Origin of the sequence: Caballeronia sp. INML3B (genome assembly GCF_023631305.1) — a bacterium.
Lineage (GTDB): Bacteria > Pseudomonadota > Gammaproteobacteria > Burkholderiales > Burkholderiaceae > Caballeronia > Caballeronia turbans.
The window spans coordinates 169,638-215,696 of the sequence record NZ_JALQDI010000073.1 but is presented as its reverse complement, the minus strand read 5'-3'; the positions used below and the strand labels follow the sequence as shown (position 1 = coordinate 215,696).

The following is a 46,059-nucleotide window of genomic DNA, read 5'->3' as shown; positions in this document are numbered from 1 at the left end:
GATCAACTGTATGCGAGCGGCGAGATCCACGAAGCGGCATGCTGGGATCATGCGAGGAGGTACATTTACGATGTTCACGCGCGCACACCGACTTCAGATACCCAGCAACTGCTCGAGATGATCGGCGAACTCTATAGCATCGAAGCCGACATCCGCGGCAAGGCGCCTGACGAGCGTCTGCGCTTCAGGCAGGAAAAGAGCAAGCCGTTGCTCGCGAAGCTCGAAGCGACGATCAGGGTGAAACTCGCGACGCTATCGACGAAGTCCTCGCTCGCAAAAGCAATCAACTACTCGCTGAACCACTGGGCGGCGCTCGTGTTCTACTGCGAGGACGGTCGAGTCGAGATCAGCAACGTGCTTGCCGAGAACGCGCTGCGCTGTGTCGCCCTCGGACGCAAGAACTATCTGTTCGTCGGCTCGGACAGCGGGGGCGAGCGAGCCGCCGCGATGTATAGCTTGATCGGGTCGGCAAAGCTCAACGGGATCAACCCGCGCGCCTATCTGGAATACGTCCTGACCCATATCGCTGATCACAAGATCTCACGCATCGACGAATTGCTGCCTTGGAACGTGGCCGAGAAACTGAAGCCGGCCACTCCACCTACGCCCCTAACCGGGTAGATCTGGATAGATTTGCGTGAATCGTGTCCACGATCGCCGATCATGGACACGATCCCCTGTGATCTATAAGAATTCCACTGCGACAGCACCATCATGCCCCACGCGCGCGCGAATCAGGAACTGGCCCAGCCGAGTCGCTTACCGCTGTTCGCTTCGTCAAACTTTTCGACGTCAATGTGAATCGTACAAGCCGATTCAGTACGGCTGGACGCTGTGCCATACGGTGTTGAGACCGTCGCCGGCCCGATCACCGGGCTTCTTGTCCATCAGCCCACGATAGAGCGGTTTGCCCTCATACGTCCACTGGCGTTGGCCGTTGGCAGTATCGACAAGCCCGAGTTTGTCCCTTGGAGTGTCGCCAGGGCTTGCCAGGGCGGGCGGGAAGTTTCTTGCGCAGTCGCCTTCGCAAGATCTTGCGTCGGGCGCACCTTGCCCACTAAACGAATACAGCGTCATGCCGTTCTCATCGACGAGTCGGCCGTTGTTCACTCGCGGTGATGCCGCGCTGGCCGATACTGCGGCAAGCAGGGTAACCAATCCGACTAGTGCTTTCATTTCGATTCTCCGGTTGGTCGGATTGAGCCACCGTTAATGCGGCGCCAAGATCCGAAGCAGCGGGCGTCCTTAGACACTCTTCAGCGGGAAGTACAAGTAATGCGTTTTGGCGTCGATGTAGACCACGTGAGCGTTAGGTCCTACGTGCCCGTCAGCCGGATGTCGGACGCCTTTGGCTTCTGCCTCGAACATTGAAGTCACGCCTTGCTCGCCCGCTACGTACACCGTGTGACTCGATGAATCGAATGCGAGAACGTGGGGATCAGCACTGATGTCGAAGGATTGAGAAACGCGCTTCGTCCGCAAATCCAGCACGAGCATGCGGTCATTGCCTTCGATGGGGTCAATCTCAATCAGTTGCTGGCGCGTCCGGACGTTCACGAAGACGTGATGCGAAACGGGATCGTACTGGGTGTTGTCAACCTTGCCACCAAGCGCGATGGTGGCGACGCGTTGTTCGAGTGCGAACCAGTGTGAGAGACGATTCATCATCGGCATCGTTCGGCACGCTTTCCGGTGCGCGTCCGGACGCGCGCTCGGTCATGCGCTCGGAACCCGCATCGCTGCCTGTAGCCGCATGGCTGCGTTATCCCAATTCAGGATGTTGAAGAGCTGATTGACGTACTCCATGCGTCGGTTCTGATATTTCAGGTAGTACGCGTGCTCGAAGACGTCCAGTACCAGTATCGGTTGGATGCCCCATGCCGTGAGCTTTTGGTGGTTCTCGCACTGGAGGATCATCAGCTTTCCGGTGGAAGGCAAATATCCCACCACACCCCAGCCCGATGCTTCCGTGGCGATCGTCGCCGCTACGAGTTGCGCCTTGAACTTGGCGTAGGAGCCGAAGTTCTTGTCGATAATTTGGGCCAGTTCGTTCTTTGGTTCGCCACCCTTGCCCGATAGGCTCGTCCAGTAAACCGTGTGCAGAATATGGCTCGAAAGCTGGAACGCGAGTTCTTTTTCGTGATACTTCACGAGCGCGAAGTCATTCGACTCGCGCGCTTTGCTGAGCGCTTCTTCGGCCTTGTTCGCTGCCGCCACAGCGGGTTTGTGATGGAAGGTGTAGTGCAATTCGACAGTACGCGCGTCGATGACGGGTTCCAGCGCGTCGAACGCGAACGGTAGTGGGCCAGCCGCATATTTGCCGTCGGCGTCAGTAAGGTTGTCGACATAGCCGTATTGGTCTGCAGCGTGCGCAGCATCGGCTTTCGCGATCATCAAGCCTGCCCCCACGGCAGCGGTCTGATGCAGGAATTTACGACGGGTTGCCATGATGTCTCCTCGTAGTGTGCCGAGGTGCTCGTCTTCGCTTCGCTCGTTTTCGCCCAGGAATTTCCCCCGCCGTTTTCCAGCTCGAAGCGGCTTACAGGTGAGTGAGCGGATAGACGACGAGACCAACCAGTGCGGCTGCCGCAACGACCACCGGCTCCTGCAGCTTCTTGAAACGCCAGAGCACAACGACGGTGATCAGTGCGAGCAGCGCCGTTGGCCAGTCGACGATGGAGCGACGTGCGATCACGATCACCGAGCCGGTGATCGCGCCGACCGCTGCCGCCGTGATGCCGTCCACAAACGCTTTGATGGCGGGGAGCCGCCCGTACTTCTTGAAGTACGGTGCAGGCAAGACCGTGAACAGGTAACAAGGCAGAAACGTACCGAGTGCCGCGACGCAGGCGCCGGGCAAACCCGCAACCAGATAACCGATGAATCCCACAGTGATGACGACCGGACCCGGCGTGATCATCGCGACTGCGACCGCGTCGACGAACTGCTTGTCGTTCAGCCAGTGATTTTCCGTGACGACTCCGCCGTATAGGAATGGCACGATCGCGAGCCCCGAACCAAACACGAAGGCGCCCGCCTTCGTAAAGAACAGTCCGATCTGGGTCATCAAAGAAACGTCATGCCCGCTCATGAGTCCACCGAGCGCCGGCCCGTGCACGGCGGCGAGCGCGTTCATGCCACCTTTGCCGAGCCACCGGGGCGGAGCGCGGCGAAACATGTTCACCAAGCCGCCGGCGATGAACAGCCACGCGACTTCCGATTCGGTCACGACCGTCACAGCCGCCACCACGAGGAAGATGGCCCAGAGCAGCTTGTCAGTTTTGAGGGTCTTGTTGACGAGCTTATAGGCGCTCATCGCGATGATGCCGACAACCCCTGCGGCAACGCCATAGAACACCGCCTGCATCCATGGCAATCCACCGAAGTGCACGTACGCCCAACCGAGCGCCACCACCATCAAGAACGAAGGCAGCACGAATGCGATCCCGGCGACCGTCGCACCCAGCACGCGGTAATGAACGTAGCCGAGATAGATCCCAAGCTGTGCGGCCAGCGGCCCTGGCATCATTTGCGCCAGCGCGAGTCCCTCGCGATAGTCGTCGTCCGTGATCCAACCACGCCGTTCAACGAGATCGCGGTGCATGTAGCCGACGAGTGCGACTGGCCCACCAAACCCGAACGTGCCGAGTTTGAGCATGTAGCGCATCAACTCGCCGAGGGAATACGAAGGCGCGACCGTCGCGGTCGTGCTCATGAGCGGCTCCCTGCGTCGGTGCTTTTCGCGCTCGCGGCGAAATGGGCGTACATCGAATCGAGCACGCGCGACATTTCGTCGAGCAGTGCGTCATCATCGGCCGCGCGCTCGCGCGCCCCCGCCATGATGGCTTCGAACCCGATCGCCTCGGGGACGGGCGCGCCACCCACGTCCATAACGTGAATCATCGCGCCAAGCCGCAACAGTGCCGGGTCGCGCTCGAGGTCGAAGCTCGCCATCAGCACCTCGAAGGTCACCCGCTCACCCACATGCGTGAACGCGGCACCGTCGAAATCGAAGCCCAACGCGTTCTTTGGACACGCCTCGGGAGAGCCGAGCCAGAGGAATCGGCCGTCCGGGTCGATGAAGCGGCGAATGAGCCAGGCGCTGGCGACACGATCCACCCAAAGATGCTGGCGCGTCGCCCACGTCCGCCCCTGATAGTCCTTGATCGCCAGTAGCCGAATTGCCCGCTCGGCCGAGTGTGGCTCACCGGGTGAGAGCACCGTATCGACGTGCGCCACGAAGTCCTGCCAGGCCGCCTCGGCGCGTGTCGCGCCGGCGTCCGGGAAGTAGTCGATCGCGACGATCGTCTCATAGTCCCTGCGTAGTCGACGCAGCAAGCGCCTGAGTTCGCTCTCCGACTGGCCTGCAACGGTCTTGCGGGATTCCGAGAGCGACTGGATGAATGTCGCGTAGTCCTCGGAACGATCGAACAACCCACGGAATTCGACGTCCTGTTCGACATCAAGGCTCGGCGCGCGGAGCACATATGCAGTGCCGCCAGCCTCTCCGATCGCAACTGATAAGTCGCGCAGCGTTGCTTCCCGCTCTGCAGAATGCGGCAGCAGGTAGATACCGTCACGCAGCACGCCACAGCCCTTGGCTTTCAGGGCGCGCCAGAAGCGCATGCGCGCGGTCGCGTTTTCGGTCGGCAGCGTGAGGACGAGCAGCAACCAGGTCGAGAGAGTTTCCATGTAGCGAAGTCTACAATCTCGTATTCATCGCTACAAGTTAACTTTAAGGAACACGCTCACAGTTAAACGACTCCGGAGCGAGCGCCCGGTACGCCAGCGCGGCGTGCAGATTCGGCAGCACCAGCGGATACATCACAGCGCGTTCGACGGGCATCGCGGCCGCTATTACGACGTCGAGGGCTATCACCTCTGCGAGCCTTCACCGCAGCGCACGCCGGTGCTGTTCCAGGCGGGATCGTCGGGACGCGGCCAGGCGTTCGCTGTGCGACATGCCGAATGCGTGTTCGTGTCGAGCCAGAGCAAGGAAGGCACGCGCAAGCTGGTCGACGCGCTGCGCGCGCAGGCGGTCGCGGCCGGACGCGCCCCGGGCGATCTGAAGATCATCATGGGCATCACCGTCGTGGTGGGACGCACGCAGCGCGACGCGCAGGAAAAATTCGCCGAGTACGCGCGCCATGCGAGCCCCGAGGCGGGCCTCGCGCACTTCGCGGCGGGCAGCGGCATCGACTATTCCACCTACGCGCCGGATGACGAGCTCGCCCCTTCCGGGCGGTCACAAGGGGCGGGGCATCGAATCGTCGGTGCAGCGCGTGACCGACGGCAAGCGCGGCGTGACCGTGCGGCATCTGCTCGAACAGATGCAACTGGGCGGACGCTATACGACGATCGTCGGCAATCCCATGCAGGTGGCCGACGCGCTACAGTCCTGGGTCGATGAAGCCGACATCGATGGCTTCAATCTCACGCGCACGGTAACACCGGAGAGCTACGAGGATTTCATCGATCTCGTGATTCCGGAACTCCAGTCGCGCGGCATCTACAAGACGGCGTATGCGCAGGGCACCCTGCGCGAGAAGCTGTTCGGCGAAGGCGCGCGACTCGGTCCGCGTCACACGGGCGCGGGCTTTCGCGATCTGGCCGACGCACCGGCCACGCAAGCGCCATGAGTCTTTCGGCGCCCCTGCTCCAGATCGACCAGTTGAGCGTGTCCTTCGGCGGACATGCCGCGGTGCGTCCTCTCGACCTGACGATCGCGCGCGGCGAGATCCTCGCGCTGGTCGGTGAGTCCGGCAGCGGGAAATCCACCGTCGCGCTCGCGACCATGGGCCTGCTTCCCGGCCGGGCGCAGGTGCAAGGCGCGATCCGCTTCGAGGAAAAGCCGCTCTTCACGCAGAGCGAGCGCGAATGGAGCGCGCTGCGCGGCAACCGCATCGGCATGATCTTTCAGGAGCCGATGACCTCGCTGAACCCGCTTCAGCCCATCGGCAGGCAAGTGGCCGAAGCGTTGACGCTGCATCGGCCGATGTCGGCGCAGGCCGCGCACAAGGAAGCGCGCGAACTGCTCGAACTCGTGCGCCTGCCCGAGCCGCAACGCCGCTTCGGGCACTACCCGCATCAGCTCTCGGGCGGCCAGCGGCAACGCGTGATGATCGCGATCGCCGTCGCGTGCCGTCCCGGCCTTCTGATCGCCGACGAGCCGACCACCGCACTCGACGTCACCATCCAGGCGCAGATTCTCGAACTACTCGACCGGCTGCGGCGCGAACTGTCGATGGCCGTGCTGCTCATCACGCACGATCTCGGCCGTCCGCGAGCGTCAGGTTATCGCCGAGTCTGCCCTGCGGCGCCTTGCCGTCGACTGCGCCGTTCGCCGATTTGCCCGATACGAAGACGAGATCGCCCCAGCGCGTGGCGTTCCGGTAATTCGCCTTCGGGTTGCTGGACGTGCGGCCAGGTTCGATCAGACGGTTCAGTCTTGCATCGGCGCTCATGGTGCTCCTCTTCGTTGTGGGTGGTTCAGGCTCAGAAAGGCGGCGGCGGCTGAAACAGATCGACCGCGTTGCCCATGTTGAAGTACCCGGCCTGGGCGAACAGCGCGATGCATTCAAGCCGTTCCGCGCGGCTTGCCTCATCATCGCGGTGCGTGGGCGTCCCGCATGCGCATGCCTGCATCGCGCGTCTTGCCTCACGCAGCATGCGGCGCTCGCGCGATGCGTCGAGTCGGACGGAGAGGATGTGCCAGTAGTGCAGCAGGTAGTGCGACATGAGCGGCATGAGCGGCTTCCTTCGATACACGATGGCTTCAATCTAGCCCGCTGCGAAGCGTTCCACAAACGAGCTTTTCTGCGATGTATTGCACGCGAAGCGCCGTGTCTGTGTCACATGCCGCTACGCCGGCCCCGCCTTGCGACGCCCGAGCAACACACCGGCGAGTCCCTGCAGCGCGCCGCACAGCATCAGATAGACGAAGCCGACGAAGAGGAAGATCTGCGCCGGATAAACCATCAGGCGGTTGTTGAGCTGATTGGCGAGGAACGTGAATTCCGGCACGCCGACGATATACGCGAGCGACGTGTCCTTGACGAGCGATACCCACTGATTGACGAACGAAGGCGTCATCACGCGCACGGCCTGCGGCAGGATCACTTCGCGCAGCGCCTGCCAGCGCGTGAGCCCGAGCGAGAGCGCCGCCTGCCGCTGGCCTTCGCCGATCGAGACGATGCCCGCATGCACCGAGTGCGACAGGTACGCGCCGCCGATCAGCGCCAGCGCGCATATCACCGTCGCGAGACCGGGCAGGTTCACGTGCAGCACCACCGGCATCAGAAAGAAGGTCCAGAAGATCAGCATCAGCACGGGAATGGCGCGGAAGAACGCGACCACCGCCGTGAGCATCAGATGCGCGGCGCCGCGCGTCATGGCGAGCGCGATGCCGCCCGCGAGACCCACCATCGCGGCGAGCAGCGCGGAAGCGACCGAGAGCGCCACGGTCAGCGCAATGCCGCCCAACGGTCCGGCAGGGAATGCGCCCAGCAGCAGATAGCGCAGCGAGGGAAACCACTCGAACCCGCTCATGCATGACCCCGTTGCAGCGCGCGCGCACCCGTGCGCTGCCAGAGAACCAGCGCCACCTCGATGACTGCGATGGTCAGCACGTAGAACACCGTGGCCGTGCCGAACGCCTGGAAGGTCTTGAAGGTCTCCGTATCGACCTGACGCGACATGTACGAGAGTTCGGCGACGCCGATCGCCATGGTGAGCGACGAGTTTTTCACCACGTTCATGTATTGCCCCGCGAGCGGCGGCGTCGCGATGCGCAGCGCCTGCGGCAGGATCACGTAGCGCAGCGCCGTATAGCGGCTCATGCCGAGCGCCGCGGCGGCCTGTTCCTGCGCATGGCCCACCCCGCGCATCCCGGCGCGGAACTCCTCGCCGATGAACGTCGTCGTGTAGCACGTCAGGCCGATCCAGCCGGCGAACAGCTCGAAGCTCGGCCAGCGTAGCGTGAGAATACCGAGCTTCGCCGCATGCGGCGCGTTGAGCCAGGTCATCCAGTCCGACGGCAGCAACGCGGCCGCGCCGAAATACCAGAACAATAGCTGCACGAGCAGCGGCGAATTGCGAAACACGAAGACATAGAGCGCGGCGACCCGCGCGACCGCAGCGCTTCGTGACGTGCGCGCGACCGCCAGCCCGAAGCCGAGCAGTGTCGCGCAAATGCCCGCGCACGCGGAGAGCATCAGCGTGACGGCCGTGCCCTGCTCCAGCCACGCGAGATACTTCGGTTCAAGCCAGCCTTGCATGATCGACCCATAGAACGGAAATCGTGAAGCCCGGGCGGTGCGATGTTGAGACGCGACCCGGGCATCGACCGCGGCAACGGGGATCAGCTGCTCTTCTGCGGATCGCCGATCTTGAACAGGCGGGGCAGCGGCGCGGCGCTCTTCGGTCCGAACCACCTGTCGTAGATGCGCCCCGCCTCGCCGTCCGCCTCGAGTCTGGTGAGCGTGCCGTTCACGGCATCGAGCAGACGCGTTTCGCCCTTCGGCACGCCGACGCCTTCGTAGTCGTTGGAGATCGTGAAGGGGGGAATCTCGTAGCTCGCCTTGTCCGGCACGCGCGCGAGCAGCGCGACGAGCTTGGGTCCGTCCTGCGTGATCGCCTGCACGTTGCCCGTGCGCAGCGCGGCGAAGGCAAAGGGCGTGTCATCGTAGGCGACGATGGTCGCGTTCGGGAACTTCGCACGCACCTGCTGTTCGTTGGTCGTGCCCTTGTCCGCGCCGATGCGCAGGCTGTTGATCTGATCAGGCGACTTGAGCACACCCTTCTTCGCGATGAACTGCGTGCCCGATGCAAAATACGGCGTGCTGAAATCGACTTCCTTCTTGCGCTCGTCGGTGATCGTGAAGTTGGCGAAGACGAGATCGACCTTGCCCGACTTCAGGAACGCAATGCGATTGGCCGGATTGGTCGGCTGCACTTCGAGCTTCACACCCAGGCTCCTCGCCACGGCGCGCGCGTAATCGACATCGAGCCCGACGATCTGATTGTCCTTCGGATCGACGAAGCCGAACGGCGGGTTGCTGTCGAACGCCGCGACGCGCAGCACGCCGGCCTTCCTGATGTCGTCCAGACGATCCGCGTGCGCGGCATTGGATGCGAGCACCAGCAGTGCGGCGAGCACCGCACCCCAGGTCCTGGTTTTCATGGATGAGATTCCTTCGTTCGTTGGGCCGGTGCACCGTTGTCGTGCGTCGGTGCGATGGCGAGGCACGCACTCTATCGGCGCGGAGTGCGCAAGGGAACGAAGTTTTTCTCAGGTCAAAAGCAGGTCGCGAGATTTGGCGGACTGCGTCGCGCGAACGCGGCTGCGTCGGCTCGGCCCCGCGATGATGCCGGACGCGCGCCTCGGCGACCTCGATAGCACATACGCGCCCTCGCGCTATCGATCTGCGAAACGCTTATTTGGGCCGCGCGGAGCCGCTTCTTATACTCGCAACTCCGTCGCACTCCGCTTCGAGGAGTGCCAATTCAGAGACCAGGTTGGAGGAAAGAGCGAATGAGTCTGCGCCCCCTGCACGATCGCGTGATCGTTAAGCGTCTGGATCAGGAAACGCGCACCGCGTCGGGCATCGTGATTCCCGAGAGCGCCGCCGAGAAGCCGGATCAGGGCGAGATCCTCGCCGTCGGTCCTGGCCGGCGCGACGCCGACGGCAAGCGCGTCGAGCCCGACGTCAAGGTCGGCGAGCGCGTGCTGTTCGGCAAATACGCGGGACAAGCCGTCAAGGTGGATGGCGATGAATTGCTCGTCCTGCGTGAAGAAGACATCGTCGCGGTCGTGAATCGCTGAAGGGAAGAATCAGATACAAGGAGTCGAACGACATGGCAGCAAAAGACATCGTTTTCTCGGATAACGCGCGCTCGAAGCTCATCGAGGGCGTCAACATTCTCGCCAATGCAGTGAAGGTCACGCTCGGTCCGAAGGGCCGCAACGTCGTGCTGGAGCGCAGCTTCGGCGCGCCGATCGTCACCAAGGACGGCGTCTCCGTGGCGAAGGAAGTCGAGCTCGCGGACAAGCTGCAAAACATCGGCGCGCAGCTCGTCAAGGAAGTGGCATCCAAGACCAGCGATCTCGCCGGCGACGGCACGACGACCGCGACCGTGCTCGCCCAGGCGATTGTGCGCGAGGGCAACAAGTACGTGGCCGCCGGCCTGAACCCGCTGGATCTGAAGCGCGGCATCGACAAGGCCGTCATCGCCGCCGTCGAGGAGCTGAAGAAGATCAGCAAGCCGACCACGACGAGCAAGGAGATCGCCCAGGTCGCGACCATCTCGGCCAACGGCGAGGAGTCGATCGGGCAGCGCATCGCGGAAGCGATCGATCGCGTGGGCAAGGAAGGCGTCATCACGGTGGAAGACGGCAAGTCGCTCGACGATGAACTCGATGTCGTCGAAGGACTGCAGTTCGATCGCGGTTATCTGTCGCCCTACTTCGTCAACAATCAGGACCGTCAGGTCGCCGCGCTCGACGAGCCGTATATCCTGCTGCACGACAAGAAGGTATCGAACATTCGCGATCTGCTGCCGGTGCTCGAACAGGTCGCGAAGGCCGGCCGTCCGCTGCTGATCATCGCGGAAGACGTCGAAGGCGAAGCGCTCGCGACACTCGTCGTCAACAACATTCGCGGCATTCTCAAGACCGTCGCGGTGAAGGCGCCGGGCTTCGGCGACCGCCGCAAGGCGCTGCTGGAAGACATCGCGATTCTCACCGGCGGTCAGGTCATTTCCGAAGAAACCGGTCTTTCGCTCGAGAAAGCGACACTGCAGGAGCTGGGGCAGGCGAAGCGCATAGAAGTCGGCAAGGAGAACACGACCGTCATCGACGGCGCGGGCGACAGCGCGAACATCGAAGCACGCGTGAAGCAGATCCGCGCGCAGATCGAGGAAGCCACCTCCGACTACGACCGCGAAAAGCTGCAGGAGCGCGTGGCGAAGCTGGCGGGCGGCGTGGCCGTGATCAAGGTCGGCGGCGCGACGGAAATCGAAGTCAAGGAAAAGAAGGACCGCGTCGACGATGCGCTGCATGCGACCCGCGCGGCGGTCGAGGAAGGCATCGTGCCGGGCGGCGGCGTCGCGCTCATCCGCGTGAAGCAGGCGATCTCCGCGCTCAAGGGCGCGACGCCCGATCAGGACGCGGGTGTCAAGATCGTATTGCGTGCGCTCGAAGAGCCGCTGCGTCAGATCGTGTCGAACGCGGGCGAAGAAGCAAGCGTGGTCGTCGCGAAGGTCTCGGGGGGCAGCGGCAACTTCGGCTATAACGCGGCGACGGGTCAATATGGCGATCTGGTCGAATCCGGCGTGCTCGATCCGACCAAGGTCACGCGCACCGCGCTTCAAAACGCGGCATCGGTTGCAGGACTCCTGCTCACGACCGATGCCACCGTGCACGAAGCGCCCAAGGACGCGCCGCTGCCCGCCGCGCCGGGCGGACCGGGCGCGGGCGGCCCGGGCTTCGACTTCTGATCGGCGCGATCAAGGCCTCGCGACGGCCCGGTTCATATCCGGGCCGACAGAGATCATCCCATTCGCTGGATGGCCCGAGCTGCTCGTGATGCCATGGGCAGAACCAGATTGAAGGCTATCGCTGATCGAGGGTATTACAGCGGTCCACAGATTACGGCGTGCCAGGATGCGCGCATTGCCGCCATCCTACTCAGGACCACCGAAAAATGTAACTTGGCAAACCGGGCCGGTTGGACCTTCTTCAAACCCGGCTTGCAGGCGGCCTCCGCCGTAAGGTCACTGATCAGAAACGCCTCATCCGCCTGACTTCAGAACTACTTTCGTCCAGCCGTGGTCGCGCGAGTCGAAGTGCTCGTAAGCCTCCCGCGCCTTGCTCAGTTCGATCTCGTGTGACACGATAAAAGAGGGTTTCGCCCTACCGGCATAAATCAGATCGCGCAGCTGGCGGTTGTAGGCTTTGACATTGCACTGCCCGGTGGCGATATGCTGGCCCTTGAACCAGCACGTTCCCCAGTCGAACGCGATCTCCCCCTTCTTGGCCAGGTCATCGGATGCGCCGGGATCCTGTGGCGTGAATACCCCGACCACACCGATGCCGCCGGTGAACTTCACCGACTGGACGAGATTGTTCATGGTCAGATTGGGTATCTCCTGTCCGGCGGGATCATGGCATTGATAGCCGACGCACTCGCAGCCGACATCGGCACCCCGCCCATGGGTGAGTTCCATGACGCGATCGACCGGATTGCACTTCGAATCGTCGATGGCGACCGCACCTATTGATTCCGCCAGCTGGAGCCGGTCGGGATGGCGATCCACCACCATCACATTGCAGGCGCCCTTGATCATCGCTGCATGCGCGGCCATCAGCCCGACTGGACCCGAGCCGTAGATGACGATTGCATCGCCCGGCCGCATCCCGGCGAGCTCAGTGGCATGCCATCCGGTCGGGAAGATATCGGCCACCATCACATAGTCGTTCTGCTTTTCCTCGGCATCGGGCGGGAGCTTCAGGCAATTGAAATCGGCCCAAGGAACGCGCAGGTATTCCGCCTGTCCGCCCTGATAGGGCCCCATGTCGGCGAAGCCGAAGGCAGCGCCTGCCATGCCCGGCTGAGGATTGGCGGTCAGGCAGAATGCGGTCAATCCCTTTTCGCAATTCCGGCAATGGCCACAACTGATATTGAAGGGCATGCACACCCAGTCCCCGACTTTTAAACGCTCAACTGCCTGCCCCACTTCCGTGACCTGGCCGAGATTTTCATGCCCGAAAACCCTGCCCTTTTCAAAGTCGGTCCTGCCTTCAAACATATGCAGATCCGAACCGCAGATATTAGTGCTTCTAATCTTCACGATCACATCGGTCGGCCGCTCGATTTTGGGATCGGGCACGTTTTCCACGCTGACTTCGCGCGGCCCTCTATAGACAACAGCTTTCATCATGTTTCTCCGGTTGCACGCAAGCCCGCCTCACCCCACCCGCTCGATTGCCGGAAGTCGTGAGTCGGACCGGACAGCGTTACCACATGACCCTCCGCTGATGCCCCAGGCGTCGTACCGGTTCCGAACACCTGTGCGTTACCAGGCGTCCGACCGAGTGCCAGGCCTTCTTTCTCAGCGTCTTCGCCTTCGTCCCAATGCTACCCATCCAGCCGCGGAGGGTTCTCTCCATCGGATCAGCTGGCCGATTCGCACGGACCTCCCTTGTGCAGCAAGGCATATTCCAGATGAAAGCGATGCGAGCGAGACGCGAGGCGCATGTCTGCGCCGATGGAGTTACGAATCGGTCACCGTGGTTCCGCGAAACATGGGCCGCGCCTGAGGCATCAGCGCGACCTTGATGCAGCCATTCTCTTTGTCGAGGAAAGTCTTGTACATCGCGGAGCGTGCGATGCGACCCTTCTCGGCCATTACGGGCTTCCGCTTGCCGAAGGAATTCACGATCCGGCGTTCTCGAGTAGCAATTGCGGGGTCGCCGTGCGAGTAAGGTGCCGCAAGCACAGCAGATAAGGGACAAGGATCAGCGAGAAGGCGAAAGAAATGGCTGCGCGCATGGCTCAACATCACAGGAGCCTGCCAGCGGCGATCGTTTCCGCCGTGACGGTGTGTCCACGCCCATATGGCGTCGCTGCGTGTCCGAGCCTTCCTGCGAACCGCTCCATGAGCAAACCCATCCGACCAATTCGCGCGACTCTCGACGAGTTTCGGCTGCAATGGCGCGTGCTGACCTTCTATGAGCGCTTCGAACAGGTGATCGCCCATATGCTGAGCGTCGTGATCTCGGTGATCATCGTCGTATCGCTGTGGCAGTTGGTTCGGGCGGTCATCGCGCTGTTACTGTCGGGGGCGCTCGATCCTCTGGACCATGCGATCTTCCAGGCGGTCTTCGGGATGATAATGACACTGTTGATCGCGATGGAATTCAAGCACTCGATTACACGCGTCATGTTGAGACGCGATCACATCGTGCAGGTCAAGACTGTGATCCTCGTGGCGATGCTCGCGATAGCACGCAAGTTCATTATTCTCGATCCAGCCTCGGACCCGGCTCGCATCGCCGCCCTCGCGGCCGCGCTGGTTGCACTTGGCAGCGTCTACTGGCTGATGCGGCAGCGCGACGATCCCGTCGATGCCGCGATCGCCGAGCGCGCCGAGCGAGAGCGCGAAGAGCGCACCTGATTCACCTACGTTCCCGCCGAGGTCATCGAAAACTTGCAGGTTTTGCTCGATCTCGCGCAAAGCTGCAGGTCTCGGCGCGCGCCATCCCGCAGCACCGGCGACCAGTGACACATCCGTAAACGGTCCCGTCATGGAACGGTCCGATTTCTCCTGCCCTCCGTCCCCCGCGTGCACCTGACTGCAGCGATCCCTGCCGACCATAATGCCGCGCGTCCCCATGCATATAAAAAAGTAAATTGAGCATCGACGAAAATCGAACACTACAATCTGAGGCACGTGACTCCGATTCCCGCATCCTAGGCGATACGCATCATGGGGCAAAATACAGGTTCTTCGCACTTGCAATGGTTTCACTGCCACTCGATCGGTACGTCCTGCACGGACTGCGCCACTGAGTCGGCGCAATGGATCTTGTGTGTCATCCCGGCGGACCAGACCACCGCACACGCGAGCGTCGCCGGCGGCAGCGCACGTTCATGTGAGTACATAAGCGTCAGTGCGCCATTCATCGCGATCGTGCCGGCGTGGGCCCGCACCGTGCTCGACAATGAGGACGATCCGCGCGGACTCGTCGTCGCGCTCAGTTCGGCTAAATTAATGGAAACCGCTCGAACGTCGCTCGGCATCATGGGGTGCGATATCCCATACTGGTTCAAGGCGTGGGACCCTTTCCTACGCGAAGCGGCCTACACCCTTTCTGCGTTGTACTCCGGCAGAAGCCCGGACCCCATATGTCTCGCCGCGTTCGGCGACGTGATTGCACTGCATCTCGCGTGTCGATATGGCCGCCCCGCCGATCCGCGCGACACGGGCACAACGCTCACCCACGCAAAGCTGAGCGTCGTGGAACGCTTCATACACGAGCACATCGCGGAGCACATCCAGATCGAGCACCTCGCTGCGCTCGTGCACATGAGCTCGTCGCATTTCGCGCGGGCTTTCAAGAACGCGACAGGGCATCCTCCCCACTTTTACCTGACGACCGAAAGGTTGAGACTAGCGCAGTCGATGCTCTCGGAAGGCAGCCTCCCGCTCATTGATGTCGCAGCACGCGCGGGCTTCCAGACCCAGCAGCATTTCACCGAAGTGTTCCATCGATATGCAGGCTGCACGCCCCGCGCGTTCCGCCTTGCGCATTCCCGCCCGACGTTCCGATGATGCGCGCGGTTCGATCCCTGAGCGACCAACAATCGCAGAAATCCGACACCTCTGGGCAGGAACTCGGAAGAAGCGCGCGCCTCGCGGACATACGCTGGACCATACGTGCCGCATAAAGTTGCGCGCGCAGTATGGGTCGGCTGCTGGCGATTCGACCGAAAAACTCAATCATCGACGAAGTATTCGGACTGGCATGTGGTGCTCGCGCGCCGTGGTGCCGCCGGCATCCTGGCCGGCCTCCTCGCGCTCTGTTTCGTGGTCTCACGCTGCCATCATCACCGGCGTGCTGAATCTGATCGCCGGGGGTCGGCAAAATGCGCGGCCGCACGGAGTAGCTGCTGACCTTCATCGGCGTGCTGTCGGTGCTGTCCTCGTCCGCGGCGCATGGAAGTGGCGCAGCGCCAAGCTTCGCGACAAGTTGAAAGCGCCGCTGCGTTCTTGAGCGCGTCCTGCGCCCGGCGCAACATACCGTTGCTTATCTGGAGAACGCCATGACGACTATCTTCGCATCGGCCGCAAGGCTTTCGATCATCGTGCTTGCGCTAACCGCCGGTGGCTTCGTGGCCAGCGGCGCGATCGCGCAGGATGCGCCCATCGCCGGCAAGGCTACGCTCGGCGTGACCGTCACCGAAGCGCAATTGGTCGCAACAGGCTGGCGCGCATCCAAGATGATCCACACTGATGTCTACAACGAAAAGAACGAAAAGATCGGCCGCGTCGACGACCTGATTGTCGCTCCCAATGGCTCGCTCTCGGCCGCGATTATCGACGTGGGCGGCTTTCTCGGGATGGCGGCGCACCGCGTCGCCATCCCCATTCAACAGTTCAAGCAGATAGCGCCGAAGGCAATCCTGACCGGCGCAAGCAAGGAGGCGCTGAAAAAGCTGCCGGAGTTCGAATACGCCAAGGGCTGACATCGGCCGCGAACGCAGCGGCACGAGTCACTGACGTTTTGGGCCACCACGCGCGTTCGGGCGATTTCAGCGAGCGATTCCATTGCCGTCGACCTCGATCGTGCCGATACGCGTCATGCGCGTGCCCAAGCGGTAGAAACAAGGCAGACCGCAAAGCAAATCGAGATTAGGTAAGCCGCGAATCCCGCGAGGTCTCGCCGCGAGGGATCGTAAAGCAGGCGGCCGGCGAGGCAGAGATATCCAGGATGTGGACAACCCCAGTCGCCCACATTTCAACGCACAGCGCGTGGGCAGAACCTCAAGAGGAACATCATGGCCAAATGCAGTGTTTGCGGCAAACCGGCGACTACACAGATCACGATCACCGAGAACGGCCAGCGCCGCCAGTTGATGCTGTGCGACGAACATCACATGGAGTTCATGGCACGCCATCAGCGCAGCCTGTCGCCACTCGAGTCGCTTTTCCACGGCGGGTTGTTCGAGCGCCTGTTCGAGGAAGGATGGTCGCCATTCGAAAACGGCGGCACGGACTGGGAGCGGGCCGGACGTTCCGCGCCTGGCCGCGGGTCGGCTTCGGCCGGGTCATCCGGTCCGTCTGAAGCAGCGGGCGGTCCCGACAGCAGCGGTGCCCGCCCTCGCCGACGCAGGCGTGCACGCGAGGCCGTCGACCTGCAAAGCTTTCTGAGCGAAAGCGGACTCGACCGGTTGCAGGCGGCCGCGCAGAAAGCCGTCGAGTTCGGCAAGAACGAGGTCGACACGGAACATCTGCTGCTCGCGCTCGCCGATAACAACGTGGTCAACGAAATCCTGCGAGAGTTCAAGCTCGATGCCGACGATATCAAAAGGACAATCGAACGGGACGCGCCGCGCGGTTCGGCCAAATCCGATGGCGAGGAGGCCCGAATCGGCGTTTCGCCGCGCGCAAAGAGCGCGCTTGAAAATGCACTCGTGGCGTCGCGCGAGCTCGACCATAGCTATGTCGGCCCGGAGCACATCCTGATCGGTCTCGTCGAGGAAGAAGACGGCTTCGCCGGCGAACTGCTGCGCAAACTCGGGCTGACGTCACAATCGCTGCGTCAGAAAGCGGTGAAGGTGGTGGGCCAGGGCGCGGAAGACGGTAGCGTCGAAGGCCGCTCCTCCACTCCGACGCTCGATAAATACGCACGCGATCTGAGCCAACTGGCAAAGCGCGGCAAGCTCGATCCGGTGATCGGCCGCGACAAGGAAATCGAAACGACCATCGAAGTCCTCGCACGGCGCCGCAAGAACAACCCAATGCTGATCGGCGAGCCAGGCGTCGGCAAGACGGCGATCGTCGAAGGTCTGGCGCAACGCATCGCGCAGGACGAGATCCCTGAAGTGCTGCGCGGCAAGCGCGTGCTCGAGTTGAACATCAACAGCGTGGTGGCAGGCGCGAAGTATCGGGGCGAATTCGAAGAGCGCGTCAAGCAGGTGCTTGACGAAATCGTTGCGAATCAGGACCGGCTCATCATTTTCATCGACGAGCTTCATACCATCGTCGGCGCGGGCCAGGGCGGCGGCGAAGGCGGGCTCGATATCGGCAACGTGTTCAAGCCGGCGCTCGCGCGCGGCGAGCTGCATCTGATCGGCGCAACCACGCTCAATGAATATCAGAAGTACATCGAAAAAGATTCGGCGCTCGAACGGCGTTTCCAGCCAGTGATGGTGCCCGAGCCGAGTGTCGAGGACACGATCGATATCCTGCGCGGCCTGCGCGACCGGCTCGAGGCGCATCACAAGGTGAAAATTACCGAAGAGGCGATCACGGCCGCGGCGAAGCTGTCGGATCGCTATATCGCCGCCCGCTTCCTGCCAGACAAGGCCATCGACCTGCTCGACCAGGCCGCGGCACGCGTGCGGATTTCGTCGAACTCGCGACCGCAAGCGCTGCACGGTATCGAGGGCTCTATCCGCCGTCTGCGACAGGAGCAGGACTCGGCGAGCGCGGCCAAACAGTTCGACAAGGCGAAGCAACTGCAGGAGAAAATCACGGCCGAGCAAGCTCGTCTGAACGAGTCGACCGAAGCCTGGAAGAAAGAACGCGGCACCAGTTCGCAGGAAGTCACGGCGGAAGATATCGCGCAGATCGTGTCCTCGCTGACCGGCGTGCCGGTCTCCGAGCTAACGGCCGAGGATCGCGAAAAGCTGCTGCGTCTGGAAGACCGTTTGAAGGAACGCGTTGTCGGCCAGGACGAAGCCGTAACAGCCGTATCGAAGGCCGTGCGACTTTCGCGCGCGGGGTTGACCGAAGCGGGCAAGCCGATCGCCAGCTTCCTCTTTCTCGGACCGACGGGCGTTGGCAAGACCGAACTCGCGAAGGCGCTCGCAGCCGCGGTGTTCGGCGATGAAAACGCGCTCGTGCGCATCGATATGAGCGAATACTCGGAACGCCACACGGTGGCCCGTCTCGTCGGCGCGCCTCCGGGCTATGTCGGTTACGAAGAAGGCGGCCAGCTGACCGAGCGCGTGCGGCGCCACCCATACAGTGTCGTGCTGCTCGACGAGATCGAAAAGGCGCATTCCGAAGTGCACAACATCCTGCTGCAATTATTCGACGAAGGACGTCTGACGGACGGCAAGGGACGGCTCGTGGATTTCACCAACACCGTGATCATCGCCACCAGCAACATCGGTTCGCAGATGATTCAGGACAACATGAAGGCCGATTCGAAACAGCTCGACTATCCCGCGCTGCGCGACCGGCTGATGGAAATCCTGCGGCATCACTTCAAGCCGGAGTTCCTCAACCGTGTCGATGAAGTGGTGGTGTTCCATGCGCTGGGCAAGGAGCAGATCCGCCGGATCGTCGATCTGCAGCTCCAGCGCGTGCAGCGCACGGCGGCCGCGCAGAATATCGAACTGTCGTTCGACGATGCACTGCGTGATCATCTGGCTACGGTCGGATACGATCCCGAGTTCGGCGCACGGATGCTGAAGCGCAAGATCCGTCTGGAAGTCGAATCGGAACTCGCCGACTCGCTGTTGAGAGGCGATGTGCGCAGCGGCGATGCCGTCGAAATCGGCTGGGATGCCGGTGAAAAGGCCGTACGTGTGAAGAAGCTGGCGGCGGAGGAATCGACGACCGCTGAAGAAACCAGGAAAACCGCCGAAGCCTCGGCCTGAGGCGCGGAAACGACGGGTGCGGCCGGCGGAGTCAACGCCGCCAGCTGTACCCGCTTACAGTGTCACCTCTCCTGCGATCATCTCGTCGCGATAGCACCAGATCCACGATTCGCCCGGTTCAATGGAACGCACCAGTGGGTGGCCGGTCGCATGATAATGCGCGCTAGCATGGCGATCGGGCGACGAGTCGCAACAAGCAACATGACCGCACGACATGCACAGCCGCAGATGCACCCAGGCGTGGCCGAGTTTCACGCAGTCCTCGCAATAGCGCTTCGTGGTTTGTAACACGCGGATGCCGTCCAGATGCGTGCAGGTGGGAGTCATGGTCAGCTCCTGGTGATGAGATTGGGACAAAGCGAGCGGATAGCGCCTCACTCATGCGAGGCACATCATGCGCCGCTCAGATAGCGGTGCACGAGCGCTACCGCCGTGGCTCCTTCGCCGACGGCGGCTGCCACGCGTTTGATCGAGCCATGGCGGACATCGCCGGCGGCGAACACGCCGGGCATGCTGGTTTCCAGATACAGCGGCTCGCGATCCAGCGGCCACTGCAGCTTCCGGTCCGTGTCGTGGAGGTCAGGGCCTGTCACGAGATAGCCGGCTTCATCGCGAGCCACGCCCACTTCTTTGGCCCAATCGGTCTGCGGCAGGCCGCCAATGCAAACGAAGAGCCAATTCGTCTTCACGCGTCGCGCTTCGCCGCCGCTGCGATGGGTCAGCGTGATTTCGCGTAGCACGTCGTCGCCGTGCAATGCGGTAACGGTCGTGCAGGTCAGCACCTCGATGTTCGACGCGGATGAAATACGGTCGATCAGGTACTGCGACAGTGTGCTTTTCAGCGACGTGTCGCGCACCACCATCGTGACGTGATTGCAGTACTGGGAAAAATGCATCGCGGCCTGCCCCGCCGAATTGCCGCCGCCCACGATGTACACGTCTTCGCCGCGAATCAGCGACGCCTCGCTCGCACCCGCGCCGTAGTACACACCCGCGCCGCTGAAGCGCGCTTCCTCCGGCAATTCGAGCCGCCGGTACGCGACGCCCGTCGCGCACACCGACGTGCGTGCCGTGATCCGCGTACCGTCTTCCAGCTCGACGATACCGTTGCCCGTCGAGAATTCCGCACGCACGCCGGCACGGGCCAGCAGGATTTCCGCGCCGAAACGGACTGCCTGATCGCGAGCCCGCTCTGCGAGCTCGGTACCGCTGACCCCGTGCGGAAACCCCAGGTAGTTCTCGATCTTCGAAGTGGTGCCGGCCTGCCCACCGACAGCCCAGCGCTCCACCAGCACCGTACGCAATCCCTCGGACGCACCGTAGACCGCAGCGCTCAGACCGGCCGGCCCGGCGCCATAGATCGCGAGATCATATTCCGAGCGTGACGGGCTGCGGAACCAGCCGAGCTTTTCGGTGATCTGCCGGATGGTGGGACATTCCAGTCGCGTGCCGTCGTGAAACTCGCACACCGGCAGGCGCGAGTCGCCGAGATGCTGCACGTGTGCCAGCTTCGCCGCCTCTTCATCGCTGTTGAGTTCGACCCACTCGAAGGGAATGTCGCAACGATGCAGGAAATCGCGGATCGCATAGCCTTCCGACGACCGCATGCGTCCATAGATCTTGACCATGTGTGCCTCGCCAATGTCTGTGTTGCGACATGTGTAGTCAACAGTCAAAGGGCATTCGCCGACGCTTCGATCTTTTGACGGATGACGCGGCGGCCCGTTGGAGGCCGTCACACACGGCTTGGGCCTCGGTTAGTCATTCTGGCTGAGCGGTCTCGGGACGAAACTTCGTCAACTCATCCGAAGCCTTGAATACGCTGACTGCGCGCGCCATGCGCCGGAATCGCTCTGCTCCGGTTGCACCGCGAACGCGTACCCTCGCCACGCGAACGTCTGTCTCTGCACACGGTATCCGGCGTCAGGCCGGGACGCCGCCTCGATTCGTTGAACGCACTGGCCCGCGCACGTCGTCTCAATCCGGCAGAATGAACTCCGTACGCATGTCCTCGATGACACGCCTGACCTCTCGAAGATAGTGGGCGCCGCTTTCATTGAGCGCGAGCATGTCCCAGTTCCGGCCGGAGGCATCGGGCGGATGCCGCTCCGGCAGCGGCACGCGGACTCGCAGATGGTGGGGAACGTCAGTTGCAAGCTGCTCGACGCGCCGTTGTGCTTCGTCGCGAATCTGTTCGGCCGTTTGAATCGACTTGGACATGGGCTTGCCCTCATGAGTGGCGAAGGTCGACACGGACTCACGTCGCGCGAAAGTCTCGCGCAGAGATCACGCGCAGGTGATTTAAGTCTAGTGCCTGTTCGGAGAAAGGTATGCGCTGGCGGTAAAGTACGTGCGATGACTAGCCGCGACGATCACCGCGCGCGACGAAAGTGATGCTTCGTTCACTTTCATGCCATCCTCGCCCGGGCGGTGTTCAGGTAGCCACGCCGCCGGTGTTCAGGCCCTCCAGTGCCTTTCTCAGACGTTCCTCCTCAACGTTCGTCAGAGACGTCTTCAATACCTTTCCACCGAACGGTTTCAGTTCCGGCAGGACCTTGTCGAAATTCACAAGTCGGCGACTCGGCAACGCTGCAGCGGTGCACCCGCCCGGCGCTTACTTCCGCATGCTGCGGGGGCCAGTGACGGAATGTAATCATCAATCAAGATTAGGCTTGCGCTGTATGCGGTTCTTCCGCCTTCCTGCCGAGACATGTCGGTTTTCGATCAGCGATGCAGCGACAACTTCACCCGTGTCATGCTTCAAGATTCCGCCTGCCGTTGAAGCGCGGCGAGCCGCCGTTGACGGCGCACATTCACAGCTTCGCTTTCTTGCCCCGCGCACTCTCGGCTAGCCCTTCGATACCGGTGTCCGCGTTGCGACACACGTTTCGCAGGGACGGCTCAGGCGCAAACGCGTTTGCTCGAAATTCGCGCTGAACGTAATCGAGGCCCGTTGGGGTGCAAGAAGTGCGGGGAGAGAGAGAAGGACTATCAGGGGCTTCAACCTGACTGTGGGATGAAGCCCAGTTCGTCGAAGGCCGCAATCGCGGCGCGAAGCTTGCGCCAAAGCGCGCCACCAGCGCGTCGCGCTCGGTAAACATTGTTTGCTTCCCTCAGAGCCGCAATCAATGACACGCACAATGAAGTCGGTCCTGTTGCACTAACCGAGCACCCCGTTCTGCTTTGACAGGGGACGTCCAAAGCGTACCTTCGACGTCGGTGGCGAACAAACCGCCTGAACCATCCTTCAGTGGCGATAATGCGTGCATCCACTCGTCGCTTTCCATGTCGCGCAGGCGCGTTCCTGAGGGTTTTCGGCGGCTCGCCGCTGCGTTGATAGCATGCTTCGACCTGTGGCTACACTGGCAGTTTCCGGCTTTCCCCACCGCGATCGGGCATCATGGACCTCAAGCAAATCCAGTATTTCATCGCCCTCTTCGAGGATGGCTCTGCCACGCGCGCGGCCAAGCGCCTCAATATCGTGCAGCCCGCGCTCAGCATGCAGATTTCAAAGCTCGAAGCCGAACTGCGACAGAAGCTCTTCGAACGCGGCCCGCACGGCATGGCGCCGACCGAAGCGGCGCGCCTCATGTATCGCCTGTACACGCCGATCATGCGCGACATTGAGCACGCGCGCGAGCAGTTGAGCCGGCGCGACATGATCATCACGGGGCGCATTTCGCTCGGAATGGTGGCGTCGGAAGCGGAAAGCGTCTTGCCGGAGTCGCTCGCGAGGTTTGACGCGCTCTTTCCGCAAGTCGAGGTATCGGTGGCCGACGGCTTCAGCGCACAGCTCATCGATGCGGTCGAGGCAGGCCGGCTCGATGCCGCGATCATCAACAAGCCGCGCGGTCGCCTCGCGCTCGATGTCGAGCCGTTGCTGGTCGAGGAAATGGTGTTCGTGACGAGCGCCATACATGGCGTCGAGCTACCGCACGAGATCGATCTCGCGAATATGTCCGGGGTAGAACTCGTACTGCCAACGCGCCGCAACGGCCTGCGCGGCGCGCTCGACGCCGCGCTGATGGCCGCCGATATCGTCATCAAGCCGAAGTTCGAAATCGATCTGCTGAGCTCGATCGTGCAGTTCGTCGAGCAGGGAAATATCGCGACGATCCTGCCGCGCGTGGTCGTGCAGCGCAAGGTGGATGAAGGCGTGCTGCGCGCTCACACGATCACATCGCCGCCGATAGTGCGGCACATCATCCAGGTCACACATCCAAAGCGGCCGATCGGCCCCGCCGCACAGGCGCTCATCACGATTATCACTGACGAGATAAAGCGCGTGACGACGGGTGTTTTGGCAAAGCAAGCGCCTTAGCGGCTGCGTTCCAACGGTTCGCGCGCACGACTCGGAACGTCGCTTCGCGTGCCAAACAGCGTGTCGCAGATCGGGAACGTGAGGTTGAAGTTCTGTGTCGCCATCACTTCGGGATCGTGGTGTGTGGCGTGCAGGCGCCGCACTGTGTTGACGAGCGGAACGCGGTCGAGGAAGGGGCTGTCGGTGAAGTGTGAGAGCGTATGCAAGCCTTCGTACATCAGAAAGTACGCCGCCATCGTGAACAGCGCGATGTAGCCTGCGTTGCGAGAGAATACGAACCCGATCACGAGCGCGAACGGCACGGCCGCCAGCACGAACGCAACCGGCGCGAAAGGCGGAAACAGCAGCGCGCGCCAGTGACGGTGGCCCTTGTATTCAAGCGTCACATGCGTGAAGAACCGGTGATGGACCGCGCAATGGCGCTTGTAGATCATGCTGAAATACTTCGTCGGACGATGCAGCACGTAGCGGTGCGCCGCCCATTCCGCCCAGTTGCCGAACAGAAAGAGCGGAATGACCGCCAGCCATTCGGCGAGCGTCGGCGCATGAAGCTGCATCAGGCAATACACGATCACGCCGCCGGTGAAGAGCAATGTGAAGCCGAGGTGCATCTCGCCGCGATACCACCATGGCGTGGCATTGACATACTCGTCACGGAACTTGTAGGAACGCGCACGAACGTCTTCTTCGTATTTCATCGATGTCTCCAGCTGTTGTGAAAGGCGTGCGCCGGTTGGCGTCCGCCGTTATGTCCAATGACTCAGGAGGGACTGCGCGCGGAACCGCCTTCGAGCTTGCCAAGCGTCTCGGGCACGACGAATGCGCCCACGAGGAAGATCACGCTGATCGCGCCGATGAAGATGGCTAGCGTCATCGGCAGCTGGCTCGCGTCCTTCGCCACCAGCGACACGGCCGTCGGCATCATCCCGCCGATCGCGAAGCCGATATTCCAGGAAAGGCCCGTGCCGGTCGCGCGGATCGAGGTCGGGAAGCGTTCGTTCAGGAAGATCAGGATCGGCGCATATCCCGCGCTGCCAAGCGCGCTGAGAAGGACTGCATAGATGCCGACCATCATGATGCTGTCCGCGGTAGGCAGCAGCAAAAACAGCGCGGGCAACGCGACGAGCCGGATCAGCCCGATCCACACGAACGCACCCTTGCGGCCGATGAACGTGCTGAGGTGCCCTGCCGCGATCGATGCGATCACAACCGCGACGCTGCAGATCATCAGGATCGCCGCGGCCGCACCGTTGGGTGCGTGGCTGACTACCTTCAGGAACGTCGGCAGGTAGCCCGATGTCAGATAGTAGCCGCTGCCGCCGCCAATCGTCAGGAGCAGGTTGACGAAAAGGATCTTGCGATAGTCGCGCGAGAACAGCGTCTTGAGCGGCGAGCGCACAACTTCTACAGGCGCGCTCTTGACCTGCGCGGTCGCCCTCGCAGCCTTTTCGGCGGCGAGCTTCTTCCAGAGAGGCGACTCTTCAAGGCTGTTAAACACGAAGAGACCGAGCACCGAGCTGATGATGCCGGTGAAGAACATGCAGCGCCAGCCCCATACGTCAAAGGCATCGCCGGGGAAAAGCGCCGACATCGCGAGGAACGTTACCGAGGCGAGCAGCGCGCCGAGCCCTGCCCCGCCGCCGCCAATCAGTCCCGACACCGCGCCGCGATACTTCGGCGCGACGGATTCCGTTCCGATGGTATGCGTGGACGCAACCACGCCGCCGACGAACACGCCCTGGATGAGGCGCAGCAAGAGGAAGAGAATCGGCGCGAGCACGCCGGCTTGAGCGACGGTCGGCAGCAGGCCGAACGCGGCCGTCGACAGGCCGACGCCGACCACCGCCACGATCATCGCGCCTTTACGGCCACGGCGATCGGCGTAAGAACCGAAGAGCGCGGAGCCGAGCGGGCGCATCAGCAGTGTCACGGCGAACGATGCATAGACGGCGGCGAGAGAAAGCATCGCGTTTTCGGAGGGAAAGAAAAGACGCCCCACCACTGGCGCGACATATAAGAGCACGAACAGATCGAACAAGTCCAGTGCCCAGCCGAGACACGAAGCTACCACTGCGCCCATCACCTGTCGCTGATCGACAGCGGGTGCGGCGGCGCCATTTTGCGCTGCTACGGACATTTCCATCTCCTTGAATTCACCGGGCCATCTCTCGATCGACCCGGTGTTGAAGGCACGTTGTTATGGCGTGCTCTTATTGCCGTTAAGAAACTTGTCAGTGCGCGGCGGCGAGCGGCGTCGTTGTCCATGCGCTGCCTGCGCGTCTCCTGACCATTGCGTCGGCGATCTTTTCGGCAATCATGATGGTCGGGATATTGGTATTCGCCGAAGGCAGTCGCGGCATCAGCGATGCATCAACCACTCGCAAGCCTCGCGTTCCGTGCACTCTGCCCTCGGTGTCGGTCACGGCGCTGCGCTCGCGCGCGTCGCCCATGCGGCACGTTCCGCTTGCATGCCATACGCCAAAGACGTTCGCGCGGATGAAATCCGCGAGCGCGCGTTCATCGGCGAGCAGCTCGGAGATCCTGAGCCCCCGCGTGAAAAAGCGTTCGATCAGCAGGCGGCGAATCGGCGCGGGTGTATCGAGCAGCGTGCCGAGCACCGAAGTCAGCAGCGCGTTGCCCTCGCCAACACGGCTTAGCGCCTTCACGCGCGGCGAAAATGCCGCAGGAAAGAAATCGCGCTGATCGTGACCGAGGCCCGATGCCGCGACGATCTTCGCGAGCACCCGCACGCCGATCGCAAGCCGATCGAGGTCGCGTTCATCGTCGAGCAAATTGAGTTCGACACGCGGTGCGACCGCTGCATCGGATGAAACGAGCTGCACGCGGCCTCGCGAATACGGCCGGTTGCACCAGAGAAAGAAGAGACCAAGCCGGTTGCCGAGCGAATGCCATGCGGCACGCGTCGCGCTCGACAGATACAGATCCGACGATTCGCCGCCATCGACGCCCGACGTGAAACGAGCCGCCGTCATGCTTGCGCGCCGCCGGGAAAGCGGCATACGAAAGCGCGGTTCGAGAAAATGGCAGAAGGTGAGCGACGGATGATCCTGCAGATTGCGCCCGACGCCTGGCAGGTCGACGCGGCATCCAATGCCGAGCTCGCCGAGCTCGTGCTCCGAACCGATGCCCGCGCGCATCAGCAACGCGGGCGACTGGAGCGCGCCTGCACAAATGACGACCTCATCGGCGAAGAGACGCACCCGCTCGCCGTTCGGCGCCACCGCGACCACGCCCTGAGCAGCGGTCCCTTCCATCACGATTCGCTCGACACGCAGGTTCGAATAGACAGTGAGATTGGGCCGCTTGCGTGTCGCTTCGTCGAGGTACGCGACAGCGGTAGACACGCGTTTGTCGTCGATATTTGAGAACGCCCCCGGGAAAAAGCCATCGCCGAACTCGGCATTCTGGTCCTGCAAGGCGGCGAAGCCGTTCGCACGCAGACCATCGGCGAACGCGTGACAGAACGGGGGCCAGTTTTCCGGCATGATGCGGCGGATCGGCACTGGACCATCGCTGCCATGCAACGCCCCGGAGGGGAAATTCACATCACGCTCGAGCTTGCGAAAATAGGGCAGCACGTCGTCCCATGCCCAGCCCGGCGCGCCATTTTCGGCCCACTCGTCGTAGTCGCGCGGCAGGCCGCGATTCGCCGACTGCACGTTGATACTCGACCCGCCGCCCATCACACGGCCCTGCTCATACACGCGCGGCGCCGATGTCTTTGTCGCCTTCGCTTTCAGATCCGGCCAGATGTAGGTATCGCCGCAAAAGACGGGCATTGGATAGCTGTCGAGGATATGCGCGGGCACCGCGCCCGGCGGCGTATCCGCGCCCGCCTCGACCAACGCGACGCGCAGCGACGGCACCGCCGACAGTCGATGCGCGAGCACGCATCCCGCCGATCCGCCACCGATGATCACGTAGTCGAAACGTTCCATTGCCTGTCTCCTCGTCTCTTGCTGGCTTCTCAGGAACCGCGGAACGCGGGATTGCGCTTGCCGTGGAACGCTTCGACGCCTTCACGGAAATCGTCCGAGGTTCGCAGACGGCTATAGCAATGCCCTTCGAGTTCGATCGCGATCGAGAGCGGCGCATCTTCGGAATCGTTGAGCAGCTTCTTCGCCGTGCGTTGCGCGAGCGGCGAGAACGTCCGCAACTCGTTCACGAGTGCATCGGTGGCAGTTTCCAGTTCCGCATCCGGCACGCACTCGACCGCGATGCCCCACTCGTACGCCTGCTTGCCCGGTATGCGGCGCGAGCGCATCACGATGTCCTTGGTCCTGCCGATGCCGACCATCTGCTGCAAGCGCGCCGATCCGCCCGAGCCCGGAATCTGCCCGAGCTTCTGTTCGGGCAGTGCATAGAATGTGGTCTCGGTCGCTATGCGGAAGTCGCACGCAAGTGACAACTCGAAGCCCACGCCGAAGCAGAAACCGCGATTGGCCGCGATCACCGGCTTCGAGCAGCGCGCGGGCGCCGCGATATTCCAGGCGAGCTTCGAGACATGCTCGGGCGAAGCTTCGAGAAAGCCCTTGATGTCGCCGCCGCTCGAAAAGTGCTCGCCCTTCGCGCGCACGACGATGACGCGCACGCGATCGTCTTCGTCGAGCGCTTCGAACGCGGCGCGCAACTGGTCGCGCGCGTGCATCGAGATCACGTTGAACGGCGGGCGATGCAGGATGATGTCGGCGCGCTCGCGCCCGGCGTCGATCTCGATCGAGAAGCCGTCGAGGTCCTTTAGCAGTGCCTGGCCGCGATGGATCAAATCGGTCATGGTGGTCTACTCCTTCGTGATTTCGGTGTGGTGTGCAGCGGATGCGGACGAACCGTCATCGCATTGATATTCGCCTGCGGATAGCTTGCGGCGCAGGATCTTGCCGACCGGCGATTTCGGGATGTCGTCAACGAACACGTAATCGCGCGGACGCTTGAAGTTGACCAGGTCCGACTCGCGGCACCATGCGTCGAGCGCGGCTGAATCGACGTAGTCACGGCGCTTGATGAACGCGACCACGCGCTGGCCCCAGCGCTCGTCCTTCACGCCCGCGACGGCCACTTCATCGACCGACGGATGCAGCGAAAGCACCGATTCGATATCGACCGGCGAGATGTTCTCGCCGCCGCTGATGATCATGTCGTCGACTCGTCCGGAAACGTAAAGGTCGCCGTCTTGGTCGAAGTAGCCGGTGTCGCCGGTGAAGTACCAGCCTTCGCGAAGCGACTTCGCGTTGGCATCGGGGCGGTTCCAGTAGCCTTCGAACGCTTCGTCGCCGAGCAGGTCCGCGATGATCTGGCCTTCCTCGTTCACCGGCGCGAGATCGTCGGGCGACTTCGCATCGAGCTTCACGACGCGAAGTCGCGTGTTGATGCCCGCACGTCCCGCGCTGCCCGGCTTTTTCGTCGCGTCCTGGTCGATGCTGAACGTGTAGACCTCGGACGAGCCGTAGTGGTTGACGAACAGTTCCGGCGCGAACGCGGCCGAGAGGCGCTTGAGCAGGCCATCGTTCATCGGCGCTCCCGCGAAGCCGAGCTTCTTTACCGACGAGGTATCGATGTTCGCGAAGGCGGAATCGGCGAGCAGGTCGTGATAAAGCGTCGGCACGAGATACAGGCACGTGAGGCTGTGCTTTGCGATGGAGTCGAGCGCGAGCCGCGCGTTCCAGCGCCGCACACAGACGAAGAGACCATCGACGAGCGCCATCGAGAGCAGCGAGCGCACGCCCATCGTGTGATAGAGAGGCATGACCCCGAGCGTGCGTTCGCCGTGCCGGTACAGGTTCTGCGCGACATGCGCGAGCGCGCCCGCGCGTTCGTGCCGGTGACGGCGCGGCACGCCCTTCGCCTTTCCGGTCGTGCCCGATGTGTAGAGGATCAGCGAGAAATCGTCTGCATTCGCGTCGGTGGTCTCGCCTGCATGCGTGCGTTCGACGAGCAGCGCGTCAAAGGAGGTCGTGCGGCCTTCTGCATCATCGAGTCCGATGCGCGGCACGTTTTGCGCCGCGCTGCTTTGCATGACGGCATCCGCGCACACCGGTTCGAAGACGATTGCCTTCACGTCCGCGTCAGTCACACAGTAGTCGAGTTCGTCGGGTTTGGCGCGCCAGTTGAGCGGCACGATCACGATGCCTGCGAACTGGCAGGCCCAGTGCAGCGTCGCCATTTCCCAGCGGTTTTGCAGCACGACGAGCAGCCGGTCGCCGCGTGAGAGACCGAGTTCGCGCAAGCCATCGGCGACATCAAGGATGACGCGGTGCCACTGCGCATAGGTGAATTGCAATTCTCCATCGACGAGCGCGAGCGCATGCGGGCTGCGCTCGACGCTTTGCAGGAACGTGCGGCCGAGATCAAGCATGCTCGACCTCCTCGCCTTGTTCGCTGCGGATGCGACCATTGCGACGTGCCGCAACGTCGAGCACCGCCTGGACAATCGGCGTGTAGCCGGTACATCGGCAGATATGGCCCGAGAGCATCTCGCGCACCTGCTCTTCACTCGGATCGGGCACGCGTTGCAGATAGTCCGCACACGACATCAGGATGCCCGCGGTGCAGAAGCCGCACTGCAGCGCGTGATGCCGCTGGAACGCCTGCTGCAAGTCGCCGAGCGTCTGATCGGGTGCGAGACCCTCGACCGTATCGACACGCCTTCCCTGCACTTGCACCGCGAGCATCAGGCACGAACGCGCCGCGACGCCGTCGATGTGCACCGTGCACGCGCCGCACACGCCGTGTTCGCAGCCGACATGCGTCCCGATCGCGCCGAGCTCGTGCCGAATGAAGTCCGACAGCAGTTCGCGCGGCTCGCAATGGCCGCTGCGTTCGCGGCCGTTGAGCGTCAGCGTCACGCGCTGCGCTTCGCCTTGCCGCAGGATGTTCGTCGATGTCTTGCTCACTTCGCCTCCTCAATCACGCGCCATCCGAGTTGCCGGACCAGATGCCGGCGATACTTCGCGCTGATGTGGGCGTCGTCCTGCGCGCCCAGCTTCCAGCTCAAATCGTTCAATGCCCCGCGCAGGTCGTCGCCTGAGAGGCGCGGCCAGCGTTCGACCGTCGGCCGGTCCGCAACGCCGCCCACCGCGATGCGGATCGCGTCGTCCGTCACGACCGCCGCGCACGCGACCATCGCGAAGTCGCCGTGACGGGCGGAAAATTCGGTGAACGCGTAACGCTCGCCCGGCTTCTTCAGCGGAAAGCGCACGGACTCGACGAGTTCGTCCGGTTCGCGCGCCGTCATCAACATGCCTTGAAAGAAGTCCTGCGCCGCAAGCACGCGCTTTTTCTTCGTCGAGCGCAACGTCACGTCGCCGCCGAGCACGGCAAGCACGAGCGGCAGTTCGGCGCTCGGGTCCGCATGCGCGATCGAACCGCATACGGTCCCGCGATTGCGGATCTGAAAATGCGAGATATGCGGGAACGCCATCGCGAGCATCGGCACTTCGTTGCCCAAGCTCTTGCGCCATTCGACGCTCCCTTGCGTCGCCGCCGCGCTCACGCGCAATTGCCCCGTCTTGTCGTCGGCATGAACCTCGTTCAGTTCTTCCGTACGCGAGATGTCGACGAGCACGCGCGGTTGCGCGAGCCGCATGTTGAGCACCGCCATCAGCGACTGGCCGCCCGCGAGCACGCGCGCGTCCTCGCCGAATCGAGCGAGCGCATCGAGTGCTTCGTGCGTCGACATGGCGCGCAGATAGTCGAACGGGGCGGGCTTCATGTGCGGCTCCTGAAACGCGCGATGACGCGTGAAATCCATGAACCGCCCGCCTGCACCGGCCGGCCGGCGGCCTGTCTTCCGAGCGATTCGAAGAGTTGCTTGAGCACTACTTTCGCCGCGCCTTCGAGCATGCGGCCGCCGACCGCCGCGACCTTGCCCGACACCTGCGCTTCGTAGTCGTAGGACAGCCGCGTGCCGTGGTCAGTGGGCGTGAGCTCGACGAGCCCGTTGCCGCGCGCGCTGCCCAGCGGCGAGATGCCCGCGCCCGAAAGCCGCAGCCGATGCGGCGCGTCGATCTCCGACAAACCGATGCGCGCTTCAAAGCGCGCCTTGATCATGCCGACGCCGACCGTCACATCCGCGCGATACTGGTTCGGCGCCGTCTCGTCGAGCGCATGGCAGCCGGGGATGACCTTCGCGAGCGCTTGCGGGTTCAGCAAGACGGCGAAGACCGCTTCGGGCGTCGCGGGCAAATCGACCGTGCCTTGCGCCGTCAGCGCCTTGCCGCCCGGCGTCGCGGGCTTCTTCGCGGGCGCGTCGCGCAGTTCGGGCCGCGACGGCTCGGGGTCGTCGATGCCGATCAGCGCCATCACTTTCGACGGCGTGAGCGGCAGGCGAATATCGTCGACCCCGAGCGCATCGGCGACGGCATTCGCGATGCACGGCGGCGTACTCATGTTGTTGCCCTCGCCGAGACCTTTCGCGCCGAGCGGCGTGAACGGCGACGGCGTTTCCAGATGCACGATCACCGGATCGGGCACTTCGCAGGTAGTCGGCATCAGGTAGTCGGCGAGCGTGCCGGACTGGAAACTGCCGTCCGCGCCATAGCGGAACTCTTCCATCAACGCCGCGCCGAGACCTTGTGCGAACGCGCCGCGAATCTGGCCGTCGGCGAGTGCGGGGTTCAGCAGCGTGCCGGCATCGTGCGCGGTCACGTAGCGGTCGATTCGCACGCGGCCCGTCGCGCGATCCACTTCGACGCCGCACATATCGAACGCGAATCCATAGGCCGCCGACGTGTTGATGCGATCGTTCTCGTCGGGCGCCTCCATGTTCGGGGGCGTCCAGAAGACGGTCTCGCGCAAGCCTGGTTCCTCGCCTTCGGGCAGGAGCGCGGGCGCCCAATGCGGCGCGTTGCTCGCGATGCGCGGAAACGGCAGCGCGCGATCCTCGGCGCCCTTCGGGTAGATGCGCGCGCCATCGAAGCAGACTTCCTCGGGCGCGCAGCCGAACTGTTTCGCGACGATGCGCGAAAGCTTGTCGCGCACCCGTACCGCGGCGAGATGCACGGTGCCCGCCACCGCTCCCGCAAAGCGGCTCGAATAGTTGCCCGACGCGACGGACCACGCGTCCTTGTGCGTGTCGAACTCGACGTTCACAACGATGTCTTTCGGATCGAGCCCGAGCACATCCGCGACGACTTGCGCGCACACGGTCATGTGGCCCTGCCCCGCCGGCGTCGACGCCACCGTCACGACCACGCCGCCGAGCAGATCGACGCTCACCGTCGCGCTTGCGATCGCGCCGCTCTTCGGACCGGCTTTCCTGCGCGCTTCGGCGGGCATCACGGTCGTGATGTAGCCCATGTTGGACATGGAAGGCTCGACGATCGCCGCAAAGCCGATGCCGTATAACCGCCCTTCGCCGCGCGCCGCCTCGCGCCGCGCGACGAGTGCGTCGTAGCCGCCGTCCGCGAGCGCGCGGCGCAACACTTCCTGAAAGTTCCCCGAGTCGAGCAGCGCGCCCGCCGCCGCGCGATATGGAAATGCATCGGCAGGAACGAAGTTGCGCCGGTATACGTCGAGCACGTCGAGCTTCAGCTCGATCGCGATGCGCTGCATCAGCCGTTCGAGCGCGAAGTAGACCTGCGGACCGCCGAAGCCACGCACGAGCCCGGTCGGCGTCTTGTTGGTCAGCACGACGCGATTGCGCACGACGAGGTGGTCGATGGCATACGCGCCCGTCAGGCAGCCGTGCATCCGGTAGAACGTCGCGGGTTCCGGCGCGCGTACGTAGCCGCCGACATCTTCGAGCTGATCGTATGAAAGCGCAGTAATGCGTCCGTCGTTTTCGACGGCGGCTTCGATCGTGGAGAAGCGCGCGGTCGCCGAAGTTGCCGCGCTCAGATGCTCCAGCCGGTCCTCGACCCACTTCACCGGCGCGCCCGCCTTGCGCGATGCAAGGCACATCAGCACGACATAGGGAAACACCGCCTGCTTCACGCCGAAGCTGCCGCCCGAATCGCGCGGCGCCTTGTGACGCAGACGATTCGCCGGCACGTTCAGCGCCATCGCCATCACGGCGTGCAGCGAAAACGGCCCCATGAAGTTCGAGGTGACGTCGTAGCCTTCGTTGCCCGACAGATACTCAGCGATCACCACGCCGCATTCGATCGGCGCACACGTGTTGCGCGGGTAGTGTGCGACTGACTTCACGCGATGCGGCGCCTTTTCAAACGCTGCTTCGGGATCGCCGTAGCGAAAATGCCGGTCGCTGATGACGTTCGTGCCGACGCGGTCGTGCAGCACCGGCGCATCGTCCTTGATCGACTCTTCGATCGATGTCACCGGATCGAGCATCGCGTATTCGACCTTGATGAGATCGAGCGCATCTTCGGCAAGCGCCCGCGATTCGGCCATCACCACGGCCACCGGCTCGCCGACATAACGCACGCGATCCATCGCGAGCGACCATTGCTCCATGGGGGACTTCACGCCGACGACAAACGGCCGCGACCATGCGCGCAGATCGTCGCGCGTAAGGACCGCGCGAACGCCCGGCAGCTTCGACGCCGCCTGCGCATCGATCGATACGAGCTCCGCATGCGCGTGCGGCGAGCGCAGCACGGCCGCGTGCAATGTGCCGGGCTTGATCGCGATGTCGTCGCCGTAGCGGCCGCGGCCCGTCAGGATCGCGGGATCTTCGAGGCGCTGCATCGAACGGCCGACGTGGCGCTTCGCAAATGGCGCCTGCTTGGCGCGCGCCTCGATATGTGCGAAAGAAGTCTCGCGCTGGTTCATCGCGCGGCTCCTTGTTCGCAGCTTGCGAACTCGTCGGCGAGACCGCTCCAGCGCCGCGCGATCTCGCCGTGCTCGATGCCGAATAAATCCAGAATGCGGCCGACCGTGTGATCGACCACGTCTTCGATCGTCTTCGGATGCGCGTAGAACGCGGGCACCGGCGGCATAACGATTGCGCCCATCTCGGTGGCGAGCGTCATGTTGCGCAGATGCGCGAGGTTCAGCGGCGTTTCGCGCGCCACTAACACGAGGCGGCGGCGCTCCTTGAGCATCACGTCGGCGGCGCGCGTGAGCAGGTTGTCGGCGAAACCGTTGGCGACGCCTGCGAGCGTCTTCATCGAACACGGCGCGATCACCATGCCCTCGGTCAGGAACGAGCCGCTCGCCACCGCCGCGCCGATGTCGCGCACATTATGAACGACGTCGGCGAGCGCATCGAGGTCGCCGCGTCCGAGGCCAAGTTCCTGCGCCGCCGTGACCGCACCCGACGCCGACACGATCAGATGCGTCTCGTGCGTGCCGAGCCGGCGCAGCGCGGCGAGCAGGCGCACGCCGATCGCGGCGCCGCTCGCGCCCGAGATGCCGACCACGATGCGCGACTTGTTTCGCTCAGTCATGGTCGCGGCCCAGGTAAGCTTCGAAAGCGGCGTTGTCGCCGGCGACGAGCGCGTCGAGTTCGACCGTGTCCTGCCCGGGAATGCGAACGCGCGTAAACACGTGTTCTGGATAGACCACGGGGCGCGTCGCGTCGAGACCCATCTTTGCGCTCACACCTTGCAGATGCGGCGGCGCGTCCGCCGGTTGGCCCACTGTCGTTGAGGGATCGAGCGGCGAACCCTGTGCCCCCTCGATCACGACGAGATCGCGATCGGCCTGAAAGCGCGTCGCGATCGCCCATTCGATTTCGGCGGGATCGTGCACGTCCACATCGGTATCGACGACGACGACCTGCTTGATGTCGTAATGCGCGCCGAACGCGCACAGGATCACGTTCTTCGCTTCGCCTTCCCGCTTCTTTTCGAACTGCACCCAGAGGTGATAACGACACACGCCGCCAACCGACAGATGCACATCCGTGACACCCGGATGGCTGCGTCGCAGATGCGCGAGGAGCGTCGCTTCGCGGGGAATCCCGCCGAGTAACAGATGTTCCATCTCGGCGGGCACGATCGTATGAAAGACCGGATCGCGGCGATGCGTGACTGCCGTCACCTCGATCACCTCGCGCGCTTCCTTCGCGCTGTAATACTTCGGGAATTCGCCGAACGGGCCTTCCGGCTCGCGCACGTTCGGCAGAATGCGTCCTTCGATGACGATCTCGGCGAACGCCGGCACATGCACGCCGCTCGTCACGCATGTCACAACCGGCAGCGGCGCGCCATGCAGCGCTCCGGCGATCTCCAGTTCGTCGTGATCGATCGGCGTGATCGCCTGCGAAGCGAGCATCGTCAGCGGATCCACGCCGATCGCGACGGCCACGTCGAGGGCATCGCCCGCTTCCTCCGCGGCTTTCTGGAACGCGTACAGATGACGCGGCAGGAGCAGGATCGCCATGCGGTCCGGGCCGTGCACCTGAATGCGGTTGATCGACACGTTCTGCACGCCGGTGCGCGGATTGCGCGCAATGACGAGACCCGCCGTGATGTACGGGCCGTTGTCGTGTTCGCTGTGGGTGGGAATCGGCAGCAATGCGTGCAGGTCGATGCCGTTCGTATGAACGATCTCCTGACAGGGCGCGTTTGCGCGATCGACCACCCTCGATGCGATCGGCTGCGCGACCGCCGCAGAAAAGCGCGCGAGCAGGCCCGCTTCCTCCACGCCCAGCGCCTCCGCGATCCAGCCGCGCTTCGACATGAAGCCGGAGACGACCGGCACGCCCTTGCCGCCGGGCTGCGTAAAGAAAGCGGCCTGCGTACCGTCGAGCCGTTTGGCGATCGCGGCGAGTTCGTGTTCGAGCGCAACTGGCCGCTCGATGGTCGCGAGGCGGCCGGTCTTCGCGAGATGCGCGAGCCAGTCGCGCAGCGTGAGCGCTGACGTCTCTGAACGATTCGAAGCCCACGGAAGAGCAAAGGTGGAAGAGGTGCCGTGCGTAGCGGCATCGCGAATATTCATCTGCGTCTCCATCGGTCCCCTGCGTTTTTGCGGCCGGAGCGCCGCGGCAAGGGATGAAATGAAGCGTAGCGAGATAGCGATATAACTTCTAATACTGTTTTTTGATGCGTTGAATCATTAATGTTGATATCAGCGTTAGCCCCAATGACACAGGTCTTTCGGACCGATATCAATACACCGGTGATGTCTCGACGCACGGCCGCGCATTGCGCGAAATGGCCGGAATCTAATGCCGCGCCGATGAGTGATAACGCGATCTCACGTCATTAGGCTTACTGATACGAATCCGAACCAAAAATGGACCTCAAGCAAATCCAGTACTTCATCGCACTCTTCGAGGACGGGTCGGTCACGCGCGCGGCCAAACGGCTGAACATCGTGCAGCCCGCACTCAGCATGCAGATCGCGAAGCTGGAAGAAGAGTTGCACCAGCAATTGTTCGAGCGCGGCGCGCATGGCATGGCGCCGACCGCCGCCGGACGGCTGATGTATCGCCTCTTTCTACCGATCATGCGCGACCTTGCGCACGCGCGGCAGCAGCTTCAGCAGCGCGACGAAGTAGTGACGGGGCATGTGAACATCGGGCTCATCGCATCGGTGACGGAGAGCGTGCTTGCCGATTCGCTCTCGCGCTTTCATGCGCGTTATCCGCATGTGGAAGTGACGGTGGCGGACGGCTTCAGCGCGACCTTCATTGACTGGGTCGCGGGTGGGCAACTCGATGCGGCCCTCATCAACAAGCCCCGCGCGCGCCTGTCGCTGGATTCTCAGACGCTGCTCGATGAAGAAATGGTGCTGGCGACGAGCGTGCAGCACGGCCCAGACCTGCCGCACACGATCGAGCTTGCGCAGTTGCCCGAACTCGAACTCGTCTTGCCGACCAAGCGCCACGGCCTGCGCGGCGTGCTCGATACCGCCGCGCAGCACGAAGACGTGCTGCTTGCGCCGCGTTTCGAAATCGACGTGCTCAGCACGATCGTGAAGCTCGTAGAGAGCACGCGCTTTGCGACGATCCTGCCGCGCATCGCCGTTGGGCGGGCCGTGCAGCGCGGGACATTGCGGGCCTATCCGATTCTCGCGCCGCGCATCGTGCGGCATATCGTGCGCGTGAGCCATCCGCGCAGACCGTTGTCCGCTGCGGCCGAGGCGCTGATCGAGATCATCGCCGACGAACTTCATCGCGTGTCGGACGCATCCGGCACAAACGCCCCTCTTATCTCCAAGGAAACTGCATGAAAGCACCACACTGGATAGCCGGCGCATGGGTCGGCGTGCTGTCGGTGGACAGCATCGACCCCGCTACGGGCGAAAGCATCGGCCAGTTCGCCGACGGCGGGGCGCCGGAAGCCGATGCGGCCATCGCCGCGGCACGGAACGTGTTCGACCGCACGACGTGGGCACAGGACGCGCGTTTGCGTCAGGACGTGCTGCTCGCATGGGCCGGCGCACTCGATGCGCAACGCGAGCCGCTTGCGACCCTTCTCACGCGCGAAAACGGCAAGGCTATCGCGCAATCGCGCGGCGAGATCGCCGCCGCGATTTCCGAAGTCCGATACTACGCGGGACTCGCCCGGCACATCGCCGGCCACGTGCTTGAATCCGAACCGGGAACGATCTCGACGATGCTGCGCGAAGCCGCTGGCGTCGCGGCCATCTTTGTGCCCTGGAATGCGCCCGCAGTGTTGCTCGTCCGCTCGCTCGCGCCGGCGCTCGCCGCTGGCTGCACCGCAATCGTCAAATCCGCCGCACAGACCCCCCTGATCATCGCAGCCATGCTGCGCTGCTTCGAGCAAACCGCGCTGCCGAAGGGCGCAGTGAACCTCGTCAACGAGATCGGCTATGCGGCGGGCGAACGGCTGGTCGAGTCGCATGACGTGGACGTGGTGAGTTTCACCGGATCGACCGCAACGGGCAAGAAGATCATGGCGGCGGCCGCCGAAAGCATGAAGAAGCTTTCGCTGGAACTCGGCGGCAAGTCGTGCTGTGTCGTCTTCGAGGATGCCGACGTCGCCGCGATCGCGCCGCGTATCGCGCGCGCCGCGACGATCATCTCGGGTCAGCAATGCACTGCTGCGCGCCGGGTACTCGTGCATGCCCGGCGAGCGGCCGAGATGCGCGAGCATCTCACCAGTGCGCTCGAAGCGCTGAAAGTGGGCGAAGGCATCAACGAGGCAATGGACATCGGTCCGCTCATCGACGCGGCCACGCGGGACGCGGTCGATCAAACCATTGCGCGCGCATGCGACGAAGCCGATCGCATATTGCTGCGCGGCACGCGCTCAGGACACGCGTACCTCTCGCCGACGCTTGTCGAGCACAGCGACCCAAAAGCGTTCTTCTGCCAGGAGGAAATCTTCGGACCGTTCGTCACGCTTGAGACGTTCGACACTGAAGCGCAGGCAATCGATAAAGCCAACGACACCGTATTTGGCCTCTCCGCGAGCGTTTGGACCAACGACGGCGCGCGCGCCTTTCGCATCGCACGCGCGCTGCGCAATGGCACGGTGTGGATCAACGATCACAACAAGCTCTTTGCCGAAGCGGAAACGGGCGGTTACCGGCAAAGCGGTCTCGGCCGCCTGCACGGCTACGACGCCCTCGCCGACTTCACGGAAATAAAGCACATCTGCATGCCGGCAGGCGTCGCTGATGGCGTGACACCGCTACGTTGAGTACGCTGGCGGGCGCTCAATTCCGCCTGCTCCTGGATCAGTCGGGTTGATCAATGTGCGAACGCCTGCCAGCACATAGCGAGCGCCGATCTTAGCCTTGTCGAGCGTGTGAGGCCCGGCTCCGTATTGAGTCGTGGTGTATTGATCCTCGCTGATGATTTGCAGCGACATGAACCGGTTGCCGGAATCGGGTAACGTCACTGTCACTGATCCGGCATCCAGATCGATATACGACTCGAATACAGTGTGTCTCGGCTGCCTCGAATGACCGGTTGTTTATCAATCGGCAGCAAGTCGCGTATATGATTCCATCCTCCGAATCAACCGCTCTTCACGGAATTAGCGAAGTAGCGGTCGGTTTCCGCACGAACGAATTTGTCAACCGTGACTGGCACCGTGTCTTCGGAAAATCCTTCATACTCACGGTGCGGCTACCTCCACGACGTCTGGCAAGACCCAGGTCTTGTCAAACAAAGGCGGCTTGGGTCCGTAGAAGCGCATCATGATTTCCCACTCCTTGCCGGCAACGGTTGGAATCCAGTTCGACTCTTTCCCTGTCGGCCCGCCTTGATCAGAGCCTGCCACATCAGGTCGAAGTTGACAGCAGGCATCGCCCAGATAACCGTTTCCGTCGCCCTACTGCGAAACAGGTGTTCTTCGACCGGGTCTGTGCAGTTTGGCCGACTGCGACAAAACTTGAAAGGCTGAGGTAGACAACTGCATTTTAGCCGGGAACGGTCGGCTGACGATCGACATCGCTGGAACTCATTCGCCGTCTCAACGCCTCTTGTCGCCGGTTGAACCACCGCTCAATCGACCCTTTGTTGTCTACGCGTCTGACGGCAATTGGCTGCATGCGGTCCGATGTTGAAACGAACAGAGTTACTTCGCTCGGCTCGGTCCGCGTAAGGCCGAAGAGGGTCGCGATGGAATGGACACAGTCCTCCCTTCGGGAATTGAGCATCGTTGAGGCGTCCAAATAGAACGGCATCAATGTGCCAAAGTGGGGTGGCGACACAACCACTTGAGGAACGGAGACCCAGATGAATGCCATGACATACAGACTCGACATTGCAAAACGGGTGTTCAACTGATCGGATGCCGGGTTAAACAAGGCAGCGTCGTCTTCGCCGTCGCCTGATAACTTGCATACCCTCAAGCGCCCAGGTTCGCCCACCCAACGTTACTGTATCGGCGGAACTGTGCCGAGCTTTTCCGCGAGCATCCGCTCATAGACGCCAAAGTGGAGGTCGACTTCCTCCTGCGTGACCGCCTCGACAAAGATGTTGATCTGATCCGGCATGAGGCCCATGACGGTGGCTATCGCCGCTTCAAGCTGCGGCGCGCACACGCGGTCGTCCGCCATCGTGGTGCCTATCCTGATGTCGTATTCCTTCTCTTGCCGGAAGACGATCTCCACGATGCGCGCCCGCGCGCTCATGTTGTGATCAACCGCCAGGCGAGTGACCTCCGCTAACCGGTGCACGATCTCGCTAGGGAAGCCTTTCGTTGAGCGCAGTTTGATGCGATGTCTTCCAAGGGTGATCCAGTCCGTATCGAATTCCACGACTTACCTCCTACGAGCTAGGTGGCAGGATTGTATGGTCCGACAGGCAGATTTCAAGTGAGATTACCGGCATATGACCGCGAGGCAACCGTGGACATTGTCGAAGGCGCGCACGTGGTCACCCTTCAGGCTGACCTTCCAGGTGTATCGAAAGATTGACCGGAAAGTTAAAGCGCAAGACGCTCTTGCCAAGCTTGTCGCGGCAACTTTCGCTTGGAAATTCGGGTCAATCGCGGCGAAAAAACGGTCGCCCCAACCGCGGACCAATCTGTCGCCAAAACGGCCAAGTTCTTGAGTGGCCCGAGCCCCAACGATCAGACGTTACTGCCTGTTTCATCAAGTTACAGACACTTACGGAATATTTGAGTTTCATTCAAGCACGGCGCCTGTCGATTTCCAACCCAGTGACTTGTCTCTTCATCGTCGGCAAACGCTGACCGCCCGCGTGCGCGCTTGCCTGCCGATCGATCGCACGCATCAGTCCCCCAATGGAGCGTATAACGCAATCGGCGTCGCCGAGCGTTTCAAAGACCGTCTGGTCGTTGAGCAGGATCCAATGCAAAAGTCCCTCCTCTCTTTCTCGACGCTCGTTCTCGCGCTTGCCGGTTGCGGCGGCGGCAACGACGTTAAAGCTCCTGATGCTGCGGCCGCCAGCGCAGATGCCGTCGCGCGGGCCGTCGCCCACGCAGACGCGACACGCCAGATTGCCTGCGTAGCACCCACGACCGCGCCGGCGTCCAGCAGCGGCGGCCTGATCACCGTCGATACGCCGAACTCCGACGGCACGCGCATGTACCCGATCGATGCCCGGATCGACGTCGCGATCACCACGCGCGCGAGCGCCGATGACACGCTCGAATGGACCATCGCCGATGTGCTCGGCAACACGGTCGCGAGCGGCGATTTCGCCGTGCCCGCCGGCGCGACGACGAGCACGCTCGCATGCACGTCGACGCTCGCCGGCTATTTCCAGGTCTCGGCGACGCTCGACAGCGCGGGCGGTCAAGTGCGGGAATCGGGCACGCGTCCGGGCGGCTTCGCGAGCTTCGGCGTGATCCCGGATCTCGCGAGCGCGATTCCCGGCGTCGAATACACGAAGCAGGACCAGCATCGCTTTGGGATGGAGGGCTTCAACGGCTGGGGCGCGGCGCTGTCCGCGCTTGGTCTCTCATGGACGATCGATGATCGCTCGATGGGCGCGATGGAGCCCGGCGAGCGCTTCGAATTCAATCCGTCGGCTGACAATCTCGACCCGTTCTACAAGTCAGGCAAAGTGATGCGCTTCGTGCGCCTCGACGGCCTGCCCGGTGGCGCGAGCATGCACGACCTCAACCCCGACCACAGCTATATCCCGAACGACCTCGGCTATTACTGGAACTTCATGACGCGCGTCGGACAGGAAACGGAATCGATCCGCGCGAAATACTATCCGACCATGTCGGGCAACTATTACCAGGTGACGTGGGAACCGGAAGTCTTTTGGAAGGATTCGGACAAGAATCTCGTCGCCCTTTATCGGCATGTATACGACGGCCTGCATTCGACGGATCCTCGCGCGGTGGTCATGGGCCCGACCGAGTCATTTCCGATGCACACGACCGCGCGTCTGGAATCGCTCGCGTCGCTCGGTTTCGCGCAATACCTCGATGGCGTTACGACGCACGGATATTACGATGTCGACGGCTCGTCGCCGTCGCATCCGCCAGAGCGGCTATACACCGACGACAGCAATGCCGCGAGCTCGCTGCTCAACCAGATGCGTGGCCTTCGCGCTGAAATGCAGCAGGAATACAAGCCGAACATGAAGTTATTCGTGACGGAAACGGGCATCGAATACGACCTCGGCACGAGCTATGGCCCTGACTATCCGACGCCGAATATCCTTTTCGCACAAGGCGCGGTCGTCGCACGCACTCACCTCATCCTTCTCGGTGAAGGTGCGGATCAAACTTACGTGTTCTACGGAGCGGACTATCCGGGCGAGATCGGCTACGGCACGTTCTTCGACCTCGACAACGCAGAAGGCTCGCAGGACGCGACGAATATCGCGCCGAAACCCGCTGCGATGGCGATTGCCGCAATGACACGCATCCTGGACGGTACGATCACGCTCGGTCCCGTAAATGACTTGCCCGCCGGTGTGTATGCGTACGGCTTCCAGCAGTTGAACGGTGGCCGCGTCATCACCGCGCTGTGGACGCACAACAACGACGTGTGGCCCGCGTCGAACGGCGACTTCAGCACCAAGTACAGCGTGAACTACACGCTCACAGTCGATGCGGACGGCAACAGCGGCTCGGTACAACTGATCGACGCAATGGGCAACCTGTCGAGCGTTCCGTACACCAACGGCGCGGTGACGCTGACGCTGACGGAATTGCCGCAGTATGTGGTCTCGACGAACGCAGACGTCGCGATGAGCAACACGACGAAGCCGGTCGGTTACGTCGGCATGTAGGGACCGGTCTGACGACCGGATCGGCGGGGCGCAGATGGGCTGCCTCGAGAGCGGTCATCTTTTGACGAGCCGCCTGACGGTGGGCTGGACGGATAGCGGGAGCCTTGATAAAGCCGCGCGCGCGATGCGATGAAAGACATAGTTCGTCAAGACACGAATCATCGTTTTATCGAGGACCAGTGAGTTCAGCGTGGTTTTTGGAAAGACTTGATAGTTTGATGGCTTTCCAAAGCCCAGAAACATCGAGATCTGATCATTCATGTTCGTGATGAATTCTGTGTTGACGATGATCGGCTCCGACTTCTGGATTTCGCTGTCTACCTGGAAGAAGACGCTCTTCCTGACAAAGTTCTTGTCCTTGACGGGTCTTGCCCGGTGAATTCCATATGTGTTGTAGATCAGCAAGGAACCTTTGGGCATCTTAAAGCTTCTGATCGCCGTCCCATAGTTCTCTTCGATGAACCCGTCAGTGTAATCGCTATAGGCCTTATCGCCGGACCAGCGATGAGAGCCTTCGATATATTGGAATTCACCATCCTCGACGTCCGATACATAGAAGATGAAGATGATTCCGGGAATATGCGCGAATGCCTTGTCCGTCTTGTTGTCCGTATGCCACTGCATGTGGTGTCCGCCATATGTTTCATAGTAGCGCAGTGCTTTCAGTCTAAATTGATCACCCAGATACCGCTCGCAGACATTGAACACGAAGGAAGACGTAGCAAAGTTGTAGAAGGCCTTCGACACAGCGAGCAGATTGGTCAGGTAGTACTGCTTCTCGGAATATACGCCGCTGATCGAGTTCTCATTCAGTCCTAGTCTCGTTTGCGTCGCGTCGCGCTCGATGGCTTTCAGCGTGTCTGGCGATATGGCCGAGGGAAAGGCGTAATAGCCCTTTTTGTTCAGGTCCCCGATGATTTGGTCCATGTCGACGGCCAGAAACTCACCGACAAACAGTGTCGTTTCGTTCCGTCTGTCATCGACTCTGACGCGACTCGCGCTCGCCGACGTCTCATCGACGCTCATTTCAATGGCGCTGCGCGAATCGCCATCATTCAGGGGCACGCTTGCCATTGCTTTCTCCCGAGGTTGTTGCGAACGGCCACCGCCGTCGACCGAATCGAGATGGATGTTAGTGTCAGCAGGCGGCGTAGAAATCACGAAGGCGGAAGACGACAGGCTCTTGGCCGGCTGATACCCGCGCCTCCACCGTTGGCGCGGGTTGAAAGTGCGCAGCGCTCACCGGCCAATCACTTGGCGGAATCGGTCAGGAGTGACGCAAGGTTATTGGTTCGACATAGATTGAGAAGGATTCACGAGAGACTATGGTCATCGCTGCAATCGTCGAATGGCCAAAGATGTCCTGCATCAAAAGCAGTGCTTGAACAGTCCGCTAAAGTGCGTTCTCGCGCACCGGTCTAGTGAGTACCTTGAGGCCCATTATGTACAAAATACTTAGTCCGATTGGAACTGAAATTGAAATTCCAGAAAATGCGGCCCAAAACTCGACCACGTTCGATCTGATCGAACTCGCCGGAGCAAGGCAATACTACGATGAAAATGGCTATGTCGTCGTGCGCGGCGTGGTGGACCCGGTTCTGTGCGACTCTATCCGGAATGCGTTCGAGACTACCGTCAAGAGCTATCCTGGGTACATATACAGGCAGGCGACCGCGAACCCGGAAAAGAACAGAATCAATGAGTATGGCTTCGTAATGAATTCGCTACTCAACCTTCAGTCTCTTAGTGAGGTGAGATTCGCGCCACTCAAGAAGCTGACGGTGAAGGCGTTTGCGAGTACACCTATCAAGCGCATCACGCGGGAAATACTCTCGGAAGACGGCAAGCTCGTGCAGAGCATGTACTTCGAAGGGAACGCGGAGACGTGGCCACATCAGGACACGTATTATCTCGACAGCGAGAGGATCGGCACGATGGTAGCGTGCTGGTACGCCCTTGAAGATATCGACGCGGGTGCCGGACGTTTCTTCGTCGTGCCGGGCAGTCACCGCATCGACATGGTGAAGAACGGAAAGAACTTCGACGTGGCATTCAATCACGGACAATACAAGGAACTGGTCAAGAAGATTCTTTCTGAACAACAACTCGAATTCCGCGCGCCATTCCTGCAAAAAGGTGACGTGCTTTTCTGGAATTCGAAGACGATCCACGGCAGCCTGCGCACGACGCGCCCGCAATTCTCTCGCAGTTCTTTGACGTCGCATTTCATCCCGGTTTCTCACCGCTTCCTGCAGTTCCAGTCGAAGATCAAGCCACTGAATCTGCGCGAGTTCAACGGTATGGCGTTCCATTGTCCGAAGGACATGGAGCGGCTGTCCAGCCGGGTCGTGCTGGGGATCGAAACGACGTTCCCCAAGTCATTTCAGATGGCGAAGAAACTGGCCATCAAAGCCCTGGTTAAGTGATTCTCCCGCCGCAGCGTCGGTCTGAATGTGCCGGTCCAGGATAGAGCGAAAGAAGTTGACAACCGACGACCGCGCCGCGAATCCGAGGCGCGGGGTTAATTTTCAGCCGTGGCATCCAGCCTACGTCCCGCTCCTGCGTTAATCGCCGCCACTAAGGCGTATTGCCGTTCTTTCTTCGGACCGGTATTCCGTCGGCGACATCGAAAACTGCCTCCTGAATACTTTTTAGAAGCGCTCGCCATTGGTCAGTCCGGTCCTGCGCACGAACTTGTCGACCGGCAAGGCGCTGACGTGAGGGATAACGACCATATGAAGCAGGCGATGTCCTATAGGAACGTGTTCATCATGTTTCGGACCGCAGCG

At 62.2% G+C, this 46,059-nt stretch carries 43 protein-coding genes and 1 pseudogene (1 of these 44 cut by a window edge); 15 read left to right on the top strand and 29 right to left on the bottom strand.

What is annotated here, in order from left to right:
* The coding region (gene tnpC / locus NCS58_RS30090) for an IS66 family transposase (protein ID WP_250538951.1) at positions 1 to 621 on the top strand (621 nt) is incomplete at its 5' end.
* Between the two features lie 195 nt (positions 622 to 816).
* Here tnpC and NCS58_RS30085 read toward each other — a convergent pair.
* From NCS58_RS30085 to NCS58_RS30065, 5 genes are all read right to left on the bottom strand, one after another.
* Positions 817 to 1,176, bottom strand: coding sequence for a transcriptional regulator (locus tag NCS58_RS30085; protein WP_061119019.1), 360 nt, complete (start codon positions 1,174 to 1,176; stop codon positions 817 to 819).
* Between the two features lie 69 nt (positions 1,177 to 1,245).
* The gene (locus NCS58_RS30080; RefSeq protein ID WP_250477573.1) at positions 1,246 to 1,668 is read right to left on the bottom strand and encodes a YncE family protein; all 423 of its coding nucleotides are present in this window, start codon (positions 1,666 to 1,668) and stop codon (positions 1,246 to 1,248) included.
* Between the two features lie 48 nt (positions 1,669 to 1,716).
* Positions 1,717 to 2,448, bottom strand: a complete 732-nt coding sequence (locus NCS58_RS30075; RefSeq protein WP_250477574.1) for a superoxide dismutase — start codon at positions 2,446 to 2,448, stop codon at positions 1,717 to 1,719.
* A 91-nt stretch (positions 2,449 to 2,539) separates the two neighbouring features.
* Positions 2,540 to 3,715, bottom strand: coding sequence for a chromate transporter (locus NCS58_RS30070; RefSeq protein ID WP_061119017.1), 1,176 nt, complete (start codon positions 3,713 to 3,715; stop codon positions 2,540 to 2,542).
* Positions 3,712 to 4,692 (bottom strand): chromate resistance protein ChrB domain-containing protein, encoded by a 981-nt coding sequence (locus NCS58_RS30065; protein ID WP_061119016.1) that lies wholly within the window; start codon positions 4,690 to 4,692, stop codon positions 3,712 to 3,714. The genes NCS58_RS30070 and NCS58_RS30065 overlap by 4 nt, the downstream gene beginning before the upstream one ends.
* A 103-nt stretch (positions 4,693 to 4,795) precedes the next feature.
* Here NCS58_RS30065 and NCS58_RS30060 point away from each other — a divergent pair, with 103 nt between their 5' ends.
* From NCS58_RS30060 to NCS58_RS30055, 3 genes and pseudogenes are all read left to right on the top strand, one after another.
* Positions 4,796 to 5,410: an LLM class flavin-dependent oxidoreductase gene (locus tag NCS58_RS30060; RefSeq protein ID WP_409219316.1), complete on the top strand. Its 615-nt coding sequence runs from the start codon at positions 4,796 to 4,798 to the stop codon at positions 5,408 to 5,410.
* Positions 5,373 to 5,639: a hypothetical protein gene (locus NCS58_RS34545; protein WP_086961198.1), complete on the top strand. Its 267-nt coding sequence runs from the start codon at positions 5,373 to 5,375 to the stop codon at positions 5,637 to 5,639. Before NCS58_RS30060 ends, NCS58_RS34545 begins: the two co-directional genes overlap by 38 nt.
* Positions 5,636 to 6,277 (top strand): annotated as a pseudogene (locus NCS58_RS30055) (ATP-binding cassette domain-containing protein); the annotation flags it as partial. The gene NCS58_RS34545 and the pseudogene NCS58_RS30055, both read left to right, overlap by 4 nt.
* A 218-nt stretch (positions 6,278 to 6,495) precedes the next feature.
* On the opposite strand, the gene NCS58_RS30050 reads toward NCS58_RS30055, so the two are convergent.
* The 4 genes from NCS58_RS30050 to NCS58_RS30035 all read right to left on the bottom strand — a co-directional run bounded on the left by NCS58_RS30050 (position 6,496) and on the right by NCS58_RS30035 (position 9,181).
* Positions 6,496 to 6,747, bottom strand: coding sequence for a hypothetical protein (locus NCS58_RS30050; RefSeq protein WP_061119015.1), 252 nt, complete (start codon positions 6,745 to 6,747; stop codon positions 6,496 to 6,498).
* 114 nt (positions 6,748 to 6,861) lie between these two features.
* A complete protein-coding gene (locus NCS58_RS30045; RefSeq protein WP_061119014.1) occupies positions 6,862 to 7,548 on the bottom strand; it encodes an amino acid ABC transporter permease in 687 nt (228 codons plus the stop codon).
* Positions 7,545 to 8,276 (bottom strand): amino acid ABC transporter permease, encoded by a 732-nt coding sequence (locus NCS58_RS30040; RefSeq protein WP_061119013.1) that lies wholly within the window; start codon positions 8,274 to 8,276, stop codon positions 7,545 to 7,547. The genes NCS58_RS30045 and NCS58_RS30040 overlap by 4 nt, the downstream gene beginning before the upstream one ends.
* An 83-nt stretch (positions 8,277 to 8,359) precedes the next feature.
* Positions 8,360 to 9,181, bottom strand: coding sequence for an ABC transporter substrate-binding protein (locus NCS58_RS30035; RefSeq protein WP_061119012.1), 822 nt, complete (start codon positions 9,179 to 9,181; stop codon positions 8,360 to 8,362).
* Positions 9,182 to 9,532: 351 nt separating this feature from the next.
* Here NCS58_RS30035 and NCS58_RS30030 point away from each other — a divergent pair, with 351 nt between their 5' ends.
* The gene (locus tag NCS58_RS30030) at positions 9,533 to 9,823 is read left to right on the top strand and encodes a co-chaperone GroES (RefSeq protein WP_061119011.1); all 291 of its coding nucleotides are present in this window, start codon (positions 9,533 to 9,535) and stop codon (positions 9,821 to 9,823) included.
* Between the two features lie 32 nt (positions 9,824 to 9,855).
* Complete coding sequence (groL, locus tag NCS58_RS30025) at positions 9,856 to 11,496, top strand: chaperonin GroEL (protein ID WP_250477575.1); 1,641 nt, start codon at positions 9,856 to 9,858, stop codon at positions 11,494 to 11,496.
* 294 nt (positions 11,497 to 11,790) lie between these two features.
* On the opposite strand, the gene NCS58_RS30020 is transcribed toward groL, so the two are convergent.
* Both NCS58_RS30020 and NCS58_RS34260 read right to left on the bottom strand, forming a co-directional pair.
* A complete protein-coding gene (locus tag NCS58_RS30020) occupies positions 11,791 to 12,936 on the bottom strand; it encodes a glutathione-independent formaldehyde dehydrogenase (protein ID WP_061119088.1) in 1,146 nt (381 codons plus the stop codon).
* Between the two features lie 336 nt (positions 12,937 to 13,272).
* Positions 13,273 to 13,407, bottom strand: coding sequence for a hypothetical protein (locus tag NCS58_RS34260; RefSeq protein ID WP_284502459.1), 135 nt, complete (start codon positions 13,405 to 13,407; stop codon positions 13,273 to 13,275).
* 249 nt (positions 13,408 to 13,656) lie between these two features.
* Between NCS58_RS34260 and NCS58_RS30015 the strand changes: the two genes are divergently transcribed.
* The 4 genes from NCS58_RS30015 (at position 13,657) to NCS58_RS30000 (ending at position 19,391) form a co-directional block, all read left to right on the top strand.
* Positions 13,657 to 14,175, top strand: a complete 519-nt coding sequence (locus NCS58_RS30015) for a phosphate-starvation-inducible PsiE family protein (RefSeq protein WP_061119008.1) — start codon at positions 13,657 to 13,659, stop codon at positions 14,173 to 14,175.
* A 411-nt stretch (positions 14,176 to 14,586) separates the two neighbouring features.
* On the top strand, positions 14,587 to 15,333 hold the full coding sequence (locus NCS58_RS30010) for a helix-turn-helix domain-containing protein (protein WP_250477577.1): 747 nt from the start codon (positions 14,587 to 14,589) through the stop codon (positions 15,331 to 15,333).
* A 491-nt stretch (positions 15,334 to 15,824) separates the two neighbouring features.
* On the top strand, positions 15,825 to 16,247 hold the full coding sequence (locus NCS58_RS30005; RefSeq protein WP_086961194.1) for a PRC-barrel domain-containing protein: 423 nt from the start codon (positions 15,825 to 15,827) through the stop codon (positions 16,245 to 16,247).
* Positions 16,248 to 16,559: 312 nt separating this feature from the next.
* Complete coding sequence (locus NCS58_RS30000) at positions 16,560 to 19,391, top strand: ATP-dependent Clp protease ATP-binding subunit (protein ID WP_250538950.1); 2,832 nt, start codon at positions 16,560 to 16,562, stop codon at positions 19,389 to 19,391.
* A gap of 54 nt (positions 19,392 to 19,445) precedes the next feature.
* On the opposite strand, the gene NCS58_RS29995 is transcribed toward NCS58_RS30000, so the two are convergent.
* The 4 genes from NCS58_RS29995 to NCS58_RS29980 form a co-directional block, all read right to left on the bottom strand.
* The gene (locus NCS58_RS29995; RefSeq protein ID WP_061119005.1) at positions 19,446 to 19,718 is read right to left on the bottom strand and encodes a UBP-type zinc finger domain-containing protein; all 273 of its coding nucleotides are present in this window, start codon (positions 19,716 to 19,718) and stop codon (positions 19,446 to 19,448) included.
* Positions 19,719 to 19,783: 65 nt separating this feature from the next.
* On the bottom strand, positions 19,784 to 21,019 hold the full coding sequence (locus NCS58_RS29990) for an NAD(P)/FAD-dependent oxidoreductase (RefSeq protein ID WP_061119004.1): 1,236 nt from the start codon (positions 21,017 to 21,019) through the stop codon (positions 19,784 to 19,786).
* A gap of 349 nt (positions 21,020 to 21,368) precedes the next feature.
* A complete protein-coding gene (locus NCS58_RS29985) occupies positions 21,369 to 21,644 on the bottom strand; it encodes a hypothetical protein (RefSeq protein WP_250477579.1) in 276 nt (91 codons plus the stop codon).
* A gap of 181 nt (positions 21,645 to 21,825) precedes the next feature.
* Positions 21,826 to 21,960 (bottom strand): DUF1269 domain-containing protein, encoded by a 135-nt coding sequence (locus tag NCS58_RS29980; RefSeq protein WP_250477580.1) that lies wholly within the window; start codon positions 21,958 to 21,960, stop codon positions 21,826 to 21,828.
* An 831-nt stretch (positions 21,961 to 22,791) separates the two neighbouring features.
* Between NCS58_RS29980 and NCS58_RS29975 the strand changes: the two genes are divergently transcribed.
* Positions 22,792 to 23,712 carry a LysR family transcriptional regulator gene (locus NCS58_RS29975; RefSeq protein ID WP_061119002.1) on the top strand — a complete coding sequence of 307 codons (921 nt, stop codon included), beginning with the start codon at positions 22,792 to 22,794 and terminating at the stop codon, positions 23,710 to 23,712.
* Here NCS58_RS29975 and NCS58_RS29970 read toward each other — a convergent pair.
* The 10 genes from NCS58_RS29970 to NCS58_RS29925 form a co-directional block, all read right to left on the bottom strand.
* Positions 23,709 to 24,410, bottom strand: coding sequence for a sterol desaturase family protein (locus NCS58_RS29970; protein ID WP_061119001.1), 702 nt, complete (start codon positions 24,408 to 24,410; stop codon positions 23,709 to 23,711). The two genes, NCS58_RS29975 and NCS58_RS29970, sit on opposite strands and share 4 nt — an antisense overlap.
* A 62-nt stretch (positions 24,411 to 24,472) precedes the next feature.
* Entirely contained in the window at positions 24,473 to 25,849 is a 1,377-nt protein-coding gene (locus NCS58_RS29965) for an MFS transporter (RefSeq protein WP_061119086.1), read from the bottom strand.
* A gap of 94 nt (positions 25,850 to 25,943) precedes the next feature.
* On the bottom strand, positions 25,944 to 27,671 hold the full coding sequence (locus NCS58_RS29960; protein WP_061119000.1) for a GMC family oxidoreductase: 1,728 nt from the start codon (positions 27,669 to 27,671) through the stop codon (positions 25,944 to 25,946).
* A 29-nt stretch (positions 27,672 to 27,700) separates the two neighbouring features.
* Entirely contained in the window at positions 27,701 to 28,507 is an 807-nt protein-coding gene (locus NCS58_RS29955) for an enoyl-CoA hydratase/isomerase family protein (RefSeq protein WP_061118999.1), read from the bottom strand.
* 6 nt (positions 28,508 to 28,513) lie between these two features.
* Complete coding sequence (locus NCS58_RS29950; protein WP_061118998.1) at positions 28,514 to 30,085, bottom strand: AMP-binding protein; 1,572 nt, start codon at positions 30,083 to 30,085, stop codon at positions 28,514 to 28,516.
* A complete protein-coding gene (locus NCS58_RS29945) occupies positions 30,078 to 30,623 on the bottom strand; it encodes a (2Fe-2S)-binding protein (RefSeq protein WP_061118997.1) in 546 nt (181 codons plus the stop codon). The genes NCS58_RS29950 and NCS58_RS29945 overlap by 8 nt, the downstream gene beginning before the upstream one ends.
* Positions 30,620 to 31,441 carry a xanthine dehydrogenase family protein subunit M gene (locus NCS58_RS29940; protein WP_061118996.1) on the bottom strand — a complete coding sequence of 274 codons (822 nt, stop codon included), beginning with the start codon at positions 31,439 to 31,441 and terminating at the stop codon, positions 30,620 to 30,622. The genes NCS58_RS29945 and NCS58_RS29940 overlap by 4 nt, the downstream gene beginning before the upstream one ends.
* A complete protein-coding gene (locus NCS58_RS29935; protein ID WP_061118995.1) occupies positions 31,438 to 34,461 on the bottom strand; it encodes a molybdopterin cofactor-binding domain-containing protein in 3,024 nt (1,007 codons plus the stop codon). The genes NCS58_RS29940 and NCS58_RS29935 overlap by 4 nt, the downstream gene beginning before the upstream one ends.
* Entirely contained in the window at positions 34,458 to 35,078 is a 621-nt protein-coding gene (locus tag NCS58_RS29930) for a UbiX family flavin prenyltransferase (protein WP_061118994.1), read from the bottom strand. Before NCS58_RS29930 ends, NCS58_RS29935 begins: the two co-directional genes overlap by 4 nt.
* Entirely contained in the window at positions 35,071 to 36,573 is a 1,503-nt protein-coding gene (locus NCS58_RS29925; RefSeq protein WP_061119085.1) for a UbiD family decarboxylase, read from the bottom strand. Before NCS58_RS29925 ends, NCS58_RS29930 begins: the two co-directional genes overlap by 8 nt.
* Before the next feature lie 297 nt (positions 36,574 to 36,870).
* On the opposite strand from NCS58_RS29925, the gene NCS58_RS29920 reads away from it, so the two are divergent.
* A complete protein-coding gene (locus tag NCS58_RS29920) occupies positions 36,871 to 37,809 on the top strand; it encodes a LysR family transcriptional regulator (protein ID WP_061118993.1) in 939 nt (312 codons plus the stop codon).
* Positions 37,806 to 39,245: an aldehyde dehydrogenase family protein gene (locus tag NCS58_RS29915; RefSeq protein WP_061118992.1), complete on the top strand. Its 1,440-nt coding sequence runs from the start codon at positions 37,806 to 37,808 to the stop codon at positions 39,243 to 39,245. The genes NCS58_RS29920 and NCS58_RS29915 overlap by 4 nt, the downstream gene beginning before the upstream one ends.
* Before the next feature lie 420 nt (positions 39,246 to 39,665).
* Here the strand turns inward: NCS58_RS29915 and NCS58_RS29910 are convergent, their stop codons facing one another.
* Complete coding sequence (locus NCS58_RS29910; RefSeq protein ID WP_250538949.1) at positions 39,666 to 39,830, bottom strand: DUF1214 domain-containing protein; 165 nt, start codon at positions 39,828 to 39,830, stop codon at positions 39,666 to 39,668.
* Positions 39,831 to 40,428: 598 nt separating this feature from the next.
* Complete coding sequence (locus NCS58_RS29905) at positions 40,429 to 40,812, bottom strand: hypothetical protein (RefSeq protein ID WP_250477581.1); 384 nt, start codon at positions 40,810 to 40,812, stop codon at positions 40,429 to 40,431.
* A 556-nt stretch (positions 40,813 to 41,368) separates the two neighbouring features.
* On the opposite strand from NCS58_RS29905, the gene NCS58_RS29900 reads away from it, so the two are divergent.
* Positions 41,369 to 43,270, top strand: coding sequence for a hypothetical protein (locus tag NCS58_RS29900; RefSeq protein ID WP_061119084.1), 1,902 nt, complete (start codon positions 41,369 to 41,371; stop codon positions 43,268 to 43,270).
* A gap of 54 nt (positions 43,271 to 43,324) precedes the next feature.
* Here the strand turns inward: NCS58_RS29900 and NCS58_RS29895 are convergent, their stop codons facing one another.
* On the bottom strand, positions 43,325 to 44,344 hold the full coding sequence (locus NCS58_RS29895; RefSeq protein ID WP_061118989.1) for a phytanoyl-CoA dioxygenase family protein: 1,020 nt from the start codon (positions 44,342 to 44,344) through the stop codon (positions 43,325 to 43,327).
* A gap of 368 nt (positions 44,345 to 44,712) precedes the next feature.
* On the opposite strand from NCS58_RS29895, the gene NCS58_RS29890 reads away from it, so the two are divergent.
* A complete protein-coding gene (locus NCS58_RS29890; protein WP_061118988.1) occupies positions 44,713 to 45,696 on the top strand; it encodes a phytanoyl-CoA dioxygenase family protein in 984 nt (327 codons plus the stop codon).
* 326 nt (positions 45,697 to 46,022) lie between these two features.
* Here the strand turns inward: NCS58_RS29890 and NCS58_RS29885 are convergent, their stop codons facing one another.
* On the bottom strand, positions 46,023 to 46,059 hold the 3' end of the coding sequence (locus tag NCS58_RS29885) for a DegT/DnrJ/EryC1/StrS aminotransferase family protein (RefSeq protein ID WP_061118987.1). The gene runs 1,082 nt beyond the window's last position; only the last 37 of its 1,119 coding nucleotides appear in the window; the start codon falls outside the window, past its right edge; the stop codon is at positions 46,023 to 46,025.

Bases quoted from the DNA above. Each gene is read 5' to 3' on its own strand.
- NCS58_RS30085 (WP_061119019.1), bottom strand. From the start codon at position 1,176: ATGAAAGCACTAGTCGGATTGGTTACCCTGCTTGCCGCAGTATCGGCC.
- NCS58_RS30080 (WP_250477573.1), bottom strand. From the start codon at position 1,668: ATGATGAATCGTCTCTCACACTGGTTCGCACTCGAACAACGCGTCGCC.
- NCS58_RS30075 (WP_250477574.1), bottom strand. From the start codon at position 2,448: ATGGCAACCCGTCGTAAATTCCTGCATCAGACCGCTGCCGTGGGGGCA.
- NCS58_RS30070 (WP_061119017.1), bottom strand. From the start codon at position 3,715: ATGAGCACGACCGCGACGGTCGCGCCTTCGTATTCCCTCGGCGAGTTG.
- NCS58_RS30065 (WP_061119016.1), bottom strand. From the start codon at position 4,692: ATGGAAACTCTCTCGACCTGGTTGCTGCTCGTCCTCACGCTGCCGACC.
- NCS58_RS34545 (WP_086961198.1), top strand. From the start codon at position 5,373: ATGCAGGTGGCCGACGCGCTACAGTCCTGGGTCGATGAAGCCGACATC.
- NCS58_RS30050 (WP_061119015.1), bottom strand. From the start codon at position 6,747: ATGCCGCTCATGTCGCACTACCTGCTGCACTACTGGCACATCCTCTCC.
- NCS58_RS30045 (WP_061119014.1), bottom strand. From the start codon at position 7,548: ATGAGCGGGTTCGAGTGGTTTCCCTCGCTGCGCTATCTGCTGCTGGGC.
- NCS58_RS30040 (WP_061119013.1), bottom strand. From the start codon at position 8,276: ATGCAAGGCTGGCTTGAACCGAAGTATCTCGCGTGGCTGGAGCAGGGC.
- NCS58_RS30035 (WP_061119012.1), bottom strand. From the start codon at position 9,181: ATGAAAACCAGGACCTGGGGTGCGGTGCTCGCCGCACTGCTGGTGCTC.
- NCS58_RS30030 (WP_061119011.1), top strand. From the start codon at position 9,533: ATGAGTCTGCGCCCCCTGCACGATCGCGTGATCGTTAAGCGTCTGGAT.
- groL (WP_250477575.1), top strand. From the start codon at position 9,856: ATGGCAGCAAAAGACATCGTTTTCTCGGATAACGCGCGCTCGAAGCTC.
- NCS58_RS30020 (WP_061119088.1), bottom strand. From the start codon at position 12,936: ATGAAAGCTGTTGTCTATAGAGGGCCGCGCGAAGTCAGCGTGGAAAAC.
- NCS58_RS34260 (WP_284502459.1), bottom strand. From the start codon at position 13,407: ATGGCCGAGAAGGGTCGCATCGCACGCTCCGCGATGTACAAGACTTTC.
- NCS58_RS30015 (WP_061119008.1), top strand. From the start codon at position 13,657: ATGAGCAAACCCATCCGACCAATTCGCGCGACTCTCGACGAGTTTCGG.
- NCS58_RS30005 (WP_086961194.1), top strand. From the start codon at position 15,825: ATGACGACTATCTTCGCATCGGCCGCAAGGCTTTCGATCATCGTGCTT.
- NCS58_RS30000 (WP_250538950.1), top strand. From the start codon at position 16,560: ATGGCCAAATGCAGTGTTTGCGGCAAACCGGCGACTACACAGATCACG.
- NCS58_RS29995 (WP_061119005.1), bottom strand. From the start codon at position 19,718: ATGACTCCCACCTGCACGCATCTGGACGGCATCCGCGTGTTACAAACC.
- NCS58_RS29990 (WP_061119004.1), bottom strand. From the start codon at position 21,019: ATGGTCAAGATCTATGGACGCATGCGGTCGTCGGAAGGCTATGCGATC.
- NCS58_RS29975 (WP_061119002.1), top strand. From the start codon at position 22,792: ATGGACCTCAAGCAAATCCAGTATTTCATCGCCCTCTTCGAGGATGGC.
- NCS58_RS29970 (WP_061119001.1), bottom strand. From the start codon at position 24,410: ATGAAATACGAAGAAGACGTTCGTGCGCGTTCCTACAAGTTCCGTGAC.
- NCS58_RS29965 (WP_061119086.1), bottom strand. From the start codon at position 25,849: ATGTCCGTAGCAGCGCAAAATGGCGCCGCCGCACCCGCTGTCGATCAG.
- NCS58_RS29960 (WP_061119000.1), bottom strand. From the start codon at position 27,671: ATGGAACGTTTCGACTACGTGATCATCGGTGGCGGATCGGCGGGATGC.
- NCS58_RS29955 (WP_061118999.1), bottom strand. From the start codon at position 28,507: ATGACCGATTTGATCCATCGCGGCCAGGCACTGCTAAAGGACCTCGAC.
- NCS58_RS29950 (WP_061118998.1), bottom strand. From the start codon at position 30,085: ATGCTTGATCTCGGCCGCACGTTCCTGCAAAGCGTCGAGCGCAGCCCG.
- NCS58_RS29940 (WP_061118996.1), bottom strand. From the start codon at position 31,441: ATGAAGCCCGCCCCGTTCGACTATCTGCGCGCCATGTCGACGCACGAA.
- NCS58_RS29935 (WP_061118995.1), bottom strand. From the start codon at position 34,461: ATGAACCAGCGCGAGACTTCTTTCGCACATATCGAGGCGCGCGCCAAG.
- NCS58_RS29930 (WP_061118994.1), bottom strand. From the start codon at position 35,078: ATGACTGAGCGAAACAAGTCGCGCATCGTGGTCGGCATCTCGGGCGCG.
- NCS58_RS29925 (WP_061119085.1), bottom strand. From the start codon at position 36,573: ATGAATATTCGCGATGCCGCTACGCACGGCACCTCTTCCACCTTTGCT.
- NCS58_RS29920 (WP_061118993.1), top strand. From the start codon at position 36,871: ATGGACCTCAAGCAAATCCAGTACTTCATCGCACTCTTCGAGGACGGG.
- NCS58_RS29915 (WP_061118992.1), top strand. From the start codon at position 37,806: ATGAAAGCACCACACTGGATAGCCGGCGCATGGGTCGGCGTGCTGTCG.
- NCS58_RS29900 (WP_061119084.1), top strand. From the start codon at position 41,369: ATGCAAAAGTCCCTCCTCTCTTTCTCGACGCTCGTTCTCGCGCTTGCC.
- NCS58_RS29895 (WP_061118989.1), bottom strand. From the start codon at position 44,344: ATGGCAAGCGTGCCCCTGAATGATGGCGATTCGCGCAGCGCCATTGAA.
- NCS58_RS29890 (WP_061118988.1), top strand. From the start codon at position 44,713: ATGTACAAAATACTTAGTCCGATTGGAACTGAAATTGAAATTCCAGAA.